General features: G+C 70.4%; 55 protein-coding genes (1 of these 55 only partly in view). 25 read left to right on the top strand and 30 right to left on the bottom strand.

The window, feature by feature from the left end; genetic code table 11:
• Window positions 1-679: 679 nt before the first annotated feature.
• The 3 genes from AB0959_RS41640 to AB0959_RS41650 all read left to right on the top strand — a co-directional run bounded on the left by AB0959_RS41640 (window position 680) and on the right by AB0959_RS41650 (window position 3,154).
• Window positions 680-1,591: a helix-turn-helix domain-containing protein gene (locus AB0959_RS41640; protein ID WP_366832040.1), complete on the top strand. Its 912-nt coding sequence runs from the start codon at window positions 680-682 to the stop codon at window positions 1,589-1,591.
• Window positions 1,592-1,782: 191 nt separating this feature from the next.
• The gene (locus AB0959_RS41645; protein WP_366832041.1) at window positions 1,783-2,712 is read left to right on the top strand and encodes a hypothetical protein; all 930 of its coding nucleotides are present in this window, start codon (window positions 1,783-1,785) and stop codon (window positions 2,710-2,712) included.
• Window positions 2,713-2,785: 73 nt separating this feature from the next.
• Window positions 2,786-3,154, top strand: a complete 369-nt coding sequence (locus tag AB0959_RS41650) for a hypothetical protein (RefSeq protein ID WP_366832042.1) — start codon at window positions 2,786-2,788, stop codon at window positions 3,152-3,154.
• Between the two features lie 224 nt (window positions 3,155-3,378).
• On the opposite strand, the gene AB0959_RS41655 is transcribed toward AB0959_RS41650, so the two are convergent.
• From AB0959_RS41655 to AB0959_RS41690, 8 genes are all read right to left on the bottom strand, one after another.
• Window positions 3,379-4,686: a chloride channel protein gene (locus AB0959_RS41655; RefSeq protein ID WP_366832043.1), complete on the bottom strand. Its 1,308-nt coding sequence runs from the start codon at window positions 4,684-4,686 to the stop codon at window positions 3,379-3,381.
• Window positions 4,687-4,870: 184 nt separating this feature from the next.
• Window positions 4,871-6,874 carry a glycoside hydrolase family 97 catalytic domain-containing protein gene (locus tag AB0959_RS41660; RefSeq protein ID WP_366832044.1) on the bottom strand — a complete coding sequence of 668 codons (2,004 nt, stop codon included), beginning with the start codon at window positions 6,872-6,874 and terminating at the stop codon, window positions 4,871-4,873.
• A gap of 128 nt (window positions 6,875-7,002) precedes the next feature.
• On the bottom strand, window positions 7,003-8,307 hold the full coding sequence (locus AB0959_RS41665) for a nucleotide disphospho-sugar-binding domain-containing protein (protein WP_366832045.1): 1,305 nt from the start codon (window positions 8,305-8,307) through the stop codon (window positions 7,003-7,005).
• Window positions 8,304-9,407, bottom strand: coding sequence for an ABC transporter ATP-binding protein (locus tag AB0959_RS41670; protein ID WP_366832046.1), 1,104 nt, complete (start codon window positions 9,405-9,407; stop codon window positions 8,304-8,306). The genes AB0959_RS41665 and AB0959_RS41670 overlap by 4 nt, the downstream gene beginning before the upstream one ends.
• A gap of 22 nt (window positions 9,408-9,429) precedes the next feature.
• Window positions 9,430-10,224, bottom strand: a complete 795-nt coding sequence (locus tag AB0959_RS41675) for an ABC transporter permease (protein WP_366832047.1) — start codon at window positions 10,222-10,224, stop codon at window positions 9,430-9,432.
• A complete protein-coding gene (locus tag AB0959_RS41680) occupies window positions 10,224-11,081 on the bottom strand; it encodes an ABC transporter permease (RefSeq protein WP_366832048.1) in 858 nt (285 codons plus the stop codon). The genes AB0959_RS41675 and AB0959_RS41680 overlap by 1 nt, the downstream gene beginning before the upstream one ends.
• Window positions 11,081-12,139, bottom strand: coding sequence for a spermidine/putrescine ABC transporter substrate-binding protein (locus AB0959_RS41685; protein WP_366832049.1), 1,059 nt, complete (start codon window positions 12,137-12,139; stop codon window positions 11,081-11,083). Before AB0959_RS41685 ends, AB0959_RS41680 begins: the two co-directional genes overlap by 1 nt.
• A 316-nt stretch (window positions 12,140-12,455) precedes the next feature.
• A complete protein-coding gene (locus tag AB0959_RS41690) occupies window positions 12,456-13,931 on the bottom strand; it encodes a polysaccharide deacetylase family protein (protein WP_366832050.1) in 1,476 nt (491 codons plus the stop codon).
• Window positions 13,932-14,172: 241 nt separating this feature from the next.
• Between AB0959_RS41690 and AB0959_RS41695 the strand changes: the two genes are divergently transcribed.
• Window positions 14,173-14,646, top strand: coding sequence for a carboxymuconolactone decarboxylase family protein (locus tag AB0959_RS41695; RefSeq protein WP_366832051.1), 474 nt, complete (start codon window positions 14,173-14,175; stop codon window positions 14,644-14,646).
• Window positions 14,647-14,771: 125 nt separating this feature from the next.
• Window positions 14,772-15,533 carry a hypothetical protein gene (locus AB0959_RS41700; protein WP_366832052.1) on the top strand — a complete coding sequence of 254 codons (762 nt, stop codon included), beginning with the start codon at window positions 14,772-14,774 and terminating at the stop codon, window positions 15,531-15,533.
• A gap of 60 nt (window positions 15,534-15,593) precedes the next feature.
• Here the strand turns inward: AB0959_RS41700 and AB0959_RS41705 are convergent, their stop codons facing one another.
• From AB0959_RS41705 to AB0959_RS41740, 8 genes are all read right to left on the bottom strand, one after another.
• Window positions 15,594-16,718 carry an ABC transporter permease gene (locus tag AB0959_RS41705; RefSeq protein ID WP_366832053.1) on the bottom strand — a complete coding sequence of 375 codons (1,125 nt, stop codon included), beginning with the start codon at window positions 16,716-16,718 and terminating at the stop codon, window positions 15,594-15,596.
• A 30-nt stretch (window positions 16,719-16,748) separates the two neighbouring features.
• Window positions 16,749-19,067 (bottom strand): protein kinase, encoded by a 2,319-nt coding sequence (locus AB0959_RS41710; RefSeq protein WP_366832054.1) that lies wholly within the window; start codon window positions 19,065-19,067, stop codon window positions 16,749-16,751.
• Window positions 19,068-19,410: 343 nt separating this feature from the next.
• Window positions 19,411-20,490: an isocitrate/isopropylmalate dehydrogenase family protein gene (locus tag AB0959_RS41715; protein WP_366832055.1), complete on the bottom strand. Its 1,080-nt coding sequence runs from the start codon at window positions 20,488-20,490 to the stop codon at window positions 19,411-19,413.
• A gap of 120 nt (window positions 20,491-20,610) precedes the next feature.
• Window positions 20,611-21,360 carry an aspartate/glutamate racemase family protein gene (locus tag AB0959_RS41720; RefSeq protein ID WP_366832056.1) on the bottom strand — a complete coding sequence of 250 codons (750 nt, stop codon included), beginning with the start codon at window positions 21,358-21,360 and terminating at the stop codon, window positions 20,611-20,613.
• Window positions 21,361-21,488: 128 nt separating this feature from the next.
• Window positions 21,489-22,202 carry a FadR/GntR family transcriptional regulator gene (locus AB0959_RS41725; protein WP_366832057.1) on the bottom strand — a complete coding sequence of 238 codons (714 nt, stop codon included), beginning with the start codon at window positions 22,200-22,202 and terminating at the stop codon, window positions 21,489-21,491.
• A gap of 163 nt (window positions 22,203-22,365) precedes the next feature.
• Window positions 22,366-23,025 (bottom strand): DsbA family oxidoreductase, encoded by a 660-nt coding sequence (locus AB0959_RS41730; RefSeq protein ID WP_366832058.1) that lies wholly within the window; start codon window positions 23,023-23,025, stop codon window positions 22,366-22,368.
• The gene (locus tag AB0959_RS41735; RefSeq protein WP_366832059.1) at window positions 23,022-23,240 is read right to left on the bottom strand and encodes a hypothetical protein; all 219 of its coding nucleotides are present in this window, start codon (window positions 23,238-23,240) and stop codon (window positions 23,022-23,024) included. Before AB0959_RS41735 ends, AB0959_RS41730 begins: the two co-directional genes overlap by 4 nt.
• Before the next feature lie 37 nt (window positions 23,241-23,277).
• Window positions 23,278-24,024: an SDR family NAD(P)-dependent oxidoreductase gene (locus tag AB0959_RS41740; RefSeq protein ID WP_366832060.1), complete on the bottom strand. Its 747-nt coding sequence runs from the start codon at window positions 24,022-24,024 to the stop codon at window positions 23,278-23,280.
• Window positions 24,025-24,269: 245 nt separating this feature from the next.
• On the opposite strand from AB0959_RS41740, the gene AB0959_RS41745 reads away from it, so the two are divergent.
• Window positions 24,270-24,935 carry a helix-turn-helix domain-containing protein gene (locus AB0959_RS41745; RefSeq protein ID WP_366832061.1) on the top strand — a complete coding sequence of 222 codons (666 nt, stop codon included), beginning with the start codon at window positions 24,270-24,272 and terminating at the stop codon, window positions 24,933-24,935.
• 88 nt (window positions 24,936-25,023) lie between these two features.
• On the opposite strand, the gene AB0959_RS41750 is transcribed toward AB0959_RS41745, so the two are convergent.
• The 3 genes from AB0959_RS41750 to AB0959_RS41760 form a co-directional block, all read right to left on the bottom strand.
• The gene (locus AB0959_RS41750; protein ID WP_366832062.1) at window positions 25,024-25,254 is read right to left on the bottom strand and encodes a hypothetical protein; all 231 of its coding nucleotides are present in this window, start codon (window positions 25,252-25,254) and stop codon (window positions 25,024-25,026) included.
• A gap of 329 nt (window positions 25,255-25,583) precedes the next feature.
• Window positions 25,584-26,516, bottom strand: coding sequence for a peptidoglycan-binding protein (locus AB0959_RS41755; RefSeq protein ID WP_366832063.1), 933 nt, complete (start codon window positions 26,514-26,516; stop codon window positions 25,584-25,586).
• A gap of 453 nt (window positions 26,517-26,969) precedes the next feature.
• Window positions 26,970-27,563, bottom strand: coding sequence for a TetR/AcrR family transcriptional regulator (locus tag AB0959_RS41760; protein WP_366832064.1), 594 nt, complete (start codon window positions 27,561-27,563; stop codon window positions 26,970-26,972).
• Window positions 27,564-27,659: 96 nt separating this feature from the next.
• Here AB0959_RS41760 and AB0959_RS41765 point away from each other — a divergent pair, with 96 nt between their 5' ends.
• From AB0959_RS41765 to AB0959_RS41805, 9 genes are all read left to right on the top strand, one after another.
• Window positions 27,660-28,415 carry an NAD(P)-binding domain-containing protein gene (locus AB0959_RS41765; protein ID WP_366832065.1) on the top strand — a complete coding sequence of 252 codons (756 nt, stop codon included), beginning with the start codon at window positions 27,660-27,662 and terminating at the stop codon, window positions 28,413-28,415.
• Window positions 28,416-28,522: 107 nt separating this feature from the next.
• Window positions 28,523-29,278 (top strand): dienelactone hydrolase family protein, encoded by a 756-nt coding sequence (locus AB0959_RS41770; RefSeq protein ID WP_366832108.1) that lies wholly within the window; start codon window positions 28,523-28,525, stop codon window positions 29,276-29,278.
• Between the two features lie 175 nt (window positions 29,279-29,453).
• On the top strand, window positions 29,454-30,806 hold the full coding sequence (locus tag AB0959_RS41775; protein WP_366832066.1) for an MFS transporter: 1,353 nt from the start codon (window positions 29,454-29,456) through the stop codon (window positions 30,804-30,806).
• A gap of 32 nt (window positions 30,807-30,838) precedes the next feature.
• Complete coding sequence (locus AB0959_RS41780; protein WP_366832067.1) at window positions 30,839-31,507, top strand: response regulator transcription factor; 669 nt, start codon at window positions 30,839-30,841, stop codon at window positions 31,505-31,507.
• 15 nt (window positions 31,508-31,522) lie between these two features.
• Window positions 31,523-32,923, top strand: coding sequence for a HAMP domain-containing sensor histidine kinase (locus AB0959_RS41785; protein ID WP_366832068.1), 1,401 nt, complete (start codon window positions 31,523-31,525; stop codon window positions 32,921-32,923).
• Complete coding sequence (locus tag AB0959_RS41790) at window positions 32,920-34,197, top strand: TAXI family TRAP transporter solute-binding subunit (protein WP_366832069.1); 1,278 nt, start codon at window positions 32,920-32,922, stop codon at window positions 34,195-34,197. The genes AB0959_RS41785 and AB0959_RS41790 overlap by 4 nt, the downstream gene beginning before the upstream one ends.
• A gap of 212 nt (window positions 34,198-34,409) precedes the next feature.
• A complete protein-coding gene (locus tag AB0959_RS41795) occupies window positions 34,410-35,213 on the top strand; it encodes an SGNH/GDSL hydrolase family protein (protein ID WP_366832070.1) in 804 nt (267 codons plus the stop codon).
• 59 nt (window positions 35,214-35,272) lie between these two features.
• Window positions 35,273-35,848 carry a DUF3455 domain-containing protein gene (locus AB0959_RS41800; RefSeq protein WP_366832071.1) on the top strand — a complete coding sequence of 192 codons (576 nt, stop codon included), beginning with the start codon at window positions 35,273-35,275 and terminating at the stop codon, window positions 35,846-35,848.
• Window positions 35,849-36,024: 176 nt separating this feature from the next.
• The gene (locus AB0959_RS41805) at window positions 36,025-37,665 is read left to right on the top strand and encodes a serine/threonine-protein kinase (protein WP_366832072.1); all 1,641 of its coding nucleotides are present in this window, start codon (window positions 36,025-36,027) and stop codon (window positions 37,663-37,665) included.
• On the opposite strand, the gene AB0959_RS41810 is transcribed toward AB0959_RS41805, so the two are convergent.
• Window positions 37,662-38,213 (bottom strand): GNAT family N-acetyltransferase, encoded by a 552-nt coding sequence (locus AB0959_RS41810; RefSeq protein WP_366832073.1) that lies wholly within the window; start codon window positions 38,211-38,213, stop codon window positions 37,662-37,664. The two genes, AB0959_RS41805 and AB0959_RS41810, sit on opposite strands and share 4 nt — an antisense overlap.
• Window positions 38,214-38,651: 438 nt before the next feature.
• The gene (locus tag AB0959_RS41815; protein WP_366832074.1) at window positions 38,652-38,900 is read right to left on the bottom strand and encodes a hypothetical protein; all 249 of its coding nucleotides are present in this window, start codon (window positions 38,898-38,900) and stop codon (window positions 38,652-38,654) included.
• Between the two features lie 74 nt (window positions 38,901-38,974).
• On the opposite strand from AB0959_RS41815, the gene AB0959_RS41820 reads away from it, so the two are divergent.
• Entirely contained in the window at window positions 38,975-39,631 is a 657-nt protein-coding gene (locus AB0959_RS41820) for a hypothetical protein (RefSeq protein ID WP_366832075.1), read from the top strand.
• Window positions 39,632-39,936: 305 nt separating this feature from the next.
• Here the strand turns inward: AB0959_RS41820 and AB0959_RS41825 are convergent, their stop codons facing one another.
• Window positions 39,937-40,290, bottom strand: coding sequence for a hypothetical protein (locus tag AB0959_RS41825; protein ID WP_366832076.1), 354 nt, complete (start codon window positions 40,288-40,290; stop codon window positions 39,937-39,939).
• A 169-nt stretch (window positions 40,291-40,459) separates the two neighbouring features.
• Window positions 40,460-40,894 carry a hypothetical protein gene (locus AB0959_RS41830; protein WP_366832077.1) on the bottom strand — a complete coding sequence of 145 codons (435 nt, stop codon included), beginning with the start codon at window positions 40,892-40,894 and terminating at the stop codon, window positions 40,460-40,462.
• Between the two features lie 852 nt (window positions 40,895-41,746).
• On the opposite strand from AB0959_RS41830, the gene AB0959_RS41835 reads away from it, so the two are divergent.
• From AB0959_RS41835 to AB0959_RS41850, 4 genes are all read left to right on the top strand, one after another.
• Entirely contained in the window at window positions 41,747-42,076 is a 330-nt protein-coding gene (locus AB0959_RS41835) for a hypothetical protein (RefSeq protein WP_366832078.1), read from the top strand.
• Between the two features lie 170 nt (window positions 42,077-42,246).
• Window positions 42,247-42,942 (top strand): DUF4433 domain-containing protein, encoded by a 696-nt coding sequence (locus AB0959_RS41840; protein WP_366832079.1) that lies wholly within the window; start codon window positions 42,247-42,249, stop codon window positions 42,940-42,942.
• A gap of 37 nt (window positions 42,943-42,979) precedes the next feature.
• Window positions 42,980-44,041, top strand: a complete 1,062-nt coding sequence (locus AB0959_RS41845) for a macro domain-containing protein (protein ID WP_366832080.1) — start codon at window positions 42,980-42,982, stop codon at window positions 44,039-44,041.
• A 214-nt stretch (window positions 44,042-44,255) separates the two neighbouring features.
• A complete protein-coding gene (locus AB0959_RS41850; protein WP_366832109.1) occupies window positions 44,256-44,969 on the top strand; it encodes an integrase core domain-containing protein in 714 nt (237 codons plus the stop codon).
• Window positions 44,970-45,073: 104 nt separating this feature from the next.
• On the opposite strand, the gene AB0959_RS41855 is transcribed toward AB0959_RS41850, so the two are convergent.
• Window positions 45,074-45,214, bottom strand: a complete 141-nt coding sequence (locus tag AB0959_RS41855) for a hypothetical protein (RefSeq protein WP_366832081.1) — start codon at window positions 45,212-45,214, stop codon at window positions 45,074-45,076.
• A gap of 401 nt (window positions 45,215-45,615) precedes the next feature.
• Entirely contained in the window at window positions 45,616-46,308 is a 693-nt protein-coding gene (locus AB0959_RS41860; RefSeq protein ID WP_366832110.1) for a haloacid dehalogenase type II, read from the bottom strand.
• A 279-nt stretch (window positions 46,309-46,587) separates the two neighbouring features.
• Between AB0959_RS41860 and AB0959_RS41865 the strand changes: the two genes are divergently transcribed.
• The 5 genes from AB0959_RS41865 (at window position 46,588) to AB0959_RS41885 (ending at window position 50,102) form a co-directional block, all read left to right on the top strand.
• Complete coding sequence (locus tag AB0959_RS41865) at window positions 46,588-47,082, top strand: MarR family transcriptional regulator (RefSeq protein ID WP_366832111.1); 495 nt, start codon at window positions 46,588-46,590, stop codon at window positions 47,080-47,082.
• Window positions 47,083-47,205: 123 nt separating this feature from the next.
• The gene (locus AB0959_RS41870; RefSeq protein WP_366832082.1) at window positions 47,206-47,826 is read left to right on the top strand and encodes a DsbA family protein; all 621 of its coding nucleotides are present in this window, start codon (window positions 47,206-47,208) and stop codon (window positions 47,824-47,826) included.
• A gap of 61 nt (window positions 47,827-47,887) precedes the next feature.
• Complete coding sequence (locus AB0959_RS41875; protein WP_366832083.1) at window positions 47,888-48,694, top strand: MBL fold metallo-hydrolase; 807 nt, start codon at window positions 47,888-47,890, stop codon at window positions 48,692-48,694.
• A gap of 76 nt (window positions 48,695-48,770) precedes the next feature.
• A complete protein-coding gene (locus AB0959_RS41880; RefSeq protein WP_366832112.1) occupies window positions 48,771-49,211 on the top strand; it encodes a nuclear transport factor 2 family protein in 441 nt (146 codons plus the stop codon).
• A gap of 39 nt (window positions 49,212-49,250) precedes the next feature.
• Window positions 49,251-50,102 (top strand): fructosamine kinase family protein, encoded by an 852-nt coding sequence (locus tag AB0959_RS41885; RefSeq protein WP_366832084.1) that lies wholly within the window; start codon window positions 49,251-49,253, stop codon window positions 50,100-50,102.
• A 95-nt stretch (window positions 50,103-50,197) separates the two neighbouring features.
• On the opposite strand, the gene AB0959_RS41890 is transcribed toward AB0959_RS41885, so the two are convergent.
• The 5 genes from AB0959_RS41890 to AB0959_RS41910 all read right to left on the bottom strand — a co-directional run.
• Window positions 50,198-52,606, bottom strand: coding sequence for a discoidin domain-containing protein (locus tag AB0959_RS41890; RefSeq protein ID WP_366832086.1), 2,409 nt, complete (start codon window positions 52,604-52,606; stop codon window positions 50,198-50,200).
• Window positions 52,603-53,799: a hypothetical protein gene (locus AB0959_RS41895; protein ID WP_366832087.1), complete on the bottom strand. Its 1,197-nt coding sequence runs from the start codon at window positions 53,797-53,799 to the stop codon at window positions 52,603-52,605. Before AB0959_RS41895 ends, AB0959_RS41890 begins: the two co-directional genes overlap by 4 nt.
• A complete protein-coding gene (locus AB0959_RS41900; protein ID WP_366832088.1) occupies window positions 53,796-55,247 on the bottom strand; it encodes an alpha-L-fucosidase in 1,452 nt (483 codons plus the stop codon). Before AB0959_RS41900 ends, AB0959_RS41895 begins: the two co-directional genes overlap by 4 nt.
• Window positions 55,248-55,255: 8 nt before the next feature.
• On the bottom strand, window positions 55,256-55,435 hold the full coding sequence (locus AB0959_RS41905) for a hypothetical protein (RefSeq protein WP_366832089.1): 180 nt from the start codon (window positions 55,433-55,435) through the stop codon (window positions 55,256-55,258).
• A 62-nt stretch (window positions 55,436-55,497) separates the two neighbouring features.
• Window positions 55,498-55,938: the 3' end of a carbohydrate ABC transporter permease gene (locus AB0959_RS41910; RefSeq protein ID WP_366832090.1), read on the bottom strand. 462 nt of this gene lie beyond the right edge of the window; 441 of the gene's 903 nt are visible here — the last part of the coding sequence; its start codon lies beyond the right edge, outside the window — the gene reads right to left on this strand; its stop codon occupies window positions 55,498-55,500.

Raw genomic sequence — 55,938 nt, forward strand, 5'->3', positions numbered from 1 at the left:
GGCCCCCTGCTTCCTCGGGGCCCGGCCCGACGAGAGCGGTCCCGGGACTGTGAGATGGCCGCCTCACGTCGAAGGGAGGACGCCCCCAGATGGGCAGTCACGAGGAGCAGAAGCCGACTCTCGCGATCCGGCTGATCCGGCACCTGCCGGAGCGGACCGCGAAGCCTGTGAGGAGGTGGCTGCTCTGGTGGCTCAGCAGGTAGCCGGATGCCCCCATCGCAGTGGGGGGCATCCGACGAGCTCTTGCTGAGCCTGGGCCTCCGCCTGGATACACCGGTCCGGTGCGGGGGCCTTCCTTGTGTCCAAGTACAGCACACCGGGTGCCCTCCAGGCATCGAACCCGTCCACCCCACCCCCCCGCACCCCGCGCCGGACTCGGCCTCGATGGGAACCCGCTGACCGCAACCCACTTCTCTGTGCTCCGGTGCCACAGGCGCTCTCCACCAAGAAACTCACTGGGGAAAGGAACCCAACCAAGCCCCACCCCTCCCGCCCACGGCATCCGCTCACTCGCGCGAGTGAACATCACCAACTGGGCTGGCTTCGGGGCAGGTCGGCTGCCTTACGCTCAGCGCGGCACCACACGCAGCACGCCACCACAGCCAAAGACGACGGCCCCCGCCGGGACTACGAATCCCAGTGCGAGGGCCTGACCACCAAGGAAGCAGACACCTTCCCGATGGATACCCAAAACCCTAGCGCGCCCCCGCACGCCCAGTCCCGTATCACAGGGAAAAACCACCCACGCCGACCCGCCCACGCGAAGGCTCACCCCGTCGGCGTCATCCACGACAACACCCGCCACACCACCCGCTTCACGGTGATCGGCAACCACCTCGCCCAGCACCCGCACTTGTCGGGACTGGCGATCGGGCTGGCCGTCCACATCCAGTCCCTGCCCACCGGCACCCCCGTGGACATCAAGACCCTCGCCGCCCGCTTCCCCGAGAGCCCGGCCCGTATCGCCGCCGCCCTGCGCGAACTCGAAGCCCACGGCTACCTGCGCCGCCCCCGGGAGCGCACCGAGAGCGGCCGGATCGTCACCCGCACGGTCTCCTGCAACCAGCCGGGCCGATCCGGCAGCGCGACCGAGACGCACAAGGCGCCCAAGCCATCGGCCCGCCGGGCGGCAACCACAGCCTCCCAGCAGAAGCCCCCACGCAGAGCAGCCCTCCCCGCCGTACCCCAGCCCGCGTACACATCCCCCACCCTCCTCCAAACCGCCACCGAGGTCCTCGCCGACCTCCGCCGCCACGACCCCCGCCTCCTCCTCTCCACCACCGACACCGCACACCTCGCCCCCGGCATCGCCGCCTGGCTGGAACGCGACCTCACCCCCACCGCCCTACGCCACGCCCTGACCAGCGACCTCCCACCCGACCCCCTCCGCCGCCCAGCCGCCCTCCTGGCCCACCGCCTCACCGCCCAGCTCCCACCCCTACCGCCGTGGCGCACACCTGACGAGCCCTCACCCGTCCTGCACCCCCTCCGGAACTGCGACGGCTGTGACCGCGGCTTCCGTTCACCCGAGCCCGGCGCACGCTGTCGTGACTGCCGCGAGCTCCGGCAGCCGATCCCCACCAATACCTGACGGAGCCGACCAGTCCTCGGCGTCCACCGGAAGTCAACTCCATGCGGTGCCGCGCTCACTCCTCCGGATGAACATCATCATTTGGGCTGCTATAAGGCCGCATTGCGTCCCTAATCTGACCGTAGGCCCGCCTTTGGCATGTGCCATAGGCAATACCCATCCCGCACCACCTCACCCACACAGGAACCCGCATGGTCAGCCCGCCCCACGAGGCGATGCACCGCATCTTCCAGGAGCGACCCGAGATTCTGGCGCCCGTCTTCGGGGTGCTGGGCATCGCGTTACCGGAGAAGGCTGCCGTGTACGCGATCCCGACTGACGTGACGGAGACCAGGCCAATGGCGCGCCACGTCGACACCGTGCTCCGCGTCGGCCCGTCCGACGGAGAGGACTTCCTGCTGGCCGTCGAGGCTCAGGAACGACGGGACACGAGGAAGGAGTCGAGCTGGCCCTATTACATCGCCTATCTCCAGGCGAAGTACCGCCTGCCGGTGCTGCTGCTCGTGGTCTGCCGCGACCGGGCCACGACCAAGTGGGCGACCGGACCGTTCGACTGTGGGACCCGTGGCTGGACCGCCCAGAGGACATACCCCCTGGTCGTCGGGCCGGACAACCTTCCGGTGATCACCGACGAGAGAACCGCTGCCGAGAAACCGGCGATGGCCGCGTTCTCCGCCCTGGCACATGCCAAAAGCCCCGACATCGACGCCATACTGGACGCAATGGGCCGTGCCCTCGCGGTGATGGACTGGAACGCTGCCACCTACTTCTGCCAATTCCTGGACTCGGGCCTGGGGAAGACCCCCGCCGGAGACAAGTGGAGGGACATCATGACGTTCGTCAACTACTTCCCCGGCCGAGGCACGGTCCTGGAAAAGGCGTACCTCGAAGGCGAGGCGACGGGGGAGGCCAGGGGCGAGGCCAGGGGAGTTCTGGCCGTCCTGGAAGTTCGCAACATTCCCGTCTCCGACGACATCCGTGAATCCATCATCACCTGCACCGACCCCGACCGTGTGGGCGACTGGCTCCGCAGGGCCGGCTCGATCGAACGTGCGGAAGAGCTGTTCACGGAGAGCCTGGAGGGCCTGGAGAGCTCCGAGGAGACGTCTCGCGATGCTTGAACCCCCGCGTATCTCATATCGTCTTCTCACCAGTCGTATGAGCCCGGAACTCCAGGAGAAGGTGAGTGGCCGAATGGTGGTCACGGCTTTCTGCATGGCTCTGGGACTGGCCCCGGAGGAAGCGATCGCCGACCAGAACGCACACCTGGACGAGATCAGCCGACGGGACTCCTTGCACCTGGACGAAGTTGTCGGTCTTCGTGCCATGGCAGGAAACTGGACCCCGGAATACATGGAGGGGTGGGCGGCCGGATTCGCCGAGGGGCGAGCCACCGCGGTTGTACGGATCCTGCAAGGCCGGGGCATCGAGGTCACCGGCAACACCTGGGAGCGTGTCACCGCCTGCTCCGACTTGGCCAGGCTCACTCAGTGGCTCTCCCGCGCCGCCACCGTCGCTCGCGCAGAGGACTTGTTCGCCTCTGTGGAGGACGTGTCGACCTGACTCCCTGGACCGACCCGTCATTGCGCATGTTCGGCAGTCAGAAGGTGATCGCGTAGCCGCGAGCGCATCACCAGCTGCGGCGACCCCGAGGCACTGCGCCACTGGCACCGGCGGGCCGTCATCGTCCCCTCGGCCGACGAGATCTTCACAGAAGGCGACTGAGCCCGAGCACGGGTAGCCCGCTGCACCCGTATACCCGTCAAACCCGTATACCCGTATACCCGTCACGGTCGCGACGCCGCCCCGCGTGGCGCCCGGCCGGGCGGCAGCTCCCCGGGCGACGGGAGCCGCGGCCCCTGCGGCAGCAGCTGGGTCAGGACGAACGACACGACGGACGCGAGCACCACGACCGCGACCGTGTCCACGTTGCCCAGCAGGACGACGACCAGGATCACGCTGCTGACGGGCAGCCGCAGGGCCGCGGTCAGAGACGCTGCCATCCCGGCCGCCATGGCCGGCACCAGGCCGAAGCCGGGCAGCGGAGCGAGCAGGGCGCCGGCCGCGCCACCCAGGAACAGTGACGGGAAGACGGGCCCGCCCCGCATGCTTCCCAGGCAGAGCGAGTAGGCCAGGGACTTGAACGCCAGCACCCCGACCAGGGCACCCACCGACCAGGCGTGCGGGTCCTGGGCCAGCGTGCTCAGGGTGGCCTGCCCGGACAGGGCGACGTCGCTCGGCGCCCGGCCGGTGGCGACCGTGTAGAGCGCGATGCAGCCGCCGGTGCCGAGGCCGCAGAGAGCGGTGTTCCGAAGCGTCCATGACGACACGAAGCGCGCAGTGAACCGCCCGCCCACGAAGACGACGTGGATCAGGAGCGCCAGGGTCGGCGCCAGAAGCAGCGACCACAGCACGTCCCCGACGTCGAGCGTCGGCGCCCTGGGCAGTTCGAGCTGCAGACTGCCGGTGTGCAGGCCGGTCCAGCTGCCGAACCCGGTGAACACCAGGTCCCCGATGCCGCTGGACAGCAGGACGGGCAACATCACCAGGAAGAGCTGCGGGCCGCCCACTCCGGCCACCTCCATCAGGAGCACCGCACCGACCAGGGGGTTCCCGAGGAGCGCCGAGATCGCCGCCGCGGCGCCGGCCGCGCCGAGCAGCCCCCTGCTCGCATCCGTCTGCGGCGCCCGTACGAGGCTCGCGAACAGCAGGGCCAGACCCCCGCCCAGACCGATCAGCGGCGCCTCGGGCCCCAGCACGACGCCGAGCGGCAGACCGGACAGGGCCGCGAGGACCACACCGGGCAGCCCGTTCTTCGTCATCCCGCCGGGATGCAGCCCGCCCGCCGGGACGTGACCGCCCCGCCCGGGAAGCCGCGTGACGATCAGGCCGACGGCCACCCCGGCCACCAGCAGCGGGGGGAACGCCCACCACCAGGGGGCCGGGTCATAGCCCAGGTCCCTGGGCCAGTCCGTCCAGATCAGCTCTTCGAGCTGCTGGATGGCCACGAGGAACCAGAACGCGATCAGTGACACCGGGATGCCGATCAGCCCGCAGAACACCAGCGCCTTGCGGTACTCGGGTCGGCTCAGCATCTCCCGCAGCTGATCGGCCTCCCGGGGCTGGCTGCCCGGCTCGGACCCGGCGGCCTGCGGCTTCGTCCCGGCGATGGGGTCCTCCCGGACTCGACGACTGGTCAGACGATTCCCCCGTAACGGGACGAGGCTATCCAGTTCGCCGCGAATCGTTCGTCACCACGCCGCCGGGTCCCGCCCGTCGTCAGCTCGGCCTCAGGATGACCGCCTGCCCGCCCGCCCCGGCCATGGCCACCTCCAGCGTGCTCTCCGCGGTGACGGTGAGGGTGCTGACCACGACCGGGGTCCGGAACGGGCTGCTGCCCGGCGTGCCGTCGGCGTAGACGGTGGCCGTGTAGGAGGTCCCGTCGTCCAGGAACGACAGCGGGAGTGACAGCGTCCGGGCCGTCTCGTTGGTCATCGCCCCGAGGTACCAGGTGGAGCCGTCGCGCCGCGCGACCGCCACGTACTCGCCGATGGATCCGGCGAGGGTCCGGCTCTCGTCCCAGGTCGTGGGGACGGCGTTGAACCAGGGCAGTCCGGGCCAGTTGGCCGTGTTGGTGTACTTGGACGGCTTGTCGTACCAGAAGAGGAAGTTGAGCGGCTGGTAGTACACCGCGGCCATCGCCATCTGGTGGGCGTTGGTCGTCTTGTTGCGGGACTGCCCGTAGCAGATCGTGTAGTCCATCGGGCCGCCGATGTTGCGGGCGAAGGGCAGCGTCACGTTGTGGGTGGCGGTCGGGAACTGCTCGTTGCCCCGGACGCCCTCCAGGCTGACGTAGTTTGGGTACGTGCGCTCGTAGCCGAACGGCCGGACGTCGTCGTGCATGTCGATCAGCAGCTGGTACGCGGCGGCTGTCCGCGCCCAGTCGGTGATCTGGTTCGTCATCGACTGGGTGCCGTCGTTGATGAAGCCGAGCTTGATGCCCGCGACGCCCCAGCCCTTGTAGAGGCCGAAGAGGGTGTCCGCGTCGGTGAGCGCGAGGCGGTTGACGTAGAGGAAGACGCCGATGCCCTTCTCGGTGGCGTACGAGATGACCGACGGCAGGTCGATGGCGGCGATCGGCTTGGTCGCGTCGGGGGTGGTGAACTCCGGGCCGTACCAGCCGGCGTCGTACTCGATGTACCGCAGGCCGCGCGCCACCGCGAAGTCGACGCCCTCGATGCCGGCGGCGGTGCTCAGTTCGCAGCGGAAGACCTTGCCCGGCTTGATCCACGAGGTGTCGGTGAGGGCGTTCTCCGGGGCCAGGTTGAGCACCAGCTCGGCGTTGTCGACCAGTTCGGCGTGCGTGGACCCGATCACCACGGCGCGCCAGGGCGTGGCGAACGGGGTGGTGACCGTGGTGGTCGTCTCCACCGGGCCGGTGCCGCGGGCGGTGTGCTCCATCAGGAAGGCGGAGAGAGCGCCCGGCTGCCCGGGGACCGAACTGAGCATCAGACGGGGGAAGTCCAGCCGCGAGGACTCGCAGACGCAGGCGATGAACCCGTTCGCGAGCGTGGCGGTCAGCGGCAGGTCGGTCAGTGGGCCCTGGTCCGTGCTCGACGTGCCGGTGGACGGGATCGCGTCGGGGGCTACTGGCAGGTAAGCGTTTTCATCACGGGCGCTGTAGACGGTGGTGCCGTCCGGGAAGGCGAACGTCGTCAGTTCGTCGGAGACGGTGGCCGTGCCGCCGCCGGAGCCGCCGCCGGAGCCGTCTCCGAGCAGGACGTAGCGCAGGGCGACGCCGGTCTTGTAGGCGCGGATCTGGACGCCGAAACGGATGCCCGAGGCGGTGTCCTCAAGGGCCCAGCGCTGCTCCTGGTAGTGGTCGGTGACGGTCGCGTTGCGCCCGTACACCGGGGACCAGGTGTCGTGGCAGGTGCGGCGCCCGCTGTCGAGCACCCGCACGCTGCTGCCCAGGCTGGTCCCGTCGCTCAGCCGGATGCCCAGGGTGGAGGTGTCGACCACCGTCGTGCCCTCGCGGGTGGCGGACCACCGCAGCGCCCCGTCCACCACCGACATGGTGATGGCGTTCGCGCCCATGCGCGCGGTGGCTCTGACCCGGTCGTCCGCCGCGAGGGCCGGTCGCGTGGCGCCGAGCCCCACCGCCGCCATCCCGACGGTGACGGCCGCGCCCCTGAGTACCCCCCGGCGGGACAGTGCCCCCGGTCGGCCGCCTCTTCCGGGTGTGGGCTCTTCCTGGTCTTCCCGGTCTTCCGAAGTTCTCATCGCGAGGGCACCTCTCCGTCGAGACGGCGGCAATTGGGTAGTAACCGTTTTCTGGAGAGAGTTGTACGGGGCCGGGGTGAGGAGGGTCAAGAGTGTTGCGGAACCTGATCTCTCGGGTTCCGCCCGGCTCAGCCCACCGCGGCCCGCGCGATCAGATCCGCGGCGGTACGGAGCCCGTCGCGCGCCCGGATCGTCTCCGAGGCCTTGGCCAGGATGGCTCGCGGGCCGGTGTCGGCGAGCAACTCGTCCAGGGCGCTGTGGAGTTGGGCGTCGGTGAAGCGGTAGGGGTCGAGCCGGACGCCGTGCCCCAGCTCGGCCATCCGCTGGGCGTTGTCGTACTGGTCCCAGAACAGCGGCAGAAGGATCATCGGCTTGCCGAAGTGGAGGCACTCGGTGGTCGTGTTGTTGCCGCCGTGGGTGATGACGAGGTCGACCAGCGGCAGGATCCGCGTCTGGGGGAGGAACTCGGCGCCCCACATGTTCGGCGGGAGCTCGATCTCGTCGTGCAGGGGGCCCTTGGAGACGATGTAGCGGTGCGGGGTGCGCGCGAGTGAGGCGATGACCCGGCGCATGAGGCCGACGTCGGCGGAGCCGAGCGAGCCGAGGCTGAAGTACACCAGCGCGCCGCCGTCCGTGCCGTCCGTGCCGGCCGCCGGACCGGTCAGCTCCGGCGGCAGGGTGAACTCCTCGTCCGTCTCCCGCACCGAGGAGTCCAGCCGGTGCCAGGTGGGGCCCAGCGGGCGGGCGTCGGTGTAGTCGGCGAGCTCCGGGTAGAGGTAGAGGTTCAGGTCGCCCTCGTGGAGGAACTCCATCTCGGGCAGCGGCCGTGCGCCCTGTTCGGTCACCCAGGTGTTGAAGTCGGCCCACAGGGCGCGGTGGGTGCGGTCGTACTCGGCGCGGAAGGCGTCCCAGCCGGTGCGGTCGTGGGCCGGGTACCCGGAGAAGGGCGGGGGCACGTGCTCGCCCTTCACCTCCAGGGGGTTGCAGGAGACGATCCGTACGAAGGGGACGCCCGCCGTGGTGAGCGCGGGGAAGCACACGACGTTGTCCTCGACGATCACGTCCGGCCGGACCCGGTCGATGATCGCCTTCAGTTGTGGTTCGCAGTAGCGGGCGCCGGAGATCAGCTCCTCCCAGACCGGCCTGATCCAGGTGCTGAGCTGCTCGATGGTCGGCTTGCGGAACTCGGGCGCCGTGTCCCGTATGAAGTCCTTCCAGAACTGGCCCGCGTCCTGCGGCTGTTCGGGCGGGGGCGCGAGATCGACCAGGTCCTCCTCGAAGCCGAGCGCGCCGAGCCTGCCCTTCCAGGAGGCCTCGGCCGCGAACACCACGCGGTGGCCCCGGCGGCGCAGGACGTCTCCGATGCCGACGCAGTTGTTCGTCGGGCCGTACGCGCTCTCCGGTGCGAAGAGGATGGTCAGCGGTCCGCTCACGTTCCTTCTCCCGTCGTCTGTGTCGTCTGTGTCGTATCCGTGGTGTCCGTCGTATCCGTCTTCTCGATCAGTACGGCGCTCTCCGGGGGCCAGGACAGTGCGACGCGGGCGCCCGGGGGCACGGGGGCCGGGCCGGGAACGGTGAGCAGGACCGGGCGGTCCAGGCCGGGGACCGTGACCGCGATCCGTGAGGAGCCGCCGAAGAAGCTGATGTCCAGGACCGTGCCGTGCAGCGGTGCGTCTGCCTCTTCCACCTCGTCGGCGGCGATCCGGATGCTCTCGGGGCGTACGGCGACGAGCCCCGCTCCCGTACCGGGGGCGGCGGGAGCAGGGAGGACGCCGACGCCCGGCACGTCGAGCCCGCCGGAGGCCGGCAGCCGTCCGGCGAAGAGGTTGTTGGCGCCGACGAAGTCCGCGACGAACCTCCCGCGCGGGCGCCGGTAGAGCTCGACCGGGGTGTCGACCTGCTGGACGCGCCCCTGGTCGAGGACGGCGATCCGGTCGGCGAGCGACATCGCCTCCTCCTGGTCGTGCGTGACGACGAGGAAGGTGATGCCGGCCTCGTGCTGCAGCCGCTTCAGCTCCAACTGCATCTCCGCGCGGACCTGTTTGTCGAGAGCCGACAACGGCTCGTCGAGCAGCAGCAGACGGGGCCGCTTGACGATGGCGCGGGCCAGCGCGACGCGTTGCCGCTGCCCGCCGGACAGCTGGTGCGGTCGTCGCCGTGCCAGGGCGGTCAGGCCGACCGTGTCGAGGACCGCCGCGACCCGTTCCCGTATCTCCGCCCGGGGCAGCCCTTCCCGTGCGAGCCCGTACGCGACGTTCCTCTCCACGGTCATGTGCGGGAACAGGGCGTAGGACTGGAACATCAGGTTGACCGGCCGCCGGTGCGCGGGCAGGGCCAGCAGATCGCGGCCGTCCAGGGTGACCGTGCCGCTGTCGGGCCGCTCGAACCCGGCGAGGACGCGCAGGAGGGTCGTCTTGCCGCAGCCGCTCGGGCCCAGCAGCGCGAAGAACTCGCCCTCCGCGATGTCCAGGCTCACCCCGTCCAGGGCGGTGACCTCGCCGAACCGTCGGGTGACCTCGTGGACACGGATCACGGCGCCTCCGAACGGATACGGCTCACGGCGCCCCCGTGAGCCGGCTGGGCCGGCTGGGCCGGCTGGGCCGGCTGATCCGCTGGGCGGCGATCACCACGGTGAAACTCACCGTCAGCAGGACGGTGGCCAGCGCGTTGATCTCCGGAGTGACCCCGAACCTGATCATCGAGTAGATGACGATCGGCAGGGTGGGATCCTGGGGCCCCGCGGTGAAGAAGGCGATGACGAATTCGTCGAGCGAGAGCGTGAACACCAGCAGCGCGCCCGCCACGATCCCGGGGGCGAGGCCCGGCAGGGTCACCCGCAGGAACGTGCCGACCGCCCCGGCGCCGAGGTCGCGGGAGGCCTCCTCCAGTGAGGGGTCGGCGTGGGCGATCCGGGTGCGGACGACGGCGGTGACGAAGGCCAGGCCGAAGACGGTGTGTGCGAGCAGGACCGAGTGCAGGCCGAGGGTCGCCGACACCAGGGAGTAGAAGGCCAGCAGGCCGATCGCGAGCATGATGTCCGGCAGGACCGCGGGCATCACCGACAGGGCGTGCAGCAGCCGGGAGCGGCTCGCGTGGCGGGCCAGTCCCACGGCGAGCAGCGTGCCGAGGACCGTGGACAGGCCGGTGGCCCCGGCGGCCACGACCACCGTGTTGACCAGGCCCCGCAGCACTTCGTCGTCGCGGACCAGCGTGCCGTACCAGCCGGTGCCGAACCCGCCCCACTGGTAGGGGCTTTCGGACCTGTTGAAGGACATCACCACGAGCACGACGACGGGCGTGTAGAGGAACACGTACGTCAGCCACAGCGGAAGTCCCGCCAGTCGGCGCATCAGCGACGCCCCGCCGTCCGGTGCCCGGCCCAGGCCTGCGCCATGAGCAGCAGGACCAGGAACGCCATGAGCGCGAGCGCCAGCACCGAGCCGAACGGCCAGTCGCGCGCGGTCAGGAACTGGTCCCTGATCAGGTTGCCGACCATGACCGTGCGCCCGCCGCCCAGCAGTTCGGGGACGACGAAGTTGCCGAGACTGGGCACGAACACGAAGACGCAGCCGGTCAGTACGCCGGGCAGGGTGAGCGGCAGCGTCACGCGGAGGAACGTACGGGCCGGGCGCGCGCCGAGGTCGGCCGAGGCTTCGAGCAGCCGTGGGTCGACCCGCTCGATCGCGGCGTACAGCGGCAGCACCATCAGCGGCAGGTAGGCGTAGAGCAGCCCGACGACGACGGCCCCCTCCGTGTAGAGGAGCTCCAGCGGCCGGTCGGTCAGTCCGAGCCCGGTGAGGGCCCTGTTGACAAGGCCCTCGCTCGACAGCAGCACGATCCAGGCGTACGTGCGCACCAGGAAACTGGTCCAGAACGGCAGCACGACCAGGACCAGGGCGACCGTCCGCCACCGCGCCGTCAGTCGGGTGATGGCGTACGCCGTGGGGTAGCCGAGCGCGAGCGCCAGCGCCGTGGTGATCCCCGCGATGCGCAGCGAGTCCACGAGGATGCCCGCGTACAGGGGGTCGGCGATCCTCGCGAAGTTCTCGCCCGTCACCCCGTCCTCGTACGCGATCCCGCCGAACCGGCCCCGCCGGAAGACCGTGTAGCCGGTCACCAGGGCCAGCGGCAGCAGCAACAGGACGGCCAGGTACGTGAATCCGGGGCCGATGAGGACGAGGCGGGCCCGCGTACGTGCTCCCGGCATCACCCCGCGGTGACTTCCGTGACGATCCGCGCGTAGTCCGCCGTGGCGTCCCCGACGTCGACGACCGACTCGCCCTCCAGCAGTTCCTCGGGCGTCATGGCGAGGGCCGGGTACTTCTTCAGCAGGCCGGGATCGAGCTCCGCCATGGCCGCGTCGTTGGGCACCTTGTAGAAGATGTTCGAGGCGACCCAGGAGTGCGTCTGGGCGTCGAGGACGTAGTTGATGAAGGCGTGCGCCGCCTCCTTGTTCTTCGACGACTTCAGAACGACCATCGTGTCGGCCCAGAGGTCGCTGCCCTCCTTGGGGACGACGAACCCGATCCGCTTGTCGTCGGTGGGACACCAGCCGTCCCAGGCCTCCGCCAGCGCGGCCTCCCCGGACTTCAGCCGGTCGCCGAACGTGGTGTCGTCGTACGCGAGGAGCCCCTTCTTCGCACCCAGCAGCAACTCCTTGACGCGGGCGAGTTCCTGGGCGTCGGTGGTGTTCACCGAGTAGCCGAGCACCTTCTGCGCGGGGAGGAAGAGCCAGCGCTCGGTCTTGAGCATGGTGATCTTCTTCTTCAGCGCGGCGCGCGGCTTCAGCAGGTCGTTCCAGCTGTCGGGGGTGTAGCCCGTGAGGTCTTTGCGGTAGCAGAGGCCGGTGGTGCCCCAGGTGTAGGGGACGGAGTACCTGTTGCCCTTGTCGTGGGCGAGGCGGGACGCCAGCGGGTCCAGGTTCTTCAGGTGGGGGACCAGCTCGTGGTGGATGGGTTCGAGCAGCCCCTGCGCGGCGAGCGCCTGCGCATACTGGCCCGACACGAACGCCACGTCGATGCCGCTGCCGGAGGCGGCGGTCAGCTTGGCGACGACCTCTTCGTTGGTGGTGTGCTTCGTGACGGTGACCGGGGTGCCGACGGCGGACTTGAAGCGGGAGGGCAGATCCTCCGGCATGTAGCCGTCCCAGTTGGACACCGTGAGCCGCTGCTTGCTCAGGTCCGCCTCGGGGTCGAGCTTCGCGGAGGCGGCGGGCCCGCCGCGCGCGGGCTCACCGCCATCGGCGCCACCGCAGGCGGAGAGCACGAGGGCGAGGACGGCGAGGACGGTCGCTGCCGCGAGCGAGGGGGCCCGCCCGCATGCTCGGGTGCGTAACGGTCTGCGGGTGCGTAACGGTCTGCGGGCACCTAACGGGCTTCGAGCATCTGACGGCCTTCGACCACCGGACGACCTTCTCGCGCCGGATCGCCTTCGCGTACGCGACACACCCACTCCCTCGCTGTCGGGATCAGCCGGTCGTGCGGGGCAGCGCCTGATGCACCGACAGGTTCGCGGGCAGGCAGAGGCTCCGAAGTGTCGCATCGTGAACGAATACCGGGCAAGACGCCGTCGAGCGCGACTTCTAGTCGGTGTGCCGGTGCCCGTACAGGTGACTGACCGTCACGAAGTGGTAGCCGCGTTCGGTGAGCGTGCGCAGGATCTCGGGGACCGCCTCGACGGAGGTGGGGTGGATGTCGTGCAGGAGGACGACCTCGTCGCGGTCGGTGTTCGCGATCACGTACTGGGCGACCCGGACGGCGTCCAGGTACTTCCAGTCCTCGGGGTCCACGTCCCACATGAGGGGCGCGAGGGTGGTGGCGAACCGCACCTTGTCGTCGATCGCACCGTAGGGCGGGCGGAAGAGGGTGGGTGCCCTGCCGGTGGCCGCCTCGATGGCCGCGTTGGTGCGGGCCAGCTGGGAGCGGATCTCGGCGGGCGCGAGGCGGGTGAGGTCGGGGTGGTCCCAGGAGTGGTTGCCGATCTCGTGGCCGGCCAGGGCCTCGGCACGGACCAGTTCGGGGTGGGCGGCGACGTTCTGGCCGACGGTGAAGAAGGTGGCGCGGGCGCCGTAGGCCGCCAGGTACGTCAGCAGTGTCGCCGTCTGCGGGGCGGCCGGGCCGTCGTCGAAGGTGAGGGCGACGCAGGTGACTTCGGCGCAGTCGGTGCGGTCGGTGCGGTCGCCCCCGTCCGCGGTGTACGTCGGTACGGGCGGCGGGGTGGGAGTAGCGGTGGCGCCGAGGTCCAGTTCGCGGCCGGGGCGCAGGGTCTGCCGCTGGGCGCGCCGGCCGAAGTCGGACAGCCAGGGCCTGACGGTCGTCTCGGGGAGGGTCACGGTGTGGCGGCCGGCCGCGGGGACGCCGACGGTACCGCGGTCGAAGCTCACCCTCAGGTCGCCGTCGTCGGTGAAGGCCAGGTCGTCCAGGGCGGTGGCACGGTCGGCGCCATGGTCGGCGGCATGGTCCCGCGCCGTGTCGTCGAGAGACGCGGGATCGGCCCCCTCCACCCCGGTGAGCCGCTTCCGCACGGCCGCGGCGAAGGCGTTCCGGGAGCCGGGCGCGACGAGCTCGAGTGCGGGCCGGTCCGTCCCGTCCCTGCCGTCGTACCAGTACGTCCTGGTGTCCGTGCCGTCCCCGGCCGACGGACTCTCGAACGTCGTCAGCCGTACGCCCAGCACGTCGCCGGACGCCACCAGGAACGAGAAGCCGATGTGCAGCTCGGCGGACCGCGCACGCCTGGTCGCGGTCCGCACACCACCGCAGAGAGCGGTCGGGCCGTGGCCCTCCCCGCCGTGAAAGTCCGCGACGCGCCCCTCCACGTCCTTCTTCATGGCCGCCGTCATCGCGGTCGCGCCGGGGACGTCCGGGTAGCTGGCGGCCCACCGGCAGGAGCGGTCGTGGCTGTTGTCGCTGACGATCCTGATGCCCTTGATCCTCGCCAGGTCGACGGGACCGCCCGGGGCCCGGGCCGAGTCGTCCGTGGGCGGGTCGGTGGAGCAGGAGGCCGCCGGGGTCAGGGAGCCGAGCAGCAGGAGTGCGGAGGCGAGGGTGCGGTTGCGCATGCGGGACCTAGGGGAGGAAGGAGCGGAACGAAGGGCGGGCCTGTCGCCACAGCTGATCCCCACGGACCCGTGTCTCCTTCAACGACGCTCCGTGACCCCCGGAACAATCACCGTTCGGGTGTCATCCGCCGTCGATCTCCCGGTACTCCTTGGAGACGTACGTCACATCCGTTCCTGTCACACCGTGCCGGGCCGCTCCGTCAGTGAGGTGTAAGCACCCACAACGACGTTGGAGTTCCTCATGGACGCTCGCTTGAACCTCTTCGGCAGCCCGGTCGCGGGCAAGTTCCTGAAGTACATCAACTCGGCGGGCAAGGTGATCTCGGACTCGACGCTGCCGGCCGCGACGGAGGAGTTGGTGAAGATCCGTGCCAGTCAGATCAACGGCTGCGGGTTCTGCACCGACATGCACACCAAGGACGCCGAGGCCGCCGGTGAGACGACCCAGCGCCTCCATCTGGTGGCGGCCTGGAGGGAGGCCACGGTGTTCACCGACGCCGAGCGTGCCGCCCTGGAGCTGACGGAGCAGGGCACCCGTATCGCGGACGCGGCCGGTGGCGTCCCGGACGAGGTCTGGGCGAACGCCACCAAGCACTACGACGAGGAGCAACTCGCCGCCTTGGTGGGCCTCATCGCGGTCATCAACGCCTACAACCGGCTGAACGTCATGGTCCAGCACCCCGCGGGCGACTACCGGCCCGGCCAGTTCGCCTGACGCGGCGTCACGCAACGCGGCCTCACACAACGCGGCACGGCAGTCCGGGCGTGATGAGTACGCACGGCCCCGCCCTGAGTAGCCGTACTCATGCCCGATGCGCGGCCCGCCCTCACACTGCGGACATGAAGCGACTTTCCAGGGAAAAACCACCTTTCATCCGTCTCCTGCTCCCCTCCTTCGTCCGGCGTGGCGCGGCACTGGCGGCGCTGTGCGCGCTCGCCCTCACCGCGTGCGGCACCGAGCGAGGGGGCGGCAGGGACCCGAAGGCCGGACACGACGACCGGGTCGAGGCCGGCTCGCCCGCGGCGTCCCGCCCCGCGGAGACCCGTAGCGGCCCCGAGGAGGACGAGGACGAGTACGGCAGCCCCGAGTTCTTCGCGTACATGGAGCTCCTGACCTCCCTCGCCAAGCCGTGCCTGCCGGACATCCCGTTACCGCCCGTGGAGACGGACACCGAGGAGCCCCCCACCACTCCGCTGCCCCTGCCATCGCTCCCGGACAAGCCGCCCAGCGAGGAAACCCGGGACCCCGACGCCGCCAGGCAGGAGGTGGCGCTGAGCTCCGTGGAGAAGTGCGACGCCCGCATCCACGCCCGCCGCATCACGAAGGCCCTGAAGGACACGACCGACCCGACGCCGCGCCAGGTCGGCGAGGTCCTGCGCGGCCTCGGCTACATCGAGGAGCGGATCCACGGCCCCCGACGCTCGGGTGAGAACGTGGAGTTCACCCTCGACCTGCGGCTGCTGGGCGGACAGCTGTGCCTCTCCGGCAGCGTCACGGGCACGGGCACGGGCACGGGCACGGGAACGGGCACGAGGACCGTCTTCGATCCGTACGGCGCGTCCCCGGAGGTCAGCTGCCTGGAGGTGCGGCGCAACCGCTGAACCGGCGGGAGGCGAGGAACGTCGCCAGCGCGGCGATGTCCGCTCGGACGTGCGGGGGCATCAGGTCGCAGGGGACGGTTGCGGTGCCGTGCCGGGGTCCGCGTCGGCCGCGCCGCCCGGCTGCCGGTGTTCGCGCCACAAGGAGGCCGCCCAGGCGAGTACGGCACCCCCCGCCGCGTAGGCGCCGAGTACCCAGAGGGCCGACGCGGTGTCGTGGCCCGAGAAGTACACGGTGTTGCGGACGAGGGTGGTGCCCGCCCCCGGTGGCAGGGCCTGGCCGATCGCGCTCCAGAACGGCGGGAGCAGGGGCGCCGGGTAGACACCGCCGGAGCTCGGGTTGCCCAGGACCACGAAGATCAGGATGACCAGGCCGGTGCCCAGGAGACCGAGCAGGGTCTGCAGGGCGAGCGCGGTCGCCGCCGAGGCGAGGACGATGAGAGCACCGATACCGCTCAGGGCCCAGAAGTGCCCGCCGAGCGCGTCGAACACGGGCCCCACGACGATCGCTCCGGCGATGCCCGACACGACCGCGTACAGCACGAGAGCGGCGAGCCGGATCAGGGTGCGCTGCCGGCTGGCGGGCCGGGACCCCGCCGCCATGCCCATGATCGTCGCGGTCAGGTAGCCGCCGATCACCCATCCCAGCACGAGGTAGAAGGACGTCATGCCGCGTCCGTCACCGGAGTTCGGGGGCCGGATGTCGGTGACGGTGATCTGCCGCTTCTGTGCCGTCTCGATCTTCTGGGCGATCTGCGTGGCGGTCTGCGACACCGACGGCCCGCCCGCCGAGGCGACAACGAGGGTGTCCTTGGTGCCGGTCGCGTCGAAGAGGAAGGCGACGTCCGTCCGCCGTGAGAGGACCCACTGCCGGGCGGTGGCGGCGCTCGGTGCGGTCGTGGCTTCGACCGGGTCGCCGTCGAGAGAGTTGAGCCGGTCGACGATCCTCGCGGACACCTGCTGGGGAGCGACCACCGCGACCGGGATCTCGTGGGGCGTGGGCGAGTGGAAGGCTCCGACGTACGACACGATGAAGGCGAGCTGCACGAACAGACCGGCGAGCACGAGTCCGAACGCCCGGAACGTGACAGCGTCCTTCAACTCGGCGACAAAGCCAGGGGACTTGGCGGCGTTACCGGTGGGGGATTTTTCCGGTGATGGGCTGGAAAGGTCGTTCACGGGGCTCATGGTCCCATGGGTGCGTGAACGCGGCGGTGGTCAGCTTCCGGCGGCCGGCGACGACCGGGCCATGGGGCGGTCCGGACGTACGGAGAACACCGTGTCGCCCGCCACCGCCACGATCGCGTCCTTGGCGAGCAGCAGGCTCGGTGTGTTCTCGCCCGCCGCGTCCCCCAGGTGCTCCATCGCGGCCGTACGCCACTGCTCCGCTCCGGTGTCACGGTCCAGTGCCAGCAGGCGGCCGAAGTGGTTGGCGAAGTAGAGCTCCCCGTACGGCGCGGAGAACACCGGTACGGACAGGTCCTCCAGCTCCGTCGGCCTGCGCCACTGCTGCTTGCCGGAGGTCGCCGACAGCGCGGTGACCACTCCGTCCTGCTGTACGACGTAGACGGCGCCGTCCACCAGGGCGGCGGCGCCGCGCGTCGGTTCCGTCAGCGGCAGGCGCTTGACGGCGCCGCTGCCCGGGTTCACGCGCACCAGCGCCGCGTACGACCAGTCGCCGACGGACTGCGCCACCTTGTTCGGGTCCTGGACGGCGGTGAAGAGGAGCTGTCCACCGACGACACCGAGCGGTTCCGACGTCGGCGGCAGGGTCGCGACCTCGCTGCGGGTGCCGTTCGACGCGTCGAGCCGCAGCAGGGTCATGGGTACCCCGTTGGGGTCCTCGCCCGACGAGCACAGGCCGTACAGGGCGTCGCCCATGGCCAGCGGTTCGCAGGTCTTCCCGTCCGACGCGGTCGCCGAGGCGGTCCACAGCTCCCTGCCCGCCGGCCCGTAGGCGACGAACCGTGTCCCGGAGACCGACGTCGTCAGCACTCCGCCGCTGAACGGTTGCGCCTGCGCGTCGTTGTCGCCGATCCGGCGGGCCCACCGCTGTTTCCCGTTGTCCGCGTCCAGGGCCACCAGCTTCCTGACCCTGTTGCCCGCGGCCGCGTCGTCCGGCAGGGAGTAGACGTAGACGAGCCCGTCCCGGACACCGACGGGCCGCGCTTCCTGCGGATTGGTGCCGTACCGCCACACGGTGCGGCCGGAGGCGGCGTCGACCTTGGTGACCGTGAAGCCCGTTCCGGCGCAGTACACGGCCTTCTTTCCGCCCGGCACGCACCCGGATTCCGCGTAGGAGATCGGGTCGACGCCACCCGAGTCGCGGGTCAGGTCCGTCCGCCAGGGCTTCCAGCCGGCGGGCAGCGCCGCGGCGCGCGGGCCGGTGGCGGTGGAGGACGCGGAATCCGTCGGTGTCCGCGCGGTGGTGTCCGAACGCGACATGAAGTGCATCGTCGTGACGCTCAGCCCGGTGACGGCCAGGGCCGCGGCAAGGCTGATCACGATCCGCCGCCCGCGGCTCCGACGGCCGCTTTCGGTGCCGGTGTCGGTTCCCGTGCCGGTGCCGGTTCCCGTGCCGGTTCCCGTGCCGGTGCCGGTTCCCGTGCCGGTGTCGGTTCCCGGGGCCTCGCCCATCATCCGGGTGGGGCTCGCGCCCGGTGGTGCGGGACGAGGGCGGGAACCTTGGCCGCGGGTCTCGACGGTGGCGGTGGCTTCCGCGGAGTCCGGCAACGTCTGCAGGATGCGGTGTAGTTCGGCGGGGTCTGGCCGGGCGGCCGGATCCTTGTCCAGGCACCGCTGGACGATGCTCAGCAACGGCTCCCCGACTCCGTCCAGGGCGGGTGCCTCGTGCATGACCTGGTAGCCCGTCATGTACGGGCTGTCGGCGTCGAAGGGACGGTTGCCGGTGGCCGCGAACACCAGCAGCGAGCCGAGCGAGAACACGTCCGAGGCGGCGGTGACGTCCTTGGGTGTGGCGAACTGCTCCGGGGACATGAAGGGCGGGGTGCCGATCAGCCGTCCGGTCACGGTGAGGGCCTGGTTGTCGGCGGCGCGGGAGATGCCGAAGTCGATGACGCGCGGCCCGTCCTCGGCCATCAGCACGTTGCTCGGCTTCAGGTCCCGGTGCACCAGGCCGGCCTGGTGGATGTCCCGCAACGCCTCGACGAGCCCCAGCGCCAGCGTGCGCAACTCCCGCCCGCCCAACGGCCCTTCCTTGGCCACCGTCTCCGAGAGCGTGCGGCCGGGCACGTACAGCGTGGCCATCCACGGCTGTTCGGCGTCCGGGTCGGCGTCCACGACCGGCGCCGTGAACGCCCCGCTCACCCGGCGGGCCGCCGTCACCTCCTGCCGGAAACGGGCCCGGAACTCCTCGTCCTGCGCGTACTGGGCGTGGATGACCTTGACCGCGACCTGCCGCCCCGACGCGGCCCGCCCCAGGTGGACGACCCCCATGCCCCCGCTGCCGAGCCGGTCGACGAGCACGTAGCCGCCGATCGACCCAATGGACTCCGCATCCTCGGGGCTCAGCGACATCCGCCGGACACCTTTCCCCATTCCCACGCCTCGAAGGCCGGTTCAGGGCATCACCCTAAAGGCTGCCGTGTGCCACGTGGGGCGCCTGATACGACCGGCCCGGCTCGGCAGCGGGGCGAGCCGGTCTTCGACTGGCCTCCCTGTCCGGCCGTCAGGAGGAGGACGGTGGCGTCAGTATGGGCGGCCTGTTCGGGTGTGAGGGGCGCGAGGGGGAGCCGATCTCGAGGGGCGGGCCCGATCGCGGGGCCGGTGGCGCGGCGGGACGGGCGTGCCGGTGGTGCGGGACCGGTGGCACGGGGGCCCGGGGCGGGCGGCGATGGCGTCCGCCCCGGGGCAGCCGGCGTCAGCTCCGGCCGGCGACGGTCTTGATGACCGCGGCGGTGAACTCGGTGGTGGAGGCGCCGCCGCCGAGGTCGCGGGTGGAGGTGCCGGCGGCGATCGTGTCGGCCACACCCCTCTCGATGATCTGCGCGGCGGAGACCAGGGCCGGGTCGCCGTGCCTGGCCCCGAGCCACTGCAGCAGCATCGCGCCGGAGAGGATCATGGCGACCGGGTTGGCGGTGTTCTGCCCGGCGATGTCGGGCGCGGAGCCGTGCGAGGCCTGGGCCATGGCGGTGTCGGCGGAGGCGTTGATGGAGGGGGCGGTGCCCAGCGAGCCGCTGATCTCGCCGGCGAGGTCGGAGAGGATGTCGCCGAACATGTTCTCGGTGACGATGACGTCGAAGTCCTGGGCGCGGCGCACCAGATGGACGGTCATGGCGTCGATGTGGAAGTCGTCGACCGTCACGTCCGGGTACTCCTGGGCGACCTCCTGGCACACCGTGCGGAAGAGCCCCGTGGTCAGCTTCAGCACGTTCGCCTTGTGGACGATGGTGAGCTTCTTGCGGCGCGAGCGGGCCAGGTCGAAGGCGACACGGGCGACGCGCTCGGTGGCGGCGCGGGTGATGATGCCCATCGCGATGGCGACGCCCTCGACGGGGCTGAACTCGCCGGTTCCGGCGACGGTGTTGCGGTCGGCGTAGAAGCCCTCGGTGTTCTCGCGCACGATGACCAGGTCGGCGCTGTCGCAGACGGCCTTGGCGCCGGGGAAGCTCTTGGCCGGGCGGATGTTGGCGAAGAGCTGGAAGTGCTTGCGCAGGGTGCCCGACGGGTTGAGCGCCGACCTGTGCGGCTCGGGGTAGCTCACGGAGTCGTGCGGGCCGAGGAACCAGCCGTCCAGACCGGCCAGTGCCTGCTGGGTCTCGTCCGGCACCGGGGTGCCGTGGGTCTCGATGGCGGAGGCGCCCAGGGGGAGGGTGACCCATTCGAGGGAGACGCCCGCGGCCCGGGCGGCGGCGGTGGCGATCTCGACGGAGGCGGGGACGATCTCGGGGCCGATGCCGTCGCCCTCCAGGACGCCGAGGCGGTACGTCGTGGTGCTCATGGTGCGGGTTCCTCTCTGGAGAACGCGGAGAACGCGGAGAACGCGGAGAACGCGGAGAACGAACGGTGGGTCAGGGCAGGGCGGCGGCACAGGTGAGGGCGGTCCAGGACCGGGCGGCGGTCACGGCGCGACCGCCGCCGTACGGGTCGTCCGGCCCGCCTCGGAGGTGAGCAGGCCGCGGAGCTGACGGGCGGCGGCGCCGGCTCCGTCCAGGACGGGCACGCCCACCAGGGCCTCCAGGGCGTCGCGGGCCGGGGTGAGGGAGTACTGGGCCAGCAGCACCGCGTCGGCGTCACCGGCCCCGGCGGCGTCCAGTGCCTCGGCCAGGGCGCCGGCCAGGTGGCGTGCGGTCGCCTCGGGATCGTCCGCGCCGTCCGCGCCGTCCACCCCGTCCCTGCAGGCCGCGTCCTCGCTCAGCGCGGTCACGATGTCGACCGGGCGGTCCGGCCGGGCCGTCGTGACGAGTGCTTCGAGCTGGGCGACGGCGGCCGGTACGGCCGGGGGAGTGGAGGCGACGACGGCGATACGCCGGAACGGGCCGGACAGCGCGTCCTGGAACATGGCCTCGTCGGACTTCAGGACGGGCACGTTCCACAGGGTGCGGGCGGTGTCCACCACCTCCCCGTACGAGGAGCAGGTCAGCAGTACGCCCTGAGCGCCGCCGTCCATCACGTGGGCGATCAGGCGGAGCATGCGCCTGCGCAGCACGTCGGTGAGGCCCTCGGAGTGGAGGGCGTCGTCCAGGAGACGGTCGTCCAGCACGTTCCACGGGACGGCCTGCGGGAACTCCCGCGCGAACGCCTCCTGAGCGACGCGGGCTCCGGTCGGTACGGCGTGGATCAGGGCGATCAGCGGGCGGGGTCCGGGCACGGCGTCACTGTAGAGCCGCCCGGACAACCGGTCAACCGGTTCATCTCATGCGTTCACCCGAGGACGAGAAGAGGGCCGTCGGCGTAGCGGCCGACGGCCCGGAGCGGGGTGCGAGGGAGTGCCGGGGGCTATGCGTCGCGCTGCTCCAGGGCCTCCATCAGCCGCCGGGACGCGCCCTCCATGTGCCGGGTCATCGCCGCACGGGCCGCCTCGGCATCCCCCTGCGCGACCGCCTCGAAGATCGGTACGTGGTCGGCGTAGGCCACCTCGCGGGACCGGACGGCCCCGGTGCGCCGCACCCAGCCGCGCTGGATCATCGTCCGAACGCCCTTGAGCATGTCCCGCAGCGCCGTGTTGCCGGCCAGCTCCCCGAGCGCCGCGTGGAAGGCGGTGTCGGCCTCGGGGAACTCCTCGTCCGGGCACTCCCGCATGGCGGTCAGCCGGGCGCGCAGCAGCTCGACACCCGCCTCGTCCCGCGCCTGCGCGGCGAGGCCGGCGACTACCACCTCCAGTTCGGCACGTGCCTGGACCATGTCACGGGCGCGCCGCTCCCCCAGGAGCAGGCCGAGCTCGAACAGCCGGTACAGGATGTCGGAGTCGGCGCCGCGGAAGTACGTCCCGCTGGACTGCCGGATCTCCAGCAGGCCCAGGAAGCCGAGCGACTTGATCGCCTCGCGCACGGTGGGCCGGTTCACCCCGAGCATCTCGGTCAGCTGCCGCTCGGAGGGGATGCGGTCGCCGGGCTGGACCTCGCCGGACATCAGGTAGTCGATCAGGCGACGAGAGACCTCGGCTGCCAGCGGCTCCCGCGGCTCGACCCTGATCCTGGCGAGTTCGGCCATCGCATTCCTCACTTCGGCAACTTCGGCAACTTCGGCATTGACGCGATGGCCAGATTCTAGTTACCTACCGGAATTCCGGTAAACCGGTTCATCAGTGAGGAGCCGTCCCGGTGGGCCACCCCGACCGGTCGGCCGACTCCCGGGCGCCGCGAGCGCCCGGGGCTCAGCGGTTGGCCGGGGCGGCGTCCGCGTGGGCGGTGCGCAGCGCGGAGAGGAAGGTGTCGGCGGGCTGGGCGCCGGAGACACCGTAGGCGCGGTTGAGGACGAAGTACGGCACGCCGGTGGCGCCGTAGCGGCGAGCCTCGCGGATGTCGGCCTGTACGGCGTCCGCGTACGTGTCGCCGTCGAGCATCCGCCGTATCTCGTCCTCGGGGACGCCGACCTCGGCGCCGAGCCGCACCAGGGTGCCGGGGTCGTCGACGATCTCGCCCTCGCCCAGGTGGGCGCGCAGCAGCCGTTCGTGCATCCGGTCGCCCAGGCCGTGTGCCGCGGCCAGGTGGCTCAGGCGGTGGGCGTCGACCGTGTTGACGGAGACGGCCCGCTCCAGGTCGTACGTCAGCCCCTCGGCGGCGGCGAGTTCGGTGACCTGACGGGTCATCGCCCTGACCTGCGCGACCGGCGCCCCCGTCTTCTCCGCCAGCGTCTCGAAGACCGGTCGCCGCCGGCCCTTCGGGTGGGACGGGTCGAGCTGGAAGCTGTGCCAGTGGATCTCGACCTCGTCGGCGTGCTCGAACCGGTCGAGCGCCGTTTCCAGGCGCCGCTTGCCGATGTAGCACCAGGGGCAGACGACGTCGGACCAGACGTCGACGCGCAGCGCGCTCACAGGGCACACACCCCGTCCGTGCAGACGGCCGCGTCGTCCGAGCCGAGGACCGTGAGAAGAGGTGCGGGTTCGTCCGTGCCCGCGGAGGTGTCGGCCGCGGAGGTGTCGCGCGCAGAGGCGTCGGCCGCGGTGGCCGGTGAGCCGGGGATCGTCTCGGCGGGCTTTCCCGCCGTGCCGTCCGGGAGCGGGTGGTCGGGCATGAGAAGTCCAATCATCAAAGACAGGGAACCTGCCCTCGGGCAGGAGAGGGCGTCAAGCGGCGGTGCCCACCGGCGGGGTCGGCGCCACGGGGTGGGCCTGCTCGACGCGGTCACGCCTGGTGTACATGTCCCAGTAGTGCTCGGCGAGTTCGGCCGGGTCGACGACGGGGAACTCCGCGCCGGTGAGCCTGTCGTCGGGCTCGGCGGAGGCGGATGCCTCGGCCGCCTCGCTGCCGGTGATCATCGCGCCGATGGTGAGGGTGCCGGCGTAGACGCCGGTGCCGGCGAGTTCGCCGTTGAGGGAGTACAGGTAGTTGCGGGCGGCCGACATCACCGGGCCCGGGCCGCTGAGGTGGGGCATCGGCTGCACCGCCGTGTAGCCGGTGGTCATCAGGACGGCGCCGTCACCGCGTTCGGTCATCTCCGGAAGTACGGCGCGGAACACCTCCACCGGGGTGAGCAGGAGCAGCCGGGAGAGGTCTTCAAGAGTGGCCGCGTCCAGCCGGGCGGCGGGAGTGAAGGACACGTCGCCGCCGATCGGCCCGTACTCCACGACGTCGATCCGGCCGAAGCGGTCCCGGATGGCGTCCACCAGCGCGGGAACCCCCGCGGGGTCGGACAGGTCGGCGGAGAAGGCGGCGGCCTCGATGCCCTCGCCCTCCAACCGCGCCACCAGGGAGTCGAGCCGGTCCTTGCGGCGGGCCACCAGGGCGACACGGAAGCCCTCCTGGCCGAAGCGACGTGCGACGGACACGCCGAGCCCGGTACCGGCGCCGAAGACGGCGATCACTTTGGACATGGAACTTCTCCTCGCCGTGGAGTTATCTTGACCTATGGGTCAAGTTCTTCGCGGCCGACCGTAACACATAACTTGACCCATGGGTCAAGATGTCCGGACCGACGTGGGACGGACGTGGGACCGACGTGGGACCGACGTGGGACCGACGTGGGACGGGCGTGGGACGGGCGTGGGACGGGCGTGGGACCGACGTGGGGCCGACGTCGGATCGATGTCGGATCGATGTCGGATCGAGGGATGCGACCATGGGACGCCGAACGCACGACGAGGAGGGACGCCGGATGCGGGCCGACGCGCGACGCAACGCGGAGAAGCTGCGAACGGCAGCAGCCGAGCTCTTCCGTGAGCGCGGCCTCCAGGCGCCCCTGAAGGAGATCGCCCGCCGGGCCGGTGTGAGCCACGGCACCCTGTACAACCTCTTCGGCACCCGCGAGGCGCTCATCGACGAGGTGGTCGCCGACCTGGCCGCCGACCGGCTCGAACAGGTCGCCGAGCGGGCCCTGGCCCATGAAGACGCCTGGGGCGGATTCGCGTACTACGTCGAGAAGCTCTGCGAACTGCAGATCACCGATCCCGCGATCAGCGACGTGGTCACCGGCCGCTACCCGGACGCCGCGCGCCTGATGGCCGTCTGTGAGGGGACCCGCGCCGTCGCCTCGCGCATCATCGAGCGAGCCCAGCAGGCCGGCGCCCTGCGGCCCGACTTCACCCGGGAGGACCTGGTGTTCATCCTCGGGGCCAACGCCCTGCTCTCCCGGGCCGTCAGGGACACGGCGCCCGACGCCTGGCGCCGAGGTGTCGCCTTCACCCTCGACGGCCTGCGCACCGAAGCCGCCCACCCGCTCCCCGCCGCCCCGCTGACCCCGCAGCAGCTCTACGAGGTCATGGGCAACTTCACCGGCTCGCCGTAAGAGGGGGACCGCTTCCGCTGCCCGAAAGGCGGCGGAAGCGGTCCCCTGTGGGTGTGGGGCGGTCCTTCCCGCGGGGTGATGCTGTGGGCTAACCGCAGATGAGGACGAGGAGGCAGGCCTTCTGGCCGCCGCCGTCGTGGTCGTGGTCGCCGCCGGCAGGGCCTGAGGGTGCGGCCGCAGCCTTCGTGGCGGTGTGAGGGGTGGGTGCCGCGGCGGAGGCCGCCGCTGCCGGGGCTGCCGCGAGAGCGAGAGCCAGGGCGGCAGTGACCGCGAGTCGTCGGGAAAGGGACTTCTTGGGTGTTATCTGCGTGTTGTTCATGAAGTCACCGTGCACGGCTTTGTCGCCAAGTGCGCGCCGAGAGAGGCCTATCGGGCGAATCGCCGTGATCCGCCGTGCGTCGTCCGCCGTCCGCCGTGCGCCGTCCGCCGTCCGCCGTCCGCCGTCCGCGTCGGCCGTACCCGGGCCCGTGTCCGTCCACGGGCCCGGAGGACCGTCAGGCCAGGCGGCCGTGAAGTGGTGTGTCCCGGAGTCGACGGCGAACCTGAACCCGACGGCGAACCTGAACCCGACGGCGAACCTGAACCCGACGGCGAACCTGAACCCGACGGCGAACCTGAATCCGACGGAGGATCGGCCCGCTCGTCACGTCAGGAGAACAGCAGGCGCCAGGTCAGCGGTCCGGGGCTGCCGTCGGCGTCGCCGCGCAGTTCCTTGCGCGACTTCTGGAAGTCCCGCACGTTCAGCCGGTCCGCCTCGCCCCAGCTCCTGCTCGGGCCGACCTTGTAGTGGTCGCCGAAGCCGCGCTCCACCAGCTGCTTGCCGAGCTGCAGGACGTACGCGTTCGAGGCCCCCGCCACGAAGTACTTGCGGCCCGGGAACGCGGGGATCTTCGGCTTGGTGTTCGGCTTGGCGGGCGTGCTCGTCGCCGTGGTGTCGTCGTCGCCCACGTCCAGCTCGGTCTTCGCGTACTTGATGATCCTGGCGAAGTCGATCGCGCCGGGGTCGCCGTGGACGTTCTCGGGCACGTGCGTGTGGCCGCAGACTCCCTTGAAGTCCGTCCACTGCGTGCCCGTCATCCGCTGGCCGCCGCCGTTCCCGTACGACGTGGGGTACGCGGGCCACGACTTCGGGCCGGACAGCGGCACGCCGTGTTCCTCGTGCATCCAGGCCAGGAAGCGGGCGACGCCCTGCAGCGCCCAGTCCGGCGCGTCCGGCCAGTAGACGTGCGCGTGGCCCGCGGCCTTCCACTTCGCGTGCGACTTCGGGTCGCAGGTGCCGGCCAGCTCGACCTGGCACACGTTCATGGTGTTCGTCTCGACGCCGCCCGGCAGGTTGACCAGCGCTCTGGAGGAGGTCTCTATGTCGAAGTGCTGGTACCACTTCAGCTTCTTGGCGGCGAGATCGGGAACCGCCGTCAGGTTCGGGGCGGTTGAGCCACCGTCGTAGCCGGGCAGCGTGTAGCCCTCGGTGGTGTGCAGGACGACGACGTTGACCTGCATCGGGTCACCGCCGAAGTCGTCCTGGTACCAGTTGGCCCGGCTCGCACCGGGGTAGCGCTGGGGTCCCGTCTTCGTGCTCATCACAGACTCCTGAGGTGAGTGTGGCCTCGTCCGTTCGGCGAGGCGGGTGATGTTCGAGGTGACGATCGAGGTGCGGCATGTACGAAGTGGCCCATGGCCGAGGCGGATGGCCGGGATGGCCGGGATGGCCGAACGGCCGTGCGGCACCGCTGACCGGGAGGGGGGGACCAGTGCCCTTCGAGAGCGACGTCGCCCTTCGGCGCTTGACGCCCTTCAGCGCTCAGACGAGGCCGAGCTCTCCGCACCGCATCTCGTGTCCGTGCCGTAAGTTCACCGGGTGGGCCCTCCTGGGCGACGCTGGGGGGCGAAGGGCTTCGCCGAACACGGCATCAGGGCGAGCAGAGTACGCGACGGACTTGTGTGACGGCCGATTAGGCGGCCGTGTCGCGCCAACCAATCGTTCTTTGCCGGGCTGTTGGGCGTGTGAGTTGGAGGTTGGGCGCCCCGAACCGGTCAGCGCGGCCCGAGCGCCGCGAAGGCCTCGTCGAGGAGGGCGACGAGGTCGAGCCGGCCGTCGGAGTCGGTCCAGTGGTCGACGGCGACGTTGAGGCAGTCCAGGGCCGCGGACGCGCGGACCCAGTGGGCGAGGGCCGGGGGCTCGGCGGACCCGGAGCGCTCGGCGAGGGCCCGGGCCAGGGCCGGGCGCCAGCCGTGCTGCTTCTCCAACTGCCGTGCGCACAGTGCGGGGGTGTCCCGGACCAGGCGGGTCATGGCCAGGGAGTCGTCCGGGTCCTGGTGGTAGGGCTCGATGGCCGTGTCCAGGGCGCGTCGCAGCGCGGTCCAGTCGTCCTCGTCGGCGGGGCGGGCGCGCAGGGCGTCGGCGACCCGCTCGCCCTTGGCGTCGAAGGCACCGAGGACGGCGTCCTCCTTGGTGCCGAAGTACCGCAGGAAGGTGCTGCGCGACACGCCGGCGGCCTTGGCGAGGTCGTCGACGGTGACCTTCTCGAACCCCTCGCGGCGGAACAACTCGAAGGCCACCTGGCTCAGTTCGGCCCGTACGGCGGCCCGTGCGATGTCCCTGGTGCTCGTGCGGCCTGCTGTGCTCACCCCGCGATCGTACCTTCCTGTCCGATCCTGACTTGCAGGAGTGGAACTCGGTGCCTAACCTGACACTCAGTTTCACCAAAGACAGGGGAGGACACCATGACCACTCGAACGCTCGGGCTCATCGGCAGCGGCATGATCGGCGGTGCGCTGGCCGGTCTCGCGGTGGCCGCCGGCCTGGACGTCGTCCTCAGTAACTCCCGCGGCCCCGAGACCCTCGCCGACCTCGTCGCAGGTCTCGGCGACCGTGCCCGCGCCGCCACGCCGGAGGAGGCCGCCCGGGCCGGCGACCTCGTGGTGGTGACCATCCCGCTGAAGGGCTACGCGCAGCTGCCGGTCGAGGCACTGACCGGCAGGACGGTGATCGACACCATGAACTACTACCCGGAGCGCGACGGCCGTCTCGGGGCCCTGGACGAGGCCGGGCTGACCTCCAGCGAACTACTCCAGCGCCACCTGGCCGGCTCCCGGGTGGTGAAGGCGTTCAACACCATCGACTTCCGCCGGCTGTCCACGAGTGCCCGTCCGGCCGGTGCCCCCGACCGCAGCGCCCTGCCGATCGCCGGCGACGACCGGACGGCCAAGGAGGAGGCGGCCCGGCTGCTGGACACCCTCGGGTACGACGCCGTCGACATCGGCACGCTCGCCGACAGCTGGCGCGTCGAGCCCGGCACGCCGGTCTACGTCCAGCCCTACCTGGCCGAACGGCCGGAGGGGCTGAGCCAGGAGCAGACGCAGCGCTGGTTCTTCGAGACGCCGGGTGTCCCCGTGGCCGCCGCCCGGGTGAGGGAACTGGCCGACCGGGCCGTACGGCGCCCCGCGGGTCCCGCTTCCATGACCCTCTCCCAGGACTGAGCGCTCCCATGACACCTGCCAACACGTCTGCCAACGCCCCTGCCAACACGTCTGCCAACGCCCCTGCCAACACGTCTGCCAACGCCCCTGCCAACACGCCTGCCAACATCCCTGCCGTGCACGGGTCGCCCGTCGACGTCCCGACCGCCGACGGAACCGTCGACGCCTACCTCGCCCACCCCGAGACCCCGGCTCCGCACCCCGCCGTCCTGCTGTACATGGACGCCTTCGGACTGCGCCCCCACCTGAAGTCCATGGCGGACCGCCTCGCGGCGGCCGGATACGTCGTCCTCGTGCCCAACGTCTTCTACCGCTACGGCCGCGCGCCCGTGGTGGAGCTGCCCGAGTTCATCGACCCGGCCGAGCGCCCGGAGATCATCCAGAGCCTGGGGCCGGCCGCGCGGACCCTGACCCCCGAGGGCGCGATGCGGGACGCCGCCGCCTACCTTGACTGGCTGGCCGCCTCCCCGCTGACGACCGACGGCCCGGCCGGGGCCACCGGTTACTGCATGGGCGCCGGGCTGGCCCTGCGCACCGCGGGCACGCACCCGGACCGGGTCGCGGCCGCGGCCGGCTTCCACGGCGCGTACCTGGCGACCGACGCGCCGGACAGCCCCCACCTGCTCGCGGACCGGATCACCGCGGAGCTCTACTTCGGCCACGCCGACCAGGACGCCACGAACCCCGCCGAGCAGATCGACCGCCTCGACGCTGCCCTCACCGCCGCGGGCGTCCGCCATCACGGCGAGGTCTACGCCGGCGCCCACCACGGCTTCACCCAGGCCGACACCGCGATGTACAGCGAGAAGGCGACGGAACGCCACTGGGCGGCCCTGCTGGACCTGTTCGCCCGCCGGCTGTGACGGTCAGGAGGCCGGCATCGGTACGGGCCGCCCGTCGGAGGATCTACCCCCACCTCAGCCCCACCTCAGCCCTAAGGGACTGTTAGGTCTTGGTTCCCGCTGTTGAACGGGCCTGTCCTGCCCCTGACTCTGTGTGCTCCTGGGCCGCAGACAAGGAAGTGACAAGGGAGTCCCGATGGCCACACAGTCCACGACCGAGCGCGCGCACCCGCCCCGCCGCGACGAACGCAGGGTCGTCAGCAACATCTTGCGCGGATCGATCGGCAACCTGATCGAGTGGTACGACTGGTACGCGTACACCGCGTTCAGCGTCTACTTCGCCGCCACGTTCTTCCCCTCCGGCAACCAGACCGCCCAACTCCTCAACACCGCGGCGGTGTTCGCCGTCGGTTTCCTGATGCGGCCGATCGGCGGCTGGGTGCTCGGCCGCTATGCCGATCGCCGCGGGCGGCGCGCGGCGCTGACGCTGTCGGTGACGCTCATGGCGGCCGGTTCCCTGATCGTGGCGCTCACCCCGTCGTACGGCTCGATCGGGGTCGCCGCACCGGTGCTGCTGGTGCTCGCGCGGCTGCTGCAGGGCCTCTCGGTCGGCGGTGAGTACTCGACCTCGGCCACCTACATGTCGGAGGTGGCCACACCCGGACGTCGCGGCTACTACTCCAGCTTCCAGTACGTCACCCTCATCGCCGGCCAGCTCACGGCGCTCGGCCTGCAGATCATCCTGCAGCAGGTGCTCAGCGCCTCGCAGATGGACGCGTGGGGCTGGCGGATCGCCTTCGTCGTCGGTGCGGCCGGGGCGATCGTCGTGCTGTGGCTGCGGCGCGGCATGGACGAGTCGGAGAGCTTCGAGCGCGCGGCGGCCGAGGGCGCGGAGGACAAGAGCGGTGGTCCGGCGCGGGGCAGCCTGCGACTGCTGCTGAACTACCCCCGGCAGTGCCTGGTCGTGGTCGGGCTGACCATGGGCGGCACGCTGTTCTTCTACACGTACACCACGTACCTGCAGAAGTTCATGGTCAACACCAGCGGCATCGCCAAGCCGACGGCCGCCTGGATCAACTTCTTCGCGCTGATCGTGTTCGTGCTGCTCCAGCCCGTCATGGGGCTGCTGTCCGACCGGGTGGGGCGCCGGCCGATGCTGATCGCGTTCGGGGTGCTGGGCGCCGCCGTGACCGTGCCCTCGCTGACCCTGCTGTCCCACACCAGCGATCCCGTGTACGCGTTCCTGCTCATGGTCGGGCCGCTGGCCGTCAGCTCCCTGTACACCTCGATCAGCGCGGTGGTGAAGGCCGAGCTGTTCCCGACGTCGATCCGGGCGCTGGGCGTCGGCCTGCCCTACGCGCTGACCGTGGCCCTGTTCGGCGGGACCGCGGAGTACGTCGCCCTGTGGTTCAAGAAGGCCGGCCACGAGAGCTGGTACTTCTACTACGTCACCGCCTGTGTCCTGATCTCGCTGCTCGTCTACATTCGGATGCGCGAGACGTCGGACGGATCCCCCCTGGAGAGCGAGGCGGCCGCGGCTCGGGACTGAGAGCCTGTGGCTTCGACGTGAGGGAGGCGACCGTGCGCGTACTGCTGGCCGAGGACGACGACGGTGTGGCCGGTGCGCTGACCGAGGTCCTGTACGAGCACGGTCACCTGCCGACCCGGGTGCGGCGCGGCGAGGAGGTCCTCGCCCGCCACCGCCAGGCCGACCTGCTGCTGCTCGACCTCGGCCTGCCCGACCTCGACGGCCTGGAGGTGCTGCGCAAGCTGCGCGCGGTGAGCGGTGTTCCGGTCGTCGTCCTCACCGCCCGGGGCGATGAGCGGTCGGTGGTGCGAGGTCTGCGGCTGGGCGCCGACGACTACCTGGTCAAGCCGGTACGGCTGGCCGAACTGCTGGCCCGCATCGAGGCCGTCATACGCCGCGCCACGACACCCGCCACACCCGCCGCCCCGGCACCGCGCACGGTGCGCGCCGGTGACGTCGAGGTCGACCTCGACGCGCGCCGGGTGTCGGTCGGCGGCACCGAAGTCCGTTTGACCACCAAGGAGTTCGCCGTCCTCGCCGCGCTCGCGGCCCGGGCCGGTACCGCCGTCAGCCGCCAGCAGCTCATGGACGAGGTGTGGGGCGACGCCTACCTGGCCGTGTCCCGCTCGCTCGACGTCCACCTCACCCAGCTGCGGGCCAAACTCGCCCGCCCCGAGGTGCTGACCACCATCCGCGGCTTCGGCTACCGCTTCGGCGGCTGAACCGGCAGGGCCGTCATGCGCACCCGGGTACTGACCGTCGTCCTGGCCTTCGCCGTGCTCGCGGTGGCCGGGTTCGCCGTACCCCTGCTGGGCGTCAGCGCGTCCCAGCGCACCCAGCAGCTCGTCGCCGCGCGCACCGCCGACCTCGACCGCTTCGCGGGCCTCGCCGAGCAGGCCGCCGTCAGCGGCGACACCGGCGCGCTGACCGCCGAGGTGACCCGCTACACCGAGCTGTACGGCGAGGCGGTCGTGGTCGTCGACGCCCGCCGCGCCCCCGTGGTGCAGACGGGCGGTATGCGCGCCGCCGACCCGGCCGTCGCCCGCCTCGTCGACGCGGCGCTGCGCAACCAGCGCGTCTCGCCCGGCGGCACCCTGCGCCCCTGGTCCCGCGCCGACAAGCTGCTCGCCCGCCCGGTCGGCACCGGCACGCGGGTGTCCGGCGCCGTGGTGCTGCGCGCCTCGGTGCGGGCCGCCGCCGACGACATCGCGCTGCGCTGGGCGCTGGTCCTGGCGGGCGCGGGCCTGTTCGCCGTGGCCTGCGTGCTGCTGGCGCGGAGGGCCACCCACTGGGTCGTACGCCCCCTGCACCGCCTCGACCGCGCGGTCGGCGCGCTCGCGGCCGGGCTGCCCGCCGAACACGCCCGGGCCGGCGGCCCACCCGAACTGCGCCAGCTGGCCACCGGTTTCAACAGCATGGCCGACGCGGTGACCACGGCACTGGAACAGCAGCGCCGCCTGGTGGCCGACACCTCGCACCAGTTGCGCAACCCGCTCGCGGCGCTGCGCCTGCGCATCGACTCGCTCCAGTCCCGCCTGCCCGCCTCCGCCGGCCGCACCTACACCGGCGTGACGGCCGAACTCGAACGCATGGAGCACCTCCTCGACGACCTGCTGGCCCTCGCGAACGCCGAACACCGCGCCGGTGAACTGTCCGTCACGGACGTGCGCGGCGCATGCTGTGACGCGACGGCGGTCGCCGCGGCCCAGGCACAGCTGTGGCAGCCGGTGGCCGAGCGGGCGGGCGTCCACCTGGCGTTCGTCCCCGGTCCCGCCGTCCCCATGACCTGCACGGAGGGCGAACTGGCCCAGGTCGCCGACATCCTGCTCGACAACGCGATCAAGTACGCGGGGAGCGGCGCCCGCGTGGAGGCGCGCTGCCTCACCGAGGGCCCGGACGCGGTGTTGGAGCTGCGGGACGACGGGCCGGGCCTCGACCCCGGGGAACTCACCCGGGCGGGCACCCGCTTCTGGCGCTCCGACCGCCACCGCGACGTACGCGGCAGCGGCCTCGGCCTGGCGATCGCCGAGCGGCTGGTGGCCGGACGGGGCGGACACGTGGAGTTCGCGCCGGCCGAGCCGCACGGCCTGCGGGTCAGGGTCGTCGTCCCCGCGTCCCCGAAGGGACGCACGGCGTGACCGGCGGGCGGGCAGACGGCGTGACCGGCGGGCGGGCACGGGGCGTGACCGGCGAACGGCCCCAGGGCACGAACGGCGAGCGGCCCCAGGGCACGAACGGCGAGCGGCCCCAGGGCACGAACGGCGAGCGGCTACGGGGCACGACCGGTGAGCAGGCACGCGGCATGGCGCGGGCAGATGGCATGGCGCGGGCAGACGGCATGACGCGGGCAGACGGCATGACGCGGGCAGACGGCATGGCGCGGGCAGGCGGCATGACCGGCCCCGCTCGGCCCGCCGCCCGCCGCACCGTCCTGCGCGCCGCACTCGGCGCGGCCGGCACCGGACTGCTGGCGGGCGCCGCGACGGCCGACGCACGGCACGCGGACCGTGGCCCGGAGGGCGAGCTGCGGATCGCGACCGGCGAGTCCGACGGGTTCTACGCGGCCTTCGGGCGGCTGCTCGCCGACCAGGTGACGGCGGTCTACCCCCGGCTGTCCTGCGAGGTGGTTCGCAGCGAGGGCAGCGTGGCCAACATACGGCTGCTCCACGCGGGCCGGGCCGAGGTGGCGCTGGCGCTGGCCGACATCGCGTGGGCGGCGTACGGCGGCTCCGCACCGTTCGGCCGCCGGGTCCCGCTGCGCGCGATCGGCCGGGTGTACGAGAACTACGTCCAGCTGGCCGTGCGCGCCGACGCACCCGTCCGCGCCGTCGCCGACCTGGCGGGGCGCACGGTCTCCCTGGGCGCGCCCGCGTCCGGCGGTGCCGTGCTCGGCGACCGTCTGCTGCGCGCCGCGGGCCTCACCCCGGGCACCGACGTACGGGTCCGCCACCTGCTGATGCCGCAGGCGGCGCGCACGATGCGGGACGGCGCCATCGACGCCCTCCTGGTGGCGGGCGGCGTACCGCTGCCGGTGCTGTCCGGCCTCGACACCCGGCCAGGCATCCGCCTGCTGCCCCTGGCCGGCCTGCTGCCCCGGCTGCGCGACGACACGAGTCGGGCGGGAACGAGTCGGGCCGGCTCGGGGCTGGAGGCGGTGACGGTGCCGGCGGGGGCGTACCGGGGAACGCCCGAGGTGGCCACCATCGGCGTGGCCAACCTGCTCCTGTGCCGGCCCGACCTGCCCGTGCCCGTCGCCGCCGCCCTCACCCGCGTCCTGGTCCGCCGGGCGACCCGCCTCGTCCCCACCACGGCCCTCGGCACCCAGTTCCTCGACGTCCGCAGCCTGATCTCCACTGGCGTCGTCCCCCTGCACCCCGGGGCGGTCGTCGCCTACCGCGAACTGCACGGTTAGCGCGGCGCGGCGGACGGCCGTACCGGAAGGACGGCCTCCCCACGGAACAAAGGACGGCCTTCCCGCGGAACGACGGACGGCCTTCGCGCGGAACCAAGACCGTCTTCGCGCCCTCTAGGTCAGTGCCTGACGGGCCGTTGGAACGGCTCGGCCGGCACACCGCTGTGCGTCCTCGTCCATCGATTCAGGGCTCCACGAGCCAGAGGGAAGTCATGCGAAGACTGACGTCGGCCATCGTCGCCGGCTTAATGGCGTTCGCCGGCCTGGGAGTTGCGGCCAGTGCCTCCGCCCAGGCGGATACGGGAGCGGAGTACGTCGCGCTCGGCGATTCGTACGCGTCCGGGGTCGGCGCGGCCCCGTACGACGCCTCCAGCGGCGACTGCAAGCGCAGCCCGAACAGCTATCCCCGCCTGTACGCGGCCGCCCACCCCAAGTACGCGCTGAAGGACGTCACTTGCAGCGGCGCGACGATGGCCGACGTGCGGAACAACCAGTTGTCCGCGCTGAGTGAGAAGACCTCTCTCGTCACCCTCACGGTGGGCGGCAACGACGCCCAGTTCTCCTCCGTGGTCCAGGCGTGCCTCACCCAGAGCGACAGCTACTGCGCGACGGCCACGAACTGGATGTCGTCCTACGCCAGGAACCAGATGGTGACGGAACTCGCCGTCCTCTACAAGGACATCAAGACCCGCGCGCCCAAGGCTCTGGTCCTCGTCCTCGGCTACCCGCGGGCGCTCGCCTCGACCGGGTCGTGCGGTCAGATCGACCTCAGCGCCGCCAAGCGCACCTCCATGAACGGGATGGCCGACGCCCTGGCGGAGGGCACCCAGGCCGCGGCCAAGTCCGCGAGCGTCTACTTCATCGACATGCGCAGCCAGTTCGACGGCCACGGGGCGTGCGGTGCCGACCCGTGGATCAACGGTGTCGACCTGTCCCGGCAGGCCGAGATCTTCCACCCCAACGCGGCGGGCTACACGAAGGGTTACGCCGCGAGGCTCAGCAGCGTCTGGGGCTGACCCGGCCCTGTCCACCCCGTGAAATCGTTCGCTCGTCGTTCGCTCTGGAGACACACTCGATGAAGCTCACCAAGCGTCTCGTCCTGACCACCACCGCTCTCGCCGCCGTGACCGCCGGGACGCTCCTGAGCGCGACGGTCGGCCAGGCGGCCGCCTCGCAGCCCGCCTCGCAGTCCGCCTCGCAGTCCGCCCGCCCCGCCGTCGACGCTCCCGCCGCACTGAAGGTCCCCGACGGCAACCGGCTCACCGGCGTCTTCGGGGCCGAGGGCGTCCAGACGTACACCTGCACCGACGGCGCCTGGAAGCTGCTGGAGCCCGCCGCCACCCTCTGGGCCAAGAACGACCGCTCCCGCCGCACCGTCGCCCTCCACTCCCGCGGCCCCGTCTGGGTGTCCACGGTGGACGGCAGCGCCGTCAACGCCGCCGCCGTCGCCAGCTCCCCCAAGACCGGCACCATCCCCGAACTCCTCCTGCAGTCCACCGCCACCCGCGGCGCAGGGATGTTCGCCGACGTCTCCTACATCCAGCGCCTCAACACCAGGGGCGGTGTCGCCCCCACCACCGCCTGCTCCGGCACCGACCAGGTGAGCGTCCCCTACTCCGCCACCTACGCGTTCTACAAGCCCGCCAAGTGACGAGGTGAGAGGCGGGGGCACGTGCCCCCGCGCACACACGAAGGCCCAGGTCCGCGACTTGGGCCTTTGTCGTCTTCGTTGTGCGGACAACCTTTAGGCTGCTGGGTCAGGGGAGCGGGGGCTCGGGGGCTCAGGCAGCGGGCCTGGGGATCAGGGGATCAGGGGGGCGAGGGCCGGTGAGCAACGCGACTGAGGTGTTCCAGCCGCTTCAAGGGGACGATCCGCCCGTGGTGGCCGGCTACCGCCTCGCCGCACGGCTCGGCGCGGGAGGCATGGGCCGGGTCTACCTGTCGCACACGCGGGGTGGCCGGCCGGTGGCGATCAAGGTGGTACGGCCGGAGCTGGCCGACGACCCGGCCTTCCGGCGGCGGTTCAGCCGGGAGATCAAGGCGGCCCGGCGGGTTCAGGGCGCGTACACCGCCGAGCTGATCGACGCCGACGCGGACGGCGTGCCGCCCTGGCTGGCCACACTGTACGTGCCCGGGCCCTCCCTGTCAGAGGCAGTGGCCCGGCGCGGACCGCTGCCGGTGCCGGCGGTGTTATGGCTGATGGCGGGAGTCGCCGAGGCCCTGCAGGCCATCCATGGCGCGGGAATCGTGCACCGGGACCTGAAGCCGTCGAACGTGCTGCTGGCCGCCGACGGGCCACGCGTGATCGACTTCGGCATCTCCCTGGCCGCTGACCTCACCTCGCACACCGCCACGGGCGCCGCTGTCGGGACGCCCCAGTTCATGGCTCCCGAGCAGGCGTTCGCGGGTGAGGTGACGGCGGCGACCGATGTCTTCGCGCTCGGTCAGACGGCGGCGTTCGCGGCGCTGGGCGAGCCCCTCTACGGGGACGGGCCCTCGGCCAGTGTGCTGTACCGGATCGTTCACTCGAAGCCGGACCTGTCCCTGCTGCCCGAGCAGCTCCGTCCGCTGATCGCCCGGTGCCTGGCCGCCGACCCAACGGAGCGGGCCGCCCCGGCGGAGATCGTCGAGTGGTGCCGGCAGCGGCTGGGCGCCGACGCGGGCCCGGGCGCGGGACCGGCCGTCTGGCGGGAGGTCGCGGGGCCGGGGGTGACGGTTCCGGATCCGGTCCCCGCTCCCACCCCCGTGCACACACTGCCGTTGGTCGCGCGTCCGGCGCCGACGGTGCCGGACGGGCGGCGCGGTCGCCGAAGACGCGTCGCGCTGATCACGGCCGCCGCGGTGGCGGCGGGCGCGCTGCTGCTGACGGGCGCGGTGTGGACGGTCATGGAGGCGGCGGACCGGTTCCGCGACGGGGACACGTCCGCGTCCTCCGCGTCCTCGACCCCCGGTTCGGCGGCGTCCGGACGGTCGCCGGCGTCCTCTTCGGCGTCCTCTTCGGCGTCCACGCCGACCGCGGGAGCCGGCGGCCGGACAGCGGAGGCGTCGCGCCCCTCGTCCCGCTCCTCCTCGACCGCGCCCGAGGCACCTCAAACCGTCGCGTACCCCCAGCAGTGGCTGGACGAGAAGACCTCACTGGGCATCAAGGAGCCGACCAGGCGAGAGAACCTCAAGGGGGACATCCGCTTCGTCTGCGGGGAGACCGACTGCGCCCTGGAGAGCGACCGCAGCGTGATCACCATGCTGTACGGCAAGCCGGGCGCCTCCCTCGACTCGTGCCGCGTCGCCCTCAGAGGCGCCGAGAGCCACCGCTTCCCGCTGGCCGCGGCGGCGGCCGGCAGCGAGATCTGCGTCAAGCACCCCTCCGGAGACATCGCGCTGCTCGTGATCCAGGTGAAGTCCACCGCGCTGCCGACGAGCGGGGTCAGCTTCGTGACCGCGGACATGACGGTCTGGCGGGCGGCCTAGGAGAGCGAGTGATATCCCTCCCGGGAAAGCGACATGACCTGGACCGGCTGACCGTGGGCGGGGACGCGAGTGGTGCGGTCGAAGGTCATGCCGAGCTTGGTCATGACCCGTGTCGAGGCGTGGTTGTCGACATGGCAGATGCTGACGACGCGATCCAGTCCCGCCTCGTCGAACGCGAACGCCAGGACCTCCCGGGCCGCTTCGGTGGCATAGCCCCGGCCCCATGAGTTGCGCCGCAGCCGCCATCCGATCTCCACCGTCGGCATGATCTCGGGAAGGAAGGCCGGAACGGCCAGACCCACCCAGCCGATCAGCTCCCCGGTCGCGATCTCCTCGGCGGCGAACAGCCCGTAGCCGCGCTCGTCCCAGGCCGCGCGCACATGGGCCAGCGCCGCGGCGGTCCGCTCACGGGTGCCGGGCGAGCCGTCACCGATGTACCGCATGACGTCCGGATCCGCGTCGATCTCCGCAAGCGGGTCCAGATCCGCCTCTCTCCACTGACGCAGCCACAGACGCTCGGTGTGGCGCTCCGGGTGTCGCGTCGTCACAGGGGCCTTCTCCTCCGGTCGTCTGCGATCGACGTAACTTACTGGCCGCCCGAGCCGCCCGACAGTTACTGGGCCAGGGCCACCGAGACGCGGACCGGGTACCCGACCACGATGCGGCGGGGGCTGCCGTCCAACCTGGATGTGTTCGCCACAGTCTCGAAGTCGACGGCTACCCATGACCGAGTCTCGATCAGGAGGCTGATACTGGGTCACGCACGGCTGGACGGACCGAGGGCGCCAAGGCGGGCAGGGATCCATCAATTTGGGAAGCTCGGGTCTTTGGGAGGCGGTAACTGTTCTGACCTGCGGGGCACCTGAAGCGCGGTCCGGGTAGTTGCCAACTCGGTCCCGGGGTTCCCCGCGGTTCCCCGTGAGATCTGGCACGCATCTGGCACGTCCGTCCGGTGCTTCGTCTGACGATGGCCAAACGTGCGAGTCCTACTCGTACACCGTTGCCGCCCGTAGGGCCCGGGCAAAGAAGCTCCAGTCGCCGTTGGCGGGCAACTCGCGGCCGGCATTGCTGTACCAGCCATCCGCGTCGTCGATCCATGCGGCAAGGGCCTCCAGGAACCCCGCGAGATCCTGGTTCTCCCACGAGTCGCCCTCCTCAGCTTGGCTGCGGTGCAGGGCCCGGACAAAGCACGCAAGGCCTTCTCTGCTGCTGACGTGGTCAGGGGACGCGGTCATGCGCGGCACCCTACTCGGCCCACGTTCAACTGGGCCGGAGAGTGTTCAAGCCTACGAGCGGCCACGCACCTACGATGCAGGTCATGGGGACGTCCGATTCCGCACCACTCATACGCGCCTGTTGGCTCTCATGGCTCGCGGTTCAGACCCCGGATCAGGCGGAGGTGGTGAAGGCCCTCGGCTTGATGGATGTACGGGAGACAGCCTGGACCGACGGCGTGGCACTCATCGACGAGGTGGCACACGACGAGGAGGAGCCGTTCTCCACAGTCGTCGTCACTCCTCCGATGCAGGGGTGGACCCTGTTCGTCGGGCCGTACTTCGGCCTGCCTTATCCGCAGCAGACAGGGCATGTCACTGATCTGTGCCGGGAGTTGAGCGCGCACTTCGGCAGAGCCCAGCTCTTTTTCCACAGTGAGCAGAACGACGGGGAGGCGTGGCTGATCGCCGAACGCGGACGGATCCTCAGGCGTTGGATCAGCGAGTACCCGGCGCTCGCCCTGGGAGAACCGTTCGGAGTCGAGCGACGACTCCTCGACGCGTACGGCATCACAGGCAAGCCCGAGGATCTCGACCCCCACAGCGACCTGGGCGGCGACTGGGCGGCGACCTGGGGAGATTGCTGGGCGACAACGGTCGCAGAGGAATCCAGCATCAACCCCACCACGGCCGCCGCCGATACGGGTTCAAGCAGCAGCATGTTGGTGGCAGCCGCTCCGACTCTCGGGTAGGAGTGCCGCCTGCCACCGATCAGCTTGCCGCCCGACCACCGCTTTAGGAGTTCGATCCGAGTACGCTCCCGCTGCTGCCGTCGACTGGTGCGACGGCCGGACGGCAGCGCTGGTGTACGTCTCTGTCCGGCGTCGTTGATGTCAGCCGTGGATGTCAGAAGCCTTCTGATCCGTAGCTCTATGTGGATCGGTCAGCCAGGGACATACAAGTCTCTCTGCGGCCACGGAGCGACGCTGCCGGGCATAGCTGGTTGCTGTGGTTGCGGTACTGCGTTGCTGTACCGCACGCGTCGAGTGTGCTGCGACTATGCGGCTGCTGGGTCTGGGCTCTCCTCAGCTGCTGGCTCGCCGCGTCCGACAGTCATGGACCACCGGACGGTCGTGGGTGCCTCCACGGAGACAGTCCCTCTGCTCTCCACTCCAGAGACGCCAACCTGGTTGTAGGTGGTGCTCACTTCCTTGTCGAGACAATCCAGAGGGAACGAGACATCAGCGGGTTTCACGGTGACGTTGATCGTCCCCTTGCCCTGGCATCGCACCGCGACAATGAGCGCGTCGCCTTTCTTGCCCTTGCCGAACTCGATGCTGCGATTCCCGTGCGTCCCAGCCTGCTCGGCGGCAATGGTCTCGGTGTCGTCCAGCTCCGGAGGCTGCGCCACGGAAGGCTGCGTGGAGTCTTCGGACGGGGCTTCTGCCTCTGCATCCGGGCTCGGCTCGGACGACTTCGTGGGCTGCTCCGCCTTGGGGTCGTCCGATGAGCAGGCCGTCACAGGCAAGAGCAGCGCAGCTGAGAGGAGGCTCAGGGCAGTCAGAGTTCGGCGAGGCATGTCATCGCTCCCAGATGGCCCAGCCGACACGCCGGGGGGTGTAGAGCGTCGTGTTGTGCTTCACGCCCTTGGTGCAGTTGACATAGACGTACTGGCTGTAACCCTTGCTCTTCAGCCGGTAGACACCGTACCGAGCGAAGGTGGTCTTCCTGGACGGCGTATCCACCCTGATGGAGTTGCCGATCCTGGTCCGGAGCTTCACGGAGAGCTCCACGCCGAACTTGCCCTCGATCTCGATGACCGCCGCCTTGCCCGTCACCTTGAGCTCACCGCTGACGCCGATTCCGACCTCGCCTTCCGTCTCGGAGGTGAAGGTCGAACGGGCAGTCCTCGACGTGCCGTTGTAGTTGGCTTGCTCGGCACCGACGCCCTTGTGGTAGTTCTTGCCCTTGCTGGTGGCGTGGTACTGGTAGCCGGGGATGCATGCCTGGCTCATGGGAACCGGCTGACCCGGCGGGGCCGGCTCAGTCGGCGCAGGTGCCTCAGCCTCCGGGGCACCATCCTCAACGAGGTCCCCCTCCTCGGGCGGAGCGGTCTCCACAACCGGCGTCTCTGCCGCGGCGGGGTCCTGGTCCTCCGCCAGGGCAGGGCCTGCGCCGCCCAACACGGCTATGGCAAGGCTGGGAACGATCAACAGAGAAGCAACTCTGTGAGAGCGCACAGCGAATCTCCTTGGTCAGGGGAGCATGGGGTAGCTGCGATCAACTCACCATTCGCAGCGGTTGCGATCATGACAGCGAGCAGGAGCGAGCCAAAGGACTTTCAAAAGTTCTGAGGAGAACCTGAGGACCAGGCGAACCGACTACACGCATACGCGTCGCGAGCATGATCAACCTGTGAAGCCCGCCCTGGCTTCCACTCGATCCTGATCCACGACGACGAAGACCCCCGACTGTCGTGCGACGGAACTCCGGGCCCGACTGCCAACGCTGCTTCGATCGTGGCGGCCGTGCGCCGTGCCCCTGTCGAGACCTCGTCGCTTCACGCCCGACCAGCATGACGCCAGGACAAGCCGCAGGGCATCCACAGTCAGACGTCTCGGGCGCAGCGGGGCGACCCGAGCGGACCACGAGGAGACTGATCGCTGCTCAACACGCTTTCCAACTGTGGTGGTTGGTTGGCGGGGTGTGTGCGGGGGCGTTCACCAGGGTTCATGGACGGTCGGCCATCACGGCGGGAGCGGCTCCGGGTCTCGCTTGAACGGCCGTGAACGGGGCTGAATGAGACGGAAACTGAGACGGACGGTGGGGCCGGGCTCGGTAGCATCCTCGCTGTTGAAGGGGGAGTCATGGCGCTGGTCCGCAAGGGATCACGACGGATCGTTGTCGACGGCACGGTGTACCGCTGGCGGCTGCGGGGCAGGCCGACGTACTTCCAAGGGCTGGCCTGGTCGCCGTGCACGTTCGCGGTCGAGCATGCGGACACCCCGGGCATGACGCTCGTGGTCATCACCGGCCAGCCGCATCCGAGTAACTGGATCGGTCGCGAGGCTGAGCCTGTACTGCCGTCCGGTGTCGCCGCGACTGTTCGGCTTGCCTTGCGTGAGGGTTGGACTCCGACGGCTCCGGGCTCCTCGTTCCACCTTGGCCAGTCCATTGGCTTCACGTCCTCGTCCTGAGCGGTGTAGAGAGTGAGCACCGCTTTAGGAGTTCCTTCCGCGAGTATCCAGGCCAGGAACGCGGTCCACTGTCGTGGCCTGCAAGGTGCAGGACTGTACCTTCGGATACGGCAACGTCCACTGCCGTCGCCGTCAAGGATTGCCGTCAAAGTAACTGCCACGAGGCATGGTTGACGGTCAAGCAGCTGACGTCGCCAGTCACAACTGTGGTCTACTCAGCTCTTGTGATGAACGTTGGGGAACAACCGCTGTTCCACTTCACGCACGTGAGCAACCTGCGCGACATCCTCGCCGAGAAGCAGTTGGTCTCGGACACCGTCATGCAGGGCCGAGGGGGCGTGCTGAGAGAGTGCGGAGACAGGGCGGTCAAAACTGAACGGCGGTCGCGACAGATCACTGTCCCGCCATACGGTTGTCCAGCCGACTACGTCCCGTTCTACTTTGCCCCACGCTCCCCCATGCTCTACGTAATCAGCCGGGGCGGCGTGGCCACCTACCAGGACGGGCAGCCTCCACTCGTCTACCTGGTCACGTCCGTCGACGGCGTCGTGGAGTCCCACAGGCCTTACGTGTTCAGTGACGGCAACTGTGCAAGCGCGATCACCAGGCACTTCACCGACTTGAGCATGATGCCAAGCGTTGTCGACTGGGAGATTATGGCTGCACGGTACTGGAACAACACGGCCGACGACGGAGATCGCATGCGCCGGCGCATGGCGGAGCTACTAGTGCACGGTTATCTGCCCGTGACAGCTGTGCATGAGGTGGCGACCTACGATCATGAACACGCCCAGGAGGTACGACACCTACTGCGGGAGGCAGGGGCGGAGCTTCCGGTGAGTGTCAGACCCGAGTGGTACTACTGACCTGGCGGTAACGAACGAGCCCCAAGGAAGGACAGCGATGATCACGCGCGGCACCGGCAACCTGCTCCTAGCAGATGTCGATGCCCTTGTTAACACGGTCAATACCGTGGGCGTCATGGGCAAGGGCATCGCCTTGCAGTTCAAGCGGGCCTATCCGGAGAACTTCAAGGACTACAAGGCGTCCTGCGATCGTGGCGCCGTCATGGTCGGCCGGATGCACGTACACGAGGTCGAGCAAGTGGGCGGCCCAAGGTTCATCATCAACTTCCCGACGAAGCGCCACTGGCGCGCGCCCTCACGGATCGAAGACGTCGCCTCGGGGCTCGTAGCACTGCGTGACGAAATTGTCGAGCGTGGGATCAAGTCCATCGCAGTACCACCCCTCGGTTGTGGAAATGGCGGACTTTCCTGGCATGAAGTCGAGCCAATGATCCGTCAAGTTCTGGGAACTATCCCCGGGGTCGAGGTTCGCGTTTACGAGCCGTCTGGGGCTCCCAATGCTTCATCGATGCCAAACGCCACTCAGGCACCCGCAATGACGCGTGAACGCGCAGCATTTCTCGCTGCGCTCGATCGGTACATCAGAAGTGGTATTTCACGCGGCCTTGCTTTTGAGTCACGCGTTTCGCTTCTTGAGGCGCACAAAGTTGCCTACCTTCTGCAGAAGTTGCATCTAACGCTGGGGCTTCACTTCGAGAAAGGTGTCTACGGCCCGTACTCGCAGCCCCTTGATAGGGCAGTCTCTGCGATGGAAGGTCACTTCGTCACGGGTTTTGGCGACGGCACCAGTGGAGCTCAGGCAATTCTGGAGCTCAACAAAGACTCTGTCAATGAAGCTGAGCAGTTCCTGAAGCAGTACCCAGAGTTCGAAAAAATCGCAGCCAGGTTCGAAGTTCTAACAGCAGGTTTCGAAGACGCGTTCGGTATGGAACTCTTGAGTACTGTTCTCTTCGCTGCTGAAGAACTAGTGACGCCTCCGCCAAGCCCCGAATCGGTAACGGCGTGCATTAGGGCATGGAATCACCGAAAGGAGCGCCTCTTTACAGAGGCCCATGTCCAAACAGCATGGCAACGCCTGCATGAGGCTGACCTGCTGTAAACAGATCTGTGGCCTGGTCCCCGCTCTTCCCCGCGAGTCCCCGCTGGATCTGGCACGCGAATGGCACGACTCGCGGCCTTAGCCTCGAAGCACCCCGGGGGCCGGGCCTGTCGGGCCTCATCCTGCTGTGGTCCACCTCCCCTGCCTGAGTCATGCACCTGTACCGGCACGATATCGGACTCAGGACTCTCAGGACTCAGGACTGTTGGTGCAGGTGCTCGTTGCTCCTTCGGGGGCTCAGCGGGCGCTGGGTGCGTGGGTGGAGGAGTACAACTCCTCGCGTCCGCATCAGGCCCTGGACATGCAGAGCCCGGGGGACCGGTTCACGCCTGTTCCGGAGGAGGAGCGGGATGTGCTGGGCCTGAAGGTGCCCGGGGTGCTCTCACTCGTCCCGCAGCAGCGGTCGGCCCCTGTAGTGGCGCCTGTTGCCGCGGAACCGGCTGAGCCGGTCGTGGCCGTGGCTGAGCTGTCGGATCAGGGGCCGGATGGGCTGGCGCCGGTCGAGCATGTCGGGCCGGTGGAGTGCGAGCGGGTGGTGCCTGCGTGTGGGAATCTGCAGGTCGCGGGCAAGCAGTTCTGGCTGGGTCCGGCCCGGTCGGGGCTCACGGTGACGTTCTGGGCGGACACGCAGGTGATCCATCTGCTGGTCGCCGGGTCGCGGATCAAGACGGTGCGGTCGCATCTGTCCGTGGCGGATCTGGCGCTATTGGCGGCTCGGGGCGGGCGTGCGGCGGGGCCGTCTCCGCTGCCGACCGGGGATGGTGCCGCGTTCGAGGTGGACCGTGCCGTGAACAACAGCGGGCTGGTGGGCCTGGCCGGGCGCCAGGTGCTGGCGGCGGAGATCCTGGGCGGAAGGCAGGTGAGCATCCGCATCGACGAAGCGACGCTGCCCGACCTTTCCTGTTCCTCTTGGGTAAAAGGTCGTTGACTCGGTGTCATCCCGTTCGTGGGGGGGGGGCGGGCGTCCCACCCCTGAAGGGATGTTCCTGTGGCCATGACCGCAGCCCGACCTACCGCGACTGGCACCCCCGGCTACACCGAGACGATGCCGTGCGAGCCGGAATCCGCCCGCCGGGCCCGCATGCTCGTCTCCTCCGCCTTGAGTACCTGGGGCATAGACGAGTTGTCCGAGGCCGGGATGCAGATCGTCGCCGAGCTGTTCAACAACGCCATCGACCACACCCAATGCCGTGTAGTCCGTGTCGTGGTCACGCGCCCGGCTGAGGGCCTTGTGCGAATCGGCGTATCCGACAGCTCTCAGGACGTTCCGGAGATGGGCAAGACCCCACGACGACTCCGAGGACGGGCGAGGTCTGTTCCTGGTGGATGCCCTGAGTCGGCGGTGGGGATACGACCGGAAACCCTGGGGCAAGGTCGTGTGGGCCGAGCTGGAAGGCCCGGCCCCGTGCTGAGGCTCGATGTCTCCCCTCGGAGAAGCCCTCCTCGCGCTACGCGTGTCACGGCTGCCGAGCTTGGCCGGGCGCTACGTGACCCTTACTGGTCGGAGCCCCCGCCGGCCGAGGGCGCGGCGAGGGCGCGCGTGATGCCGGGCGCGGCGAGGCGAACCCGCCTGGCTACGGTGCCGTCAGAGCGGTGACCAGTTCGTCGAGTCCGTTGAACTGCCAGTCGAAGGCGTCGGAGCCCGTCGGCGGATCGCCTACCGGACGCTGGACATAGGCGGTTCGCATGCCCCTCGCCTGTGCTGCGCGGAGGTCCCAGTCGTGGGCGGCCACCATGAGGACGCGTTCCGGTGGGCATCCGGCGGTGTCGAGGGCGAGCTGGTAGACCTCCTGGGCCGGCTTGTAGGCCAGAGCGGATTCGCCGGACAAGGCCTGGTGCCAGCGGAGCCCGGCATGTGCGCCGAGCCGCATCAGGGTGGTGCGGCCGGCGTTGGAGAGGCAGAGCACGGGGAAGTGCCGCGCGAGCCGTTCGAGACCGGCGACGGAGTCGCTCCAGGGAGGCAGGCGTCGGGCCGCCGTGGCCAGCCGGGCGATGGTCGCCGGATCGGCGAGTCCGGCCTGGTCGGCCACGCCGCCCGCCGCCTCTCCATCGATGATCTCGGTGTTGGCGTACGGGCGGTGCCCTTGCGCGATGCGGTGCTGCTCCCCCTCCACATACCGCTGCCACAAGGCGAGCAGCTCGTCCACGGATGCGTCGTCGCACGCGGGTACGGCCTCGCGTATCGCCGCTCGAAGCCCGCCGGGCTCGTCGACCAGTGTCCCGAGGACGTCGAAGACGACGACCTCGACGTCGCGGATCTCGGCCATGCGTTCTCCCGGGTTCTCGGACATCTCTTGGCGATCACCTGTTCGTGCCGCGTCACTGGCTCAACAGGTGACGACCCTGTCACCCGCCGCGTCACCGGTCAAGATGGTGACGCGAAGGTCGCGCTCGTCAGCGCGACGCGGCCCTCGGCCTGGCGGGCATCGTGCTGTTCCTGGAGAAACGGCCGCCCCGGAGAGGTGCCTGCCGCGCATGCTCGGCCGACACGGCATGATCGGTGGGTGAAAGCCGTGGCTGTGGTGGACCGGAGCGGGGGTGGTGACGTGGGCGGGCCGGAGGAGATCTCGTCGTCGCAGGAGGCGGCGGACAACGCGCTGGTGCTGGCGTTCGGGAGGTTGCAGGGGGCCGCGAACCGGCTGGAGTACATCCTGGGGCGTGCGCTGGAGCAGGAGTGCGGCATCAGTCATCTCGTGTTCGAGGTGCTGCTGATCCTGGGGCGGGCGGGGGAGCCCGGGTTGTCGATGCGGGCCATCGCCCAGGAGCAGGTGCTGACCACGGGCGGTGCGACGCGCCTGGTGGACCGGATGGAGGCGGCCGGGCTGGTCGAGCGCGCCGAGGCCCCCGGCGACCGGCGCGGCCGTCTGGTGCGGCTGACCCCGCTGGGGGAGGAGACCACGGTGCGGGCGTCCCGGCTGCACGTGGAGAACATCCGGCGTTACTTCCTGGCGCCTCTGCCGCCCGAGGACCGGGAGCGGTTCGCCGAGGACCTGCGCATCCTCAGTCACTCCGCCCGGGACGTGCTGCCTCGCCTGCCCTGAGAGGTGCTTCAGGGCAGGTGTGGTGACGGTCACACGTGGATCGAAATATCTGACGGGTCAGTTACTGTTTTGTCAGGTGATCGCTCGCAACCGGCGGGCGCCACACCCCTGCCGAGGTCCTCGATGAAGCTCGTCTACGTCTTCGACGCCTACTGCGGCTGGTCGCACGGGTTCTCCGGAACCCTGAGCGAGGTCGTCTCCCGCCACCCCGACCTACCGGTCGAGGTCGTCTCCGGCGGACTGTTCACCGGGCAACGCCGGGTGCCGATCCGCCAGTTCGGCTACGTCCAGGGCGCCAACGCCAAGATCGCCGAGCTGACCGGCGCCGAGTTCGGCGACGCGTACGAGCGGCTGATCGCCGACGGCTCGTTCGTCATGGACTCGGAGGCCGCCGCGCGTGGGATCGCCGCCCTGCGCCAGGCCGCCCCCGCCCGTGCCGCGGAACTGGCCACTACGCTGCAGCGGGCCTTCTACGTCGACGGACTCAGTCTGTCCGAGCCCGCGACCTACCGGAAGGTCGCCGAGGAGGCCGGGCTGGACGCCGACGCCGTGGCCGCCGCCTTCGAGGGCTCCGAGGCGCGGGTGGCGGCGGGAGCCGACTTCCACCGGTCCGCCTCGCTGGGCGTCACCGGCTTCCCCACCCTCCTCGCCGTCGACGGCGACCGCGTCACAGAGCTGGCCCACGGCAACGCCACCGCCGACGAAGTCGACCAACGACTCGCGGCCGCCCTTCGTACCCGCTGAGCCCCCCGTCCCCCCGTCCCCCCTCCCCCCCCGGTCCCTCCCCCGCAAGGAGTCCTCAAAAATGAGCACCCTCTCCTTCAAGGTCCTCGACCTCGACTTCCCCGCCGGCAGCAAGAACAAGACCGCCACTCTCGTCACCGGCGAGAACGAGGCGCTTCTCGTGGACGCCGCCTTCACCCGCGCCGACGGCCACCGCCTGGCCGCCGAGATCCTCGACTCGGGCAAGAAGCTGACCACCGTCTTCGTCTCGCACGGCGACCCCGACTTCTACTTCGGCGCCGAGGTGATCGCCGACGCCTTCCCCGACGCCGTCTTCGTCGCCACCCCGCTCGTCATCGAGCACATCCGGCACTCCTACGAGGGCAAGCTCAAGGCGTGGGCCGCGCTCGGCCCGAACCTGCCCAGCCGCCTGGTGGACCTCCAGCCGCTGACCGGCGACCTCACCCTGGAAGGCCACCGCTTCGAGCTCAAGGGCGGCCCGGCCGCTCTGCCCGACCGCCACTACCTGTGGCAGGCCGAGCAGCGCGCCGTCCTCGGCGGCGTCCTGCTCTTCCAGCGGGAGCACGTCTGGGTCGCCGACACCGCCACCCCCGGCGACCGCGCCGCCTGGGTCGACCTGCTGGAGGAGATGGCCGCGCTGCGGCCGGAGCTGGTCGTGCCCGGACACCGCCTGCCCGGCACCCCGGCCGACGCCTCCGCCATCACCGCCACCCGCGACTACCTGCTCGCCTTCGAGGAAGAGCTGGGCAAGGCCGCCGACGGCGCCGCGCTCACCGAGGCCCTCGTGGCGCGCTACCCCGACAACGGCATGCTGATCGCCGCGCAGATCGGCGCGAAGGTCGCCAAGGGCGAGATGACGTGGGGCTGACGGCATGACACACGACAACGCCACGACGCACGCCAACGCCACGACGCACGGCAACGCCACGACGCATGGCAACGCCATGGCGCAGAACGACGCCACGACGCACGACCGCACCGCCTTCGCCACCTCCACCGCGCCCGCCGACGTGGTCCGCCGCCAGTACCTGGCCTCCGCGGCCGGTGACCTGGCGGCGCTGAGGGCCACCCTCGCGCCGGACGTGGAGTGGACGGAGATGGCCGGCTTCCCGCTCGCCGGCACCTACCGCACCCCCGACGGCGTGACGTCGAACGTGATGGAGAAGCTCGGCCGGGACTGGGACGGCTGGACCGCCCACGACGACACCTACGTCGTCGACGGTGAGAACGTCGTCGTCCTCGCCCGCTACACGGCGACCAGCAAGGCCACCGGCAAGGCGATCGACGTCCGCGTCGCCCACCACTTCGTCGTCCGCGGCGGACTGATCGTCCGCTTCGAGCAGTTCGTCGACACCGCGCTCGTACGGGAGGCCATGACCGGCTGAGGCGTTGCGCTCCGACCGCACACCGACCACCCTGCTGCCGTGAACGCACTCTGGAAGCGCCTGCCCAGCACGGTTGTTCCGCGCGTGGTCGAGGCCGCGACCCTCTCCGGCGGCGCGGTGAACGACGTCTGGCGGCTGACCCTCGACGACGGCACGGAGTACGTCCTGAAGGGGTCCGCCGACGCGCCGGCCGACCTGTTCCCGCTGGAGGCGGCCGGCCTCAGGGCGCTCCACGAGCGGGCGGGCATCCGGACTCCCCGGGTGTTCGAGGTGAGCGAGCGGCACCTCCTCATGGAGGCGCTGCGGCCCCGGCCCGACACCGACGCGTTCTGGGAGGCGGCGGGCCGGGCCTTCGCCGCGCTGCACACGGTGCGCGGCGACCGGTTCGGCTGGGACACCGACGGATGGCTGGGTCTGCTTCCCCAGGAGAACAGTCCCGCCGCCGACGGGCACGAGTTCTTCGCCGAGCGCAGGATCCGCCGCTACCTGCGTGAGCCCAAGGTTCGCGGCGTCCTCGCATCGGCCGACCTGTCGGGGCTGGAGCGGATCTGCGAGCGCCTGCCGCAGCTCGTCCCGGCCGCCCCGAGCGTGCTCAACCACGGCGACCTCTGGTGCAACAACGTCGTCGCGGACCCGGCCGGCGCACCCGTGTTCATCGACCCGGCGGTGTGCTGGATGTGGGCCGAGTCCGACCTCAGCATGACGTACTGCTGCGATCCTCCGCCGGACCGCTTCTTCCGGGCGTACGAGGAGGTCTCGCCCCTGGCCGACGGCTGGCGGGACCGCATGCCGCTGCTGCACCTGCGTGAACACCTCTGCGCTCTGGCGCACTTCGGGGCGTACGGCGACACCGTGGCGCGGGTCCGGGACGTCGTCCGTACGTTCTCCTGACCCGCAGGAGCCCGCCGCGACCGGGCGGGTGGACGCCGTGGCGTCCACCCGCCGGTGGTTGTCGCGGAGTTACCCGCCGGTGGTAGTCGCGGAGTTTACGAGTGGTAGACAGCGATCTCGGTCATGGTCGGCGTGTACTGCTCCGTCGCGATCTGCTTCGTGAGCGCCACCCGGAGCTTGGAGGTCGTGACGCTGCCGAAGCCGCTCACGGTCCGGTCGTGCCCGATACCGTCGTCGTAGGTCGCGAACGTCACCCACTGGCCCGTGCCGGGGTCCCAGCGCTGCAGCTCGAACGACTGCACCCGCGGGTTGGTGCCCGAGTCGGTGTACTCGTCGAGGTAGACCTGATCGAAGGTGGTGTCCGCGCCGAAGTCGATGTCGAGCGTGATCGGGTAGCTCGCGTCGTCGGCCGCGGCCCAGCGCGTCGTGAGGTCACCGTCGGTGAGCTTGTCCGCGGTGAGCGTCCCGTTCGCCCCGGAGTGGGTCGAGCTCGCGGTGACCGGTTTGTGGAGCGCGAGGTCGACCCGGTTGTCCGCCTCCTTCTCGATGGGGTCGGTGTCGACCGGATCGGTCACCCGCGGGCCGATCCGCGTCTCGGCGATGCCCATGTCGGGTGCCTTGCCGTAGTAGATGTCCGTGCCGAGGAAGTCCTTCGTGCCCAGGTGCGGGTTGTACCGCCCGGCGTCGATGAGCGGTGAGTCCTTGCGCAGGGCGAAGTGCTCCGCCGCCTTCCGGATGTGTTCCACGCCCGCGCCGGTGACGTAGTCGGCGGGGTCACCGACGAAGCGTGGATCGGCCCGCAGCCCCTTGGGGTCGGCCGGTTCCTGGGTGGAGTGGGTGCCGCTCGCCTCGTAGTAGTCGTTGTTGGAGAACACGGCCTGCCGTAGGGCGCCGGTTCTGCGGTACCAGGGCGTCGTGGTCGTCTTCGAGGTGTTGTAGAAGATGTTGTTCAGGAAGTAGACGCGGCTCAGGAACGTCTCGTCGTGGACGTAGTCCATCTTCGAACCGTCGTAGACGAACGTGTTGTTCGCGAAGTAGGTCGGCGAGTAGTTCGTCGACAGCATGTTCTTCACGATGACACCGTTGTCGTTGACGCTCAGGTTGTAGCGCGCCACCGAGTTGGAGCTGTTGCCCATGTAGGCCATCCAGCCCGCGGCGTTGTCGTGCGAGTAGTTGTACTGGTACGTGACGTTGAAGTTCGTGTACTCCAGGTCCCAGGGCGTGCCGTCGAACTCGTCGTACGGGCCGCCGTAGACCTCGTTGTACTGCATGACCGAGTCGGCGCCGGCCCACAGGTACAGCGCGCAGGACACCGCGTCGTAGCGCTTCAGGAAGCCGTTGACCTCGTTGTACTCGACCTTCATGTTCTTGGTGTTGGCGAGCTGGATCGCGCCCTGGCCGATGCTCTCGGCGTAGTTGTGACCGATGTAGACGTCACGGCTGTACAGGTCGCGGGTGCGCACCCACAGCTGTTCCCAGCCCTCGTGCCACTTGCCGTTGTCGTCGTACTGGCCGGCGTCGGCTCCGTCGGCGTTGAACCAGTTGAACGCGAACTGGACGGCGTGCAGTTCGACGTTCTCGAAGGTGTTGTCCTCGATCCGGACGTCCTTGAAGTAGTAGCCGCCGGTGCCGTAGTCCTTGTAGCTCTTGCTGCCGAAGACCTGGAAGTCGACGGCGCCGTAGTGGATCTTCTGCCAGTAGCTCGGGCCGTCGATGTTGTGGACGTACAGGTCCGAGAAGCGGAAGTGGTTCATGATGCTGTCTTCGCCGGGCTTCAGCAGGTCGGCGTTGATCGACACCATGATTCCGTCACGGATGTAGGGCGTTGTGGCGGTCCCCTTGGTGATGTTGGTGGCGAAGTCGTCGTCGTTGGACAGCTCGACGTTGTTGATGTCCCAGTACTGCTGGTTGCGCAGCACGATGGCGCCGGTCAGGCCGACGGTGGCGGGGTTCTTCGTACCGTCGGCGTTGAACGGGCTCGGCACGTGGCCGTTCGTCGCGATGTACGGCCGTCCGGCGGCCGGGTCGCCGTACGCCGAGATGGTGATCGGCTTGCCCTCGCTGCCGGAGCCCTTCGGCCACAGCTGCTCGTCCTGCCACTGCTCACCGGCCTTGAGCAGGATGCGGTCGCCGGGCCCGAACGTTGTCGCGTTGGCCTTGGCCAGGGTGCGCCAGGCCGTCTTCGGTGAGGTGCCGGCCGCGGTGTCACGGCCGCGGGTGGCGTCGATGAAGTAGTCGGTGCCGCCGGTCCTGTTGGGCGCGTTGCCCGGCCAGGACGGCTTGGCGGCGGCGGTGGCGGCGGTCGGGACGGGGGCGTTGGCGGGGGTGCGGTCCGGGACCGCGGCGGCGTACGCGGAGGGGACGAGCGAGCACACGAGCAGCGCCGCGAGCAGGGCGGTGAACAGGGTGCCCAGGCCCGCGCGGAGCGTCCGCGCCGAGAACCGGCGGCGCGGCGGTGCCGTCTCGCCGTAACGGGGTGGTGGTTCGGGATCGAAGGGTCTCATCGCTGTACTTCCTTTGCCTTGATGGCGTCCAGCGCCGAGGTGTCGACTTTCATGTCGCTGTTCCTGACCCGGCGTTGGAGGAACGTGGTGAACTTCTCCTCGACGAGGGACTGCCGGATCCGCTGGCGGTAGGCGGCGAACGCCTTGTCCTCGTCGACCTTCTTGCTGGCGAGCTCGTAGTAGGTGATCTGGCCGGGGGCCGTGACGGCGGCCGAGACCTGGCCGGGCCGGAGCTTTCCGAGCACCGCCATGAGGTCCTGGTCGTGGGCGTTCACACCGGTGGAGTCGCCGCCGTCGTACGTGGCGGTCGTGAGCTTGGCCCCGGGTTCCGCGGTGGCGACGCTCGCGAGGTGCTCGGCCGCGGACACCCGCCGCTGCAGACGGGCGGCGAAGTCCGCGGACGCGCCGGCGGGCACGGGCACGACGAGCTGCGCGTATTTGTACGTGGTCGCGTTGGCGCTCCAGTCGTCCCGGTCGGCGTCGAACGTGCGCCGGACCTCGGCGTCGGTGACCCGGAGCGGGTCACGGGCGTTCGCGCTGAGCCGCTCCTTCAGGTTCGTGGTGATCTCGGTGAGCCGGTGGGTGTAGTACTCCTCGGGCGTGAACTCCGTGACGCCGTAGACGGTCTTGCCCGCGGCGACGGCATCGGCTCGGGACTGGTTCTCCCTGGCGAGGTCGGCGAGGAAGTCCGCGTAGTCCACGGAGTCGACGAGGCCCTGCTCCTTCGCCAGGGCGAGTGTCGTCCTGTCCTGCCTGACCTCGTCGAGCGCACGGGTCTCCAGCCGCTGGAGCGCGGTCTTGGCACCGGCCTTGGCGTTCCAGTCGATCGTGCCCTTCAGGTGGTACGTGTTGCGCAGCTCGTTCTGCACGGTGGGCGCTAGCCGCCGCATGTGGAAGAGGAGTTCGTCGCGGGTCACGGGGTGGCCGTCGAGGGAGGCGACGTCGTCGGTGCGGTCGGGGCGCAGCAGCGTCACCGCGGTGACCACGAGCGCGGCGAGGGCCAGGCACACGCCGGTGAGCACGAGGAGGGTCCGGCGTGACGGCCTGCGGGAGGTGGGCGGCGCGGGGGAGGTGCTCGGCCGCCGCGCGGCACGGGGTTTGCGCGAGGCGCTCGGATTACGGGAGTTGCTGGGTTTGGAGGAGGAGTTGCCGGGTTTGCGCGAGGTGCCCTGCCTGGGCAGTGTGCCCTTCATGAGGTCGCTCCGATCGCGGCCACCCGGGCGACGACGGGCGTGTCCCGGTACTCGGACAGGTCGACCCGTACCGCGTCGGCCACGGTCGGCGGGAACGTCAGGATGCGCTGGTAACCCACCGCGTGCGCCTCGGCGAGCGTCGTCCACCGGCCGTCCCGGCGGCCCCGGACCACGACGTGCTCGATGCGCTGCCCGTGCGTGATGTCCTCCCCGACGACGACCGCCTCGACCGGACGGGGCCGCGTGAAGGTGAGCGTCACACCGGGCAGGGGGTCGGTGTCGTCCGGCCGCCACGCAGTACGCCTCGCACCCGTACCCGCACCCGGCCACGCTGTCGCCACATCACCCGCGTCCCCGGACGAGACCGTCGCGGTCGCCTCGATCCGCCGCGCCCGGAAGTCCTCGATGCGCCGCCCGAGCCCCTCCAGCACCGCCACGTCGTTGTCCCGTACGCGCCCGTCCCGGGCCGGTGGGATGTTGAGCAGGAAGCAGGAGTTGCCGCCGACGGCGCGCAGGTAGATGGTGAACAGCTTGTCCACGGAGCGGACTTCGGCGTCCTCGGCCGTGTGGTGGAACCAGCCGGGCCGGATCGAGGTGTTGACCTCGGCCGGGTACCAGACCAGGTCGTCCTCGTGCCCGGCCAGGGCGGCGCGGCTGCCGAGGTCGCGGTCGTCGCTGCGCACCAGCCGGGCGAAGCCCGCGTCGTCCGCCTTCTGCGAGCGGTCGGCGGTCCGCTCGGCGTCCTGAAGGGCGCGCGGGACCACGCTCCACTCGTCAGGACGGGTGTCCCCGGCCTCGTTGCCGCACCAGCGGACGTCGGGCCCGCACACGCTGATGACCGCGTCCGGCTGCAACTCCCGGACCACCGCGTAGTAACGGTCCCAGTCGTAGACCTGGCGCCTGCCGTTCGGTCCCTCGCCGTTCGCGCCGTCCAGCCACACCGAGAACACCGGCCCGTACCGGGTGAGCAGTTCGGTGAGCTGGGCGACGTAGAAGTCGTCGTACGCGGTGCCGGAGCCGTACGACGCGTCGGTGCGGTCCCAGGGGGAGAGGTAGATGCCGAACCGCAGTCCGTGCCGCCGGGCCGCGTCGGCGACCTCGGCGACCACGTCACCTTCGCCGCCCCGCCACGGCGACGAGGCGACCGAGTAGGACGTGACGTCGCTCGGCCACAGACAGAACCCGTCGTGGTGCTTGCACGTGAGGATCACACCGGTCATCCCGGCGCTCTTGAGCGCGGTGACCCACTGGTCGGCGTCGAGTCCGGCCGGGTCGAAGAGGGCGGGGTCGTCGTGGCCCTCGCCCCACTCCCGGTCGGTCATGGTGTTCATGCCGAAGTGGATGAACCCGTAGAACTCCATGGCCTGCCAGGCGAGTTGACGCTCGCTCGGCCGGATCGCGGCCAGGCCCGGGGCCGGCGCCGGCTCCGGCGTCCGTCCGGACGTCACGGGCGCCGTCACCGGAACCGCCGGTTGTACGAGGCGACCACGGCCAGCAGCCCGGCCAGCGCGGCGAGCATGACGGCGAGGTGTCCCCACCCGACCGTCGTGCGCGCGACGACGACGAGCGTGAGGCAGGCTGCCGTGACGAGCGCACGGGCGGTGACGAGCAGCGCCGTACGCGTCGAATCCTTCATGGGGTTTCCTTTCATCAGCCCTTCCATCGGCCCTTCCATCGGCCCTTCCACCGGCCCTTCCGTCAGCCCTTCACTCCGCCGGACGCGATGCCCTCGATGAGGCGGCGCTGGATGAGCGCGTAGACGAGGAGGACGGGGACGATGACGATGACCATGCCGGCGTACAGACGCCCGTAGTCGGCCGCCGCCTTCTGCGCGGTGAACAGGTTGAGCAGACCGACCTGGAGCGTCTTGTCGCGACCGGGGAGCAGGGTGAGCGAGATGATGAAGTCGTTCCAGTAGGCCAGGAAGTCGAACAGGATCACGGTGGTGATCGCCGGGCGCGCCATCGGGATCATGACCCGGGTCATGATGCGGAGGCGGGACGCCCCGTCCAGCGCGGCGGCCTCCTCGTACTCGACCGGGATCGACCGGAAGTACGCGGTGAGCAGGTAGATGGTGAACGGGATCGACGTGGCCGCGTAGACGAGCGACAGCATCGTGGGGTTGTCGATGAAGAACCC

The sequence above is a fragment of the Streptomyces sp. NPDC046862 genome (assembly GCF_040704615.1).
Lineage (GTDB): Bacteria > Actinomycetota > Actinomycetes > Streptomycetales > Streptomycetaceae > Streptomyces.

Coding starts and splice junctions, on each gene's coding strand:
- AB0959_RS41675 (WP_366832047.1), bottom strand. CDS start 10,224: ATGCGCCGACTGGCGGGACTTCCGCTGTGGCTGACGTACGTGTTCCTC.
- AB0959_RS41710 (WP_366832054.1), bottom strand. CDS start 19,067: ATGTCGCTGAGCCCCGAGGATGCGGAGTCCATTGGGTCGATCGGCGGC.
- AB0959_RS41660 (WP_366832044.1), bottom strand. CDS start 6,874: ATGAGAACTTCGGAAGACCGGGAAGACCAGGAAGAGCCCACACCCGGA.
- AB0959_RS41815 (WP_366832074.1), bottom strand. CDS start 38,900: ATGACCGCGTCCCCTGACCACGTCAGCAGCAGAGAAGGCCTTGCGTGC.
- AB0959_RS41725 (WP_366832057.1), bottom strand. CDS start 22,202: ATGGCCGAACTCGCCAGGATCAGGGTCGAGCCGCGGGAGCCGCTGGCA.
- AB0959_RS41785 (WP_366832068.1), top strand. CDS start 31,523: ATGCGCACCCGGGTACTGACCGTCGTCCTGGCCTTCGCCGTGCTCGCG.
- AB0959_RS41645 (WP_366832041.1), top strand. CDS start 1,783: ATGGTCAGCCCGCCCCACGAGGCGATGCACCGCATCTTCCAGGAGCGA.
- AB0959_RS41765 (WP_366832065.1), top strand. CDS start 27,660: ATGACCACTCGAACGCTCGGGCTCATCGGCAGCGGCATGATCGGCGGT.
- AB0959_RS41690 (WP_366832050.1), bottom strand. CDS start 13,931: ATGCGCAACCGCACCCTCGCCTCCGCACTCCTGCTGCTCGGCTCCCTG.
- AB0959_RS41640 (WP_366832040.1), top strand. CDS start 680: ATGGATACCCAAAACCCTAGCGCGCCCCCGCACGCCCAGTCCCGTATC.
- AB0959_RS41880 (WP_366832112.1), top strand. CDS start 48,771: ATGGCGCAGAACGACGCCACGACGCACGACCGCACCGCCTTCGCCACC.
- AB0959_RS41650 (WP_366832042.1), top strand. CDS start 2,786: ATGGTGGTCACGGCTTTCTGCATGGCTCTGGGACTGGCCCCGGAGGAA.
- AB0959_RS41800 (WP_366832071.1), top strand. CDS start 35,273: ATGAAGCTCACCAAGCGTCTCGTCCTGACCACCACCGCTCTCGCCGCC.
- AB0959_RS41890 (WP_366832086.1), bottom strand. CDS start 52,606: ATGAGACCCTTCGATCCCGAACCACCACCCCGTTACGGCGAGACGGCA.
- AB0959_RS41870 (WP_366832082.1), top strand. CDS start 47,206: ATGAAGCTCGTCTACGTCTTCGACGCCTACTGCGGCTGGTCGCACGGG.
- AB0959_RS41705 (WP_366832053.1), bottom strand. CDS start 16,718: ATGAGCCCCGTGAACGACCTTTCCAGCCCATCACCGGAAAAATCCCCC.
- AB0959_RS41830 (WP_366832077.1), bottom strand. CDS start 40,894: ATGAGCCAGGCATGCATCCCCGGCTACCAGTACCACGCCACCAGCAAG.
- AB0959_RS41905 (WP_366832089.1), bottom strand. CDS start 55,435: ATGAAGGATTCGACGCGTACGGCGCTGCTCGTCACCGCCCGTGCGCTC.
- AB0959_RS41695 (WP_366832051.1), top strand. CDS start 14,173: ATGGACGCTCGCTTGAACCTCTTCGGCAGCCCGGTCGCGGGCAAGTTC.
- AB0959_RS41700 (WP_366832052.1), top strand. CDS start 14,772: ATGAAGCGACTTTCCAGGGAAAAACCACCTTTCATCCGTCTCCTGCTC.
- AB0959_RS41755 (WP_366832063.1), bottom strand. CDS start 26,516: ATGAGCACGAAGACGGGACCCCAGCGCTACCCCGGTGCGAGCCGGGCC.
- AB0959_RS41745 (WP_366832061.1), top strand. CDS start 24,270: ATGGGACGCCGAACGCACGACGAGGAGGGACGCCGGATGCGGGCCGAC.
- AB0959_RS41740 (WP_366832060.1), bottom strand. CDS start 24,024: ATGTCCAAAGTGATCGCCGTCTTCGGCGCCGGTACCGGGCTCGGCGTG.
- AB0959_RS41860 (WP_366832110.1), bottom strand. CDS start 46,308: ATGGCCGAGATCCGCGACGTCGAGGTCGTCGTCTTCGACGTCCTCGGG.
- AB0959_RS41875 (WP_366832083.1), top strand. CDS start 47,888: ATGAGCACCCTCTCCTTCAAGGTCCTCGACCTCGACTTCCCCGCCGGC.
- AB0959_RS41845 (WP_366832080.1), top strand. CDS start 42,980: ATGATCACGCGCGGCACCGGCAACCTGCTCCTAGCAGATGTCGATGCC.
- AB0959_RS41795 (WP_366832070.1), top strand. CDS start 34,410: ATGCGAAGACTGACGTCGGCCATCGTCGCCGGCTTAATGGCGTTCGCC.
- AB0959_RS41855 (WP_366832081.1), bottom strand. CDS start 45,214: ATGGCGTTGTTGAACAGCTCGGCGACGATCTGCATCCCGGCCTCGGAC.
- AB0959_RS41895 (WP_366832087.1), bottom strand. CDS start 53,799: ATGAAGGGCACACTGCCCAGGCAGGGCACCTCGCGCAAACCCGGCAAC.
- AB0959_RS41680 (WP_366832048.1), bottom strand. CDS start 11,081: ATGCCGGGAGCACGTACGCGGGCCCGCCTCGTCCTCATCGGCCCCGGA.
- AB0959_RS41655 (WP_366832043.1), bottom strand. CDS start 4,686: ATGCTGAGCCGACCCGAGTACCGCAAGGCGCTGGTGTTCTGCGGGCTG.
- AB0959_RS41735 (WP_366832059.1), bottom strand. CDS start 23,240: ATGATTGGACTTCTCATGCCCGACCACCCGCTCCCGGACGGCACGGCG.
- AB0959_RS41715 (WP_366832055.1), bottom strand. CDS start 20,490: ATGAGCACCACGACGTACCGCCTCGGCGTCCTGGAGGGCGACGGCATC.
- AB0959_RS41775 (WP_366832066.1), top strand. CDS start 29,454: ATGGCCACACAGTCCACGACCGAGCGCGCGCACCCGCCCCGCCGCGAC.
- AB0959_RS41835 (WP_366832078.1), top strand. CDS start 41,747: ATGGCGCTGGTCCGCAAGGGATCACGACGGATCGTTGTCGACGGCACG.
- AB0959_RS41820 (WP_366832075.1), top strand. CDS start 38,975: ATGCAGGTCATGGGGACGTCCGATTCCGCACCACTCATACGCGCCTGT.
- AB0959_RS41750 (WP_366832062.1), bottom strand. CDS start 25,254: ATGAACAACACGCAGATAACACCCAAGAAGTCCCTTTCCCGACGACTC.